This is a genomic window from Dietzia aurantiaca (assembly GCF_021033825.1).
Taxonomy (GTDB): Bacteria; Actinomycetota; Actinomycetes; order Mycobacteriales; family Mycobacteriaceae; genus Dietzia; species Dietzia aurantiaca.
Window position 1 is genome coordinate 1 of sequence record NZ_JAIFXZ010000015.1, and the last position, 57671, is coordinate 57671.

At 68.2% G+C, this 57671-nt stretch carries 52 protein-coding genes and 1 tRNA gene (1 of these 53 running past the window's edge); 16 read left to right on the plus strand and 37 right to left on the minus strand.

What is annotated here, in order from left to right; all coding sequences use genetic code 11:
• Window positions 1-218 precede the first annotated feature (218 nt).
• From K3888_RS14310 to K3888_RS14325, 4 genes are all read right to left on the minus strand, one after another.
• Complete coding sequence (locus tag K3888_RS14310; RefSeq protein WP_230930956.1) at window positions 219-362, minus strand: hypothetical protein; 144 nt, start codon at window positions 360-362, stop codon at window positions 219-221.
• 109 nt (window positions 363-471) lie between these two features.
• The gene (locus K3888_RS14315; RefSeq protein WP_230930957.1) at window positions 472-1647 is read right to left on the minus strand and encodes an aminotransferase class I/II-fold pyridoxal phosphate-dependent enzyme; all 1176 of its coding nucleotides are present in this window, start codon (window positions 1645-1647) and stop codon (window positions 472-474) included.
• 35 nt (window positions 1648-1682) lie between these two features.
• The gene (locus tag K3888_RS14320) at window positions 1683-3308 is read right to left on the minus strand and encodes an SLC13 family permease (protein WP_230930958.1); all 1626 of its coding nucleotides are present in this window, start codon (window positions 3306-3308) and stop codon (window positions 1683-1685) included.
• 180 nt (window positions 3309-3488) lie between these two features.
• Complete coding sequence (locus K3888_RS14325; protein WP_230930959.1) at window positions 3489-5120, minus strand: AMP-binding protein; 1632 nt, start codon at window positions 5118-5120, stop codon at window positions 3489-3491.
• A gap of 188 nt (window positions 5121-5308) precedes the next feature.
• On the opposite strand from K3888_RS14325, the gene K3888_RS14330 reads away from it, so the two are divergent.
• Window positions 5309-6466, plus strand: coding sequence for an acyl-CoA dehydrogenase family protein (locus K3888_RS14330; RefSeq protein WP_230931049.1), 1158 nt, complete (start codon window positions 5309-5311; stop codon window positions 6464-6466).
• Window positions 6467-6554: 88 nt separating this feature from the next.
• Window positions 6555-7103, plus strand: a complete 549-nt coding sequence (idi, locus tag K3888_RS14335; protein ID WP_230930960.1) for an isopentenyl-diphosphate Delta-isomerase — start codon at window positions 6555-6557, stop codon at window positions 7101-7103.
• A 49-nt stretch (window positions 7104-7152) separates the two neighbouring features.
• On the opposite strand, the gene K3888_RS14340 is transcribed toward idi, so the two are convergent.
• The 3 genes from K3888_RS14340 to K3888_RS14350 form a co-directional block, all read right to left on the minus strand.
• Window positions 7153-9072 (minus strand): calcineurin-like phosphoesterase C-terminal domain-containing protein, encoded by a 1920-nt coding sequence (locus tag K3888_RS14340; protein ID WP_230930961.1) that lies wholly within the window; start codon window positions 9070-9072, stop codon window positions 7153-7155.
• Between the two features lie 292 nt (window positions 9073-9364).
• Entirely contained in the window at window positions 9365-10621 is a 1257-nt protein-coding gene (gene purD, locus K3888_RS14345; RefSeq protein WP_230930962.1) for a phosphoribosylamine--glycine ligase, read from the minus strand.
• A 79-nt stretch (window positions 10622-10700) separates the two neighbouring features.
• A complete protein-coding gene (locus tag K3888_RS14350) occupies window positions 10701-11435 on the minus strand; it encodes a TetR/AcrR family transcriptional regulator (RefSeq protein WP_230930963.1) in 735 nt (244 codons plus the stop codon).
• Between the two features lie 127 nt (window positions 11436-11562).
• Between K3888_RS14350 and K3888_RS14355 the strand changes: the two genes are divergently transcribed.
• Window positions 11563-11991 (plus strand): HIT family protein, encoded by a 429-nt coding sequence (locus tag K3888_RS14355; RefSeq protein WP_230930964.1) that lies wholly within the window; start codon window positions 11563-11565, stop codon window positions 11989-11991.
• A gap of 11 nt (window positions 11992-12002) precedes the next feature.
• Here K3888_RS14355 and K3888_RS14360 read toward each other — a convergent pair whose 3' ends face one another.
• The gene (locus K3888_RS14360; protein WP_230930965.1) at window positions 12003-12395 is read right to left on the minus strand and encodes a nuclear transport factor 2 family protein; all 393 of its coding nucleotides are present in this window, start codon (window positions 12393-12395) and stop codon (window positions 12003-12005) included.
• A gap of 18 nt (window positions 12396-12413) precedes the next feature.
• Window positions 12414-12827, minus strand: coding sequence for a nuclear transport factor 2 family protein (locus K3888_RS14365; protein WP_230930966.1), 414 nt, complete (start codon window positions 12825-12827; stop codon window positions 12414-12416).
• Window positions 12828-12896: 69 nt separating this feature from the next.
• Between K3888_RS14365 and K3888_RS14370 the strand changes: the two genes are divergently transcribed.
• Entirely contained in the window at window positions 12897-13166 is a 270-nt protein-coding gene (locus K3888_RS14370; protein WP_230930967.1) for a hypothetical protein, read from the plus strand.
• A 1-nt stretch (window position 13167) separates the two neighbouring features.
• On the opposite strand, the gene K3888_RS14375 is transcribed toward K3888_RS14370, so the two are convergent.
• Complete coding sequence (locus K3888_RS14375; protein WP_230930968.1) at window positions 13168-13551, minus strand: META domain-containing protein; 384 nt, start codon at window positions 13549-13551, stop codon at window positions 13168-13170.
• Window positions 13552-13594: 43 nt separating this feature from the next.
• A tRNA-Thr gene (locus tag K3888_RS14380) sits at window positions 13595-13667 on the minus strand.
• Window positions 13668-13802: 135 nt separating this feature from the next.
• Between K3888_RS14380 and K3888_RS14385 the strand changes: the two genes are divergently transcribed.
• The 3 genes from K3888_RS14385 (at window position 13803) to K3888_RS14395 (ending at window position 16948) form a co-directional block, all read left to right on the plus strand.
• Entirely contained in the window at window positions 13803-15185 is a 1383-nt protein-coding gene (locus K3888_RS14385) for a threonine/serine exporter family protein (protein ID WP_230930969.1), read from the plus strand.
• Between the two features lie 75 nt (window positions 15186-15260).
• On the plus strand, window positions 15261-15443 hold the full coding sequence (locus K3888_RS14390) for a hypothetical protein (RefSeq protein ID WP_230930970.1): 183 nt from the start codon (window positions 15261-15263) through the stop codon (window positions 15441-15443).
• Between the two features lie 74 nt (window positions 15444-15517).
• Complete coding sequence (locus K3888_RS14395; protein ID WP_230931050.1) at window positions 15518-16948, plus strand: alpha,alpha-trehalose-phosphate synthase (UDP-forming); 1431 nt, start codon at window positions 15518-15520, stop codon at window positions 16946-16948.
• Between the two features lie 31 nt (window positions 16949-16979).
• Here the strand turns inward: K3888_RS14395 and K3888_RS14400 are convergent, their stop codons facing one another.
• From K3888_RS14400 to K3888_RS14455, 12 genes are all read right to left on the minus strand, one after another.
• On the minus strand, window positions 16980-17924 hold the full coding sequence (locus tag K3888_RS14400) for a hypothetical protein (protein ID WP_230930971.1): 945 nt from the start codon (window positions 17922-17924) through the stop codon (window positions 16980-16982).
• The gene (locus tag K3888_RS14405) at window positions 17921-18463 is read right to left on the minus strand and encodes an Rv1363c family protein (RefSeq protein WP_230930972.1); all 543 of its coding nucleotides are present in this window, start codon (window positions 18461-18463) and stop codon (window positions 17921-17923) included. The genes K3888_RS14400 and K3888_RS14405 overlap by 4 nt, the downstream gene beginning before the upstream one ends.
• A complete protein-coding gene (locus K3888_RS14410; RefSeq protein ID WP_230930973.1) occupies window positions 18463-19881 on the minus strand; it encodes an MCE family protein in 1419 nt (472 codons plus the stop codon). The genes K3888_RS14405 and K3888_RS14410 overlap by 1 nt, the downstream gene beginning before the upstream one ends.
• The gene (locus tag K3888_RS14415) at window positions 19878-21122 is read right to left on the minus strand and encodes an MCE family protein (RefSeq protein ID WP_230930974.1); all 1245 of its coding nucleotides are present in this window, start codon (window positions 21120-21122) and stop codon (window positions 19878-19880) included. The genes K3888_RS14410 and K3888_RS14415 overlap by 4 nt, the downstream gene beginning before the upstream one ends.
• Window positions 21122-22387, minus strand: coding sequence for an MCE family protein (locus K3888_RS14420; protein WP_230930975.1), 1266 nt, complete (start codon window positions 22385-22387; stop codon window positions 21122-21124). The genes K3888_RS14415 and K3888_RS14420 overlap by 1 nt, the downstream gene beginning before the upstream one ends.
• Window positions 22384-23535, minus strand: a complete 1152-nt coding sequence (locus K3888_RS14425) for an MCE family protein (RefSeq protein WP_230930976.1) — start codon at window positions 23533-23535, stop codon at window positions 22384-22386. The genes K3888_RS14420 and K3888_RS14425 overlap by 4 nt, the downstream gene beginning before the upstream one ends.
• The gene (locus tag K3888_RS14430; protein WP_230930977.1) at window positions 23528-24583 is read right to left on the minus strand and encodes an MCE family protein; all 1056 of its coding nucleotides are present in this window, start codon (window positions 24581-24583) and stop codon (window positions 23528-23530) included. Before K3888_RS14430 ends, K3888_RS14425 begins: the two co-directional genes overlap by 8 nt.
• Complete coding sequence (locus K3888_RS14435; protein ID WP_230930978.1) at window positions 24580-25818, minus strand: MCE family protein; 1239 nt, start codon at window positions 25816-25818, stop codon at window positions 24580-24582. The genes K3888_RS14430 and K3888_RS14435 overlap by 4 nt, the downstream gene beginning before the upstream one ends.
• Before the next feature lie 10 nt (window positions 25819-25828).
• Window positions 25829-26680 carry an MlaE family ABC transporter permease gene (locus tag K3888_RS14440; RefSeq protein WP_230930979.1) on the minus strand — a complete coding sequence of 284 codons (852 nt, stop codon included), beginning with the start codon at window positions 26678-26680 and terminating at the stop codon, window positions 25829-25831.
• Between the two features lies 1 nt (window position 26681).
• The gene (locus tag K3888_RS14445; protein WP_230930980.1) at window positions 26682-27446 is read right to left on the minus strand and encodes an MlaE family ABC transporter permease; all 765 of its coding nucleotides are present in this window, start codon (window positions 27444-27446) and stop codon (window positions 26682-26684) included.
• 242 nt (window positions 27447-27688) lie between these two features.
• On the minus strand, window positions 27689-28603 hold the full coding sequence (locus K3888_RS14450) for a 3-oxoacyl-ACP reductase (protein WP_230930981.1): 915 nt from the start codon (window positions 28601-28603) through the stop codon (window positions 27689-27691).
• A gap of 20 nt (window positions 28604-28623) precedes the next feature.
• Window positions 28624-28818, minus strand: a complete 195-nt coding sequence (locus K3888_RS14455; RefSeq protein ID WP_182631440.1) for a ferredoxin — start codon at window positions 28816-28818, stop codon at window positions 28624-28626.
• Window positions 28819-29041: 223 nt separating this feature from the next.
• On the opposite strand from K3888_RS14455, the gene K3888_RS14460 reads away from it, so the two are divergent.
• The 4 genes from K3888_RS14460 to trhA all read left to right on the plus strand — a co-directional run bounded on the left by K3888_RS14460 (window position 29042) and on the right by trhA (window position 33997).
• Window positions 29042-30301, plus strand: a complete 1260-nt coding sequence (locus tag K3888_RS14460) for an acyl-CoA dehydrogenase family protein (protein WP_230930982.1) — start codon at window positions 29042-29044, stop codon at window positions 30299-30301.
• A 1-nt stretch (window position 30302) separates the two neighbouring features.
• Window positions 30303-31364, plus strand: coding sequence for an acyl-CoA dehydrogenase family protein (locus tag K3888_RS14465; RefSeq protein WP_230930983.1), 1062 nt, complete (start codon window positions 30303-30305; stop codon window positions 31362-31364).
• Entirely contained in the window at window positions 31361-33079 is a 1719-nt protein-coding gene (locus tag K3888_RS14470) for an AMP-binding protein (RefSeq protein WP_230930984.1), read from the plus strand. The genes K3888_RS14465 and K3888_RS14470 overlap by 4 nt, the downstream gene beginning before the upstream one ends.
• Before the next feature lie 165 nt (window positions 33080-33244).
• Complete coding sequence (trhA, locus tag K3888_RS14475; RefSeq protein WP_230930985.1) at window positions 33245-33997, plus strand: PAQR family membrane homeostasis protein TrhA; 753 nt, start codon at window positions 33245-33247, stop codon at window positions 33995-33997.
• Between the two features lie 191 nt (window positions 33998-34188).
• On the opposite strand, the gene K3888_RS14480 is transcribed toward trhA, so the two are convergent.
• Window positions 34189-35295, minus strand: a complete 1107-nt coding sequence (locus K3888_RS14480; RefSeq protein ID WP_230931051.1) for an NAD(P)H-dependent flavin oxidoreductase — start codon at window positions 35293-35295, stop codon at window positions 34189-34191.
• Between the two features lie 2 nt (window positions 35296-35297).
• The gene (locus tag K3888_RS14485; protein WP_230930986.1) at window positions 35298-36935 is read right to left on the minus strand and encodes an acyl-CoA synthetase; all 1638 of its coding nucleotides are present in this window, start codon (window positions 36933-36935) and stop codon (window positions 35298-35300) included.
• An 81-nt stretch (window positions 36936-37016) separates the two neighbouring features.
• Here K3888_RS14485 and K3888_RS14490 point away from each other — a divergent pair, with 81 nt between their 5' ends.
• Window positions 37017-37823, plus strand: coding sequence for a crotonase/enoyl-CoA hydratase family protein (locus tag K3888_RS14490; protein ID WP_269075228.1), 807 nt, complete (start codon window positions 37017-37019; stop codon window positions 37821-37823).
• A gap of 46 nt (window positions 37824-37869) precedes the next feature.
• On the opposite strand, the gene K3888_RS14495 is transcribed toward K3888_RS14490, so the two are convergent.
• The 10 genes from K3888_RS14495 to K3888_RS14540 all read right to left on the minus strand — a co-directional run bounded on the left by K3888_RS14495 (window position 37870) and on the right by K3888_RS14540 (window position 50602).
• On the minus strand, window positions 37870-39330 hold the full coding sequence (locus K3888_RS14495; protein WP_230930987.1) for an aldehyde dehydrogenase family protein: 1461 nt from the start codon (window positions 39328-39330) through the stop codon (window positions 37870-37872).
• A gap of 104 nt (window positions 39331-39434) precedes the next feature.
• Complete coding sequence (locus K3888_RS14500; protein WP_230930988.1) at window positions 39435-43295, minus strand: Ig-like domain repeat protein; 3861 nt, start codon at window positions 43293-43295, stop codon at window positions 39435-39437.
• Between the two features lie 576 nt (window positions 43296-43871).
• Complete coding sequence (locus K3888_RS17915) at window positions 43872-45197, minus strand: Ig-like domain-containing protein (protein WP_230930989.1); 1326 nt, start codon at window positions 45195-45197, stop codon at window positions 43872-43874.
• Between the two features lie 473 nt (window positions 45198-45670).
• Entirely contained in the window at window positions 45671-46765 is a 1095-nt protein-coding gene (locus tag K3888_RS14510; RefSeq protein WP_230930990.1) for a hypothetical protein, read from the minus strand.
• Window positions 46758-47354, minus strand: coding sequence for a S24/S26 family peptidase (locus tag K3888_RS14515; RefSeq protein WP_230931053.1), 597 nt, complete (start codon window positions 47352-47354; stop codon window positions 46758-46760). The genes K3888_RS14510 and K3888_RS14515 overlap by 8 nt, the downstream gene beginning before the upstream one ends.
• A 5-nt stretch (window positions 47355-47359) precedes the next feature.
• Window positions 47360-48001 carry a M73 family metallopeptidase gene (locus tag K3888_RS14520; protein WP_230930991.1) on the minus strand — a complete coding sequence of 214 codons (642 nt, stop codon included), beginning with the start codon at window positions 47999-48001 and terminating at the stop codon, window positions 47360-47362.
• Window positions 47985-48671 (minus strand): signal peptidase I, encoded by a 687-nt coding sequence (locus K3888_RS14525; protein WP_230930992.1) that lies wholly within the window; start codon window positions 48669-48671, stop codon window positions 47985-47987. Before K3888_RS14525 ends, K3888_RS14520 begins: the two co-directional genes overlap by 17 nt.
• Window positions 48668-49216 (minus strand): hypothetical protein, encoded by a 549-nt coding sequence (locus K3888_RS14530; RefSeq protein ID WP_230930993.1) that lies wholly within the window; start codon window positions 49214-49216, stop codon window positions 48668-48670. The genes K3888_RS14525 and K3888_RS14530 overlap by 4 nt, the downstream gene beginning before the upstream one ends.
• Before the next feature lie 9 nt (window positions 49217-49225).
• On the minus strand, window positions 49226-49810 hold the full coding sequence (locus tag K3888_RS14535; RefSeq protein WP_230930994.1) for an alternate-type signal peptide domain-containing protein: 585 nt from the start codon (window positions 49808-49810) through the stop codon (window positions 49226-49228).
• Window positions 49811-49927: 117 nt separating this feature from the next.
• Entirely contained in the window at window positions 49928-50602 is a 675-nt protein-coding gene (locus tag K3888_RS14540; RefSeq protein WP_230930995.1) for a hypothetical protein, read from the minus strand.
• A 52-nt stretch (window positions 50603-50654) separates the two neighbouring features.
• On the opposite strand from K3888_RS14540, the gene K3888_RS14545 reads away from it, so the two are divergent.
• Both K3888_RS14545 and K3888_RS14550 read left to right on the plus strand, forming a co-directional pair.
• Complete coding sequence (locus K3888_RS14545; protein WP_230930996.1) at window positions 50655-50867, plus strand: hypothetical protein; 213 nt, start codon at window positions 50655-50657, stop codon at window positions 50865-50867.
• A gap of 258 nt (window positions 50868-51125) precedes the next feature.
• On the plus strand, window positions 51126-51869 hold the full coding sequence (locus tag K3888_RS14550; protein ID WP_230930997.1) for a hypothetical protein: 744 nt from the start codon (window positions 51126-51128) through the stop codon (window positions 51867-51869).
• Between the two features lie 84 nt (window positions 51870-51953).
• Here the strand turns inward: K3888_RS14550 and K3888_RS14555 are convergent, their stop codons facing one another.
• Window positions 51954-53594: an acyl-CoA synthetase gene (locus tag K3888_RS14555; RefSeq protein WP_230930998.1), complete on the minus strand. Its 1641-nt coding sequence runs from the start codon at window positions 53592-53594 to the stop codon at window positions 51954-51956.
• A gap of 387 nt (window positions 53595-53981) precedes the next feature.
• Here K3888_RS14555 and K3888_RS14560 point away from each other — a divergent pair, with 387 nt between their 5' ends.
• Window positions 53982-55556, plus strand: coding sequence for an amidohydrolase family protein (locus K3888_RS14560; RefSeq protein WP_230930999.1), 1575 nt, complete (start codon window positions 53982-53984; stop codon window positions 55554-55556).
• A 121-nt stretch (window positions 55557-55677) separates the two neighbouring features.
• On the opposite strand, the gene K3888_RS14565 is transcribed toward K3888_RS14560, so the two are convergent.
• Window positions 55678-56712 carry an LLM class F420-dependent oxidoreductase gene (locus tag K3888_RS14565; RefSeq protein ID WP_230931000.1) on the minus strand — a complete coding sequence of 345 codons (1035 nt, stop codon included), beginning with the start codon at window positions 56710-56712 and terminating at the stop codon, window positions 55678-55680.
• Window positions 56713-56802: 90 nt separating this feature from the next.
• Here K3888_RS14565 and K3888_RS14570 point away from each other — a divergent pair, with 90 nt between their 5' ends.
• Window positions 56803-57671, plus strand: partial view of an OB-fold nucleic acid binding domain-containing protein gene (locus tag K3888_RS14570; protein WP_230931001.1) — the 5' portion only. 145 nt of this gene lie beyond the right edge of the window; only the first 869 of its 1014 coding nucleotides appear in the window; the start codon lies at window positions 56803-56805; its stop codon lies beyond the right edge, outside the window.

The window sequence follows — 57671 nt, forward strand, 5'->3', positions numbered from 1 at the left end:
CTGGGGCGGTTCACCCCGGACCATCATCGACCTACCAGCACACCGCCACAGCCGCTGGTGGAACCGAAACCACCACCGCTACCACCCACCCGGCAACAGCGCCCTGGAAAACCAACTCAAAACCATCATCGACAACCTCACCGACCCACCACCCTTCTAACCGACGGAGGGCTGGCGGCAACCAGGCAGACCGAGGTCCGGCGGGGCCAGCAGATCGATCAGGAGACCATGGACCCACCGGTGGACCCGTTGAAGATCTGCGAGGCGTTGAGGTAGACCTCCTCGACCGGCAGCGGTGCCTGCAGCAGTAGCCACGGACGAAGGATGTAGACGCCGATGGTGATGATCTCTGCGGAACCCATGGGGTGAAGGTAGCCCGCCGCGGCAACCTGTGGGGTGAGTTACGCCTCCGGCGCTGGCCCACGACTACTCGGCCACGAGCACTCACCCAGCAGCGCTAAGCCCTCAGCGCTAGTCCACCAACACAGCCTCGAGCCGGATCATGGCCTCGGCGATCTCGCCGGTACTGCCCGCGAAGCTCAACCGGACGGTGTGCCGGCCATCGACGGTGTCGAAGTCGACGCCGGGTGTGAGCGCGACCCCGGTCCGGTCGAGGACGTCGGCGCACCAGGCGACCGAGTCGTCCGTCCAGCGCGACACGTCGAAGTAGGCGTAGAACGCACCGTCCGGTGGGGCCACCTCCTCGACTCCCAGCTCCCCCAGCCGCCGCAGCACGAGTTCACGGTTGCGGGCGTAGCGCTCGACATGCCCGTCGAGTTCGGCGGCCGAGGCCTCGGTGAACGCCGCGACGGCCGCGAACTGCGCGTCGGCGGGCGGGCAGATGGTGAGGTTGCCGATCAGCCGGTCAACGGGATCGCGCAGGTACTCGGGCAGCAGCATCCAGCCGACCCGCCACCCGGTCATCGAGAAGTACTTGGACACCGACCCCATCACCACAGCGTCGCAGCTGGTCTGCCACGCGCTCGCGCACTCCCGGCCGTAGGTGATCCCGTGATAGATCTCGTCGCTGACGAGCAGGGTCCCGTTCGCCGAGCACCAGCGGGAGAGGTCGGCGAGCTCGTCCGAGTCGATGATCGTGCCGGTGGGGTTGGCGGGGCTGGCCACGATCAGTCCCGCCGGTGCGTGGCCGAGCTCGGCCGCGACGGCCTCGAGCTGCGCGACCGTCGGTTGGTAGCGGGTCTCGGGACCGCACGCGATCTCGCGCACGTGGCACCCCAACGCCTGGAGGGTATTGCGGTAGGCGGGATAGCCGGGACGCGCCATCACCACGGTGTCGCCGGGGTCGAACGCGGCGAGGAAGAGCACGGTGAAGCCGCCGGAAGACCCGGTGGTGACGACGACGTCGTCGACCGTCACGTCCACGCCGTCCCGTCGCCGGTGATACGTCGCGATCGCCTCGCGGAGGGGACGGATCCCGAGCGCCTCCGTGTATCCGAGAATCTCCGTGTCGAGGGCGTGATGCGCGGCCGCCAGCACCGGGCCGGGTGCCGGTGTCGAGGGCTGCCCGGCACAGAGGGAGATCACATCGCCGTGGGTCTCCTGCCGGCGGGCCGCAGCGGCCAGGACGCTCATGACGTGGAACGGCTCGACGGCCGAGCGGCGGGAGGGCTCGCGGAAGACGGACATGACACAGACGTTAGCGTCCGCGTTCGAGGGGGTGGCTACACAGTCAACCCGAACACCCACACCAGCAGTGTCATGGTGACCAGGGTGATGGCCACCAGCCCGAACAGGTTGAGCCAGATCCCGCCCCGGATCATCTGCCCGATCGTCACGTACCCCGATCCGTAGGCGATCGCGTTGGGTGGGGTGGCCACGGGAAGCATGAACGCACAGCTCGCGGCGAGGGCGACAGGCACGGCCAGCAGCATCGGGTCCACACCCAGACCGATGGCGACGCCACCGGCCACCGGAAGGAACGTCGCGGCAGTAGCGGTGTTACTGGTGAGCTCGGTGAGAATCAGGACCCCGCCGGCCGCGACGAGGACAAGGAGGACGATCGGCAGCGTCCCCAACGCCGCGGCCTGCTCGCCGATCCACACGGTGAGGCCGGAGGCGGAGAACTGCGCGGACAGCGCGAGACCGCCGCCGAACAACAACAGCACGCCCCACGGCAACTCCAGGGCCGCGTTCCAGGTGAGCAGCCGAACCCCACGCGCCGTTCCGGCGGGCAGCAGGAACAGCAGCAGGCCGGCGATCAGCGCGATCCCCGCGTCCGTGACGGGCGGGGTATCCCACACCAGCGGGACCGCCACCCAGGCGACGGCCGCCGCGACGAACACCACGAGGACTCGCTTCTCCCCGGACGAGGTCGTGCCGAGCTTGCGGAGCTCGTCGTCGAACAGTTCGTGGCCGCCCGGAATCTCCTCCAGCTCGGGCTTGAACAGCACCTTCGTGAGCAGGAACCAGGTGAACACCAGCATCACCACCGCGAGCGGCAGTCCGACCAGCATCCACCGGCCGAAGCCCAGGACGATGCCGAACTCAGCCTCAAGATACCCGGCCAGCAGGGTGTTGGGCGGGGTGCCGATGATGGTCGCGAGAGACCCGACCGATGCCGCGTAGGCGATGCCCAGCATGAGCGAGGTGCCGAAGTTGGACCGGATGACGGTCTTGGCGGCCTCGTCCATGGACGCCCCGGAGCCGTCATCCGCCGTGGCCTCCCGCCCGAGTTCGGAGGCCAGCATGAGCACGGAGACACCGATCGGCAACATCATCACCGCGGTCGCCGTGTTGGAGACCCACATGCTGAGGAAGCCGGTGGCAATCATGAACCCGGCCACCACCCTCGTGGACCGGGTCCCCATCGCGCGCACGGTGAGCAACGCGATCCGTCTGTGCAGGTTCCACCGCTGCATCGCGATGGCGATGAGGAACCCGCCCATGAACAGGAAGATGATGTTGTTGCCGTACTGGGCACCAACGTCGTCCACCGAGATGCCGTCCCCTAGCACGGGGAACGCAATGAGGGGCACCAGCGCGGTCGCCGGAATGGGGATGCACTCGGACATCCACCAGATCCCCAGCAGGACGGCTATGGCGGCGGTGAGCCGCGCGTTGTGCTCGAGGTCGCCCGGCATGACGAAGTAGACCAACAGAGCTGCCGCCACGCCCGCGACCACCCCGACGACCGAGCGGATGAACTCGCTGCGGGGCACCGCCTCGTCGAGCTCGCCCGGCGACCGCTGGTCGACCTCGGCACCCCGGTCGGGGTCCGGCTCCAGTCCCTGTAGGTGCGCGGCCAACACGATCTTGCGATCGTCGTTCCCGTCGTCGTGCTCGGCCATGTCATCTCCCTCGTCGCGCCTCACCGTCCTAGTCGGTGCAGGGCGGCTCTACGGTAGCGGTCGGCGGGCCGGGTCCACATCCGGACCACACATACCGGCCGACCGCCGGGGGATGCTGGCCACCACCGACGTTCCGTCGCCGTCACTGCGAAAAATGCTGCCCGGCGGGTAGCGCGCTGCTCAGTTCTGGCCCGAACGCTCCTTGCGGAGCAGGAAGCGCTGGATCTTGCCCGAGGGGGTCTTGGGCAGCTCGCGCGCGAAGTGGATCCTGCGGGGGAACGCATGCGCCGCGAACTCGGTCTTGACCCACTTCTGGAGCTCTGCGGCCTTGTCGTCGTCGCCCTCCACTCCGTCCCGTAGCACCACGTACGCCTCCAGGACCTCGCCTGCGAGGTCGTCGGGCACGCCGATGATCGCCGACTCGAGGACGTCCGGATGCTTGGCCAGGACCGACTCCACATCGAAGGGGCCGATGCGGTAACCGGACATGATGATCACGTCGTCGTCGCGGCTGGAGAAGTAGAAGTGCCCGTCGTCGTCGAGCTTGGCAGCGTCACCGGTGTAGTACCAGCGCCCGTCCTTGCTGAACCGCTCGGCGGTCTTCTCGGGCGCCTCGTGGTAACCCGTGAACCACATGAGCGGGCTCGCGGGCACGTCGATCGCCACCCGGCCGAGCTCGCCCGCCGGGGCCGGCACGTCGGCGTCGGCGGCGAGGACTGCGCAGGTCCACCCCGGCAACGGCACACCCATCGAGCCGGGGCGGACGTCCTCGCGCAGCGAGTCGTGCCACGGGTTGATGATGAACATGCCGTGCTCGGTCTGGCCGTACTGGTCGCGGACCTCCACGCCGAACTGCTCGATCGACCAGTCGATCACCTCGGGGGTGAGCGGCTCGCCCGCGGCCGAGGCGCGGCGCAGCTTCACGTCCGCGGGCGCGATGTCGGCCTTGGCGCGCATCGTCCGGTAGACGGTGGGCGCGGCGGCGAAGTTGGTGACGTGGAAGAACTGCAGCACCGCGAACGCCAACTCCGGCGAGTAGCGCGCGTGCAGCAGGAGGCTGCGCCGGCCGACCGCCATCGGGCCGAGGATGCCGTAGTACAGGCCGTACGCCCAGCCCGGGTCGGCGCCGTTCCAGAACACGTCGTCGGCACGCACGTCCAGGCCGGTCTCGATGTACTGGTGGAACGCGGCCAGCGCGCGGACCGGCACCACGACGCCCTTCGGGGTGCCGGTCGTTCCGGAGGTGAAGAGCATGACCATGCCGGCGTCCGGACCGGTGACCGCGGCGGGGCGGCCGGGCTCCTGGGCGGCGATGATGGTCGCCAGGTCCAGATCGCCCTCGCGGGCATCGGGGCAGTCCACGAGCCCGGCCACGACCACCGGGACGTCCGCCTTCTCGATCTTCCCGCGCTGGTCGGCGTCGGAGATGATCACCTTGGCGTCGCCGCCGTTTATCCGCATCTCGATCGCGGGCCACGCGAACGCGGTGAACAGCGGCATGTGGACGGCGCCCAGGCGCCAGATTCCCACGAGCGTGAACACCAGGTCCGCGGACTTGGACATCAGCGTGGCCACCCGGTCGCCCTCGGACACCCCGAGGTCGGCCAGCGCGGCGGCGACCTTCTCACTCTCGGTGCGCAGTTCGCCGTACGTGATGTCGCGGCCGGTGAGATCGGCGTCGATGACCGTGAAGGCCACTGCCTCGGGATCATGCCGGTCGCAGAGGAACTCCGCGGCACTGGCGCCGGGGACGTCGTAGATCGCCAGCAGTTGCTCCGGCGACAGGGGCGTGGACGCGGTGTTCTGGGTCATACCCACCGATTCTGGTCGAGTGCCCGGATGCCGCGCCACCACCACCCACCGACGGGCACCCCCGGTTTCGGGCTGGCACGCCACGGCGGCGCCGGTGCAGTCTGGCGGTGCACTCTAATGGAACATCTATCTGTTTTCGCATGGCGCTGTTTCTGCACGCACGACTACCGAACGCCCCGGAGGACCCCATGGCCGTGGACCGATTGCTCCCCACCGACGAGGCCTACGAGCTGCTCGAGATGACCCGCGACGTCGCGGACAAGCTGCTCGAGCCGATCGCCGCAGAGCACGAGCGGAACCACACCTACCCGGACGGGCTGTTCGCGCAGCTCGGCGAGGTCGGGCTGCTCGGTCTGCCCTACCCCGAGGAGTTCGGCGGCGGCGACCAGCCGTACGAGGTGTACCTGCAGGTACTCGAGGAGCTCGGCGCGCGCTGGGCCGCCGTCGCCGTGGCCACCAGCGTGCACGGACTGTCCTGCTTCCCGCTGGCCACCGCCGGTTCCGACGATCAGAAGGCGGAGTGGCTGCCCGGGTTGCTCGCCGGCGAGCAGATCGGCGCGTACTCGCTGTCCGAGCCGCAGGCCGGGTCCGACGCGGCGGCGCTGCGCTGCCGGGCTGTCCGCGAGGGTGATGGCCCGGGCGCCGAGTACGTGGTCACCGGCACCAAGTCGTGGATCACCCACGGCGGGATCGCCGACGTCTACAACACCTTCCTGCGCACCGGCGAGGGCTCGCGCGGCATCTCCTGCCTGCTCGTGCCGCGCGACACCGAGAACCTGCACTTCGGCAGGCCCGAGGACAAGATGGGCCTCAACGGCGTGCCCACCACCACCGCGTCCTACGAGGGAGCCCGGGTCGACGCCGGCCGACTGATCGGCGCCGAGGGCGACGGCCTGCGGATCGCGTTCTCGGCGCTGGACTCGGGCCGCCTCGGGATCGCCGCGGTCGCGACCGGCATCGCCCAGCGGGCCCTCGACGACGCCGTGGCCTACGCCAACGAGCGTGAGGCGTTCGGCAAGACCATCATCGGCCACCAGGGCCTGGGCTTCCTGCTCGCCGACATGGCCGCCGCCGTCGGCTCCGCCCGCGCCACCTACCTGGATGCCGCGCGCCGCAAGGACGCCGGCCGCCCGTACTCGCGCGAGGCGTCGATCGCCAAGCTCACCGCCACCGACGCGGCCATGAAGGTCACCACCGACGCCGTCCAGGTGCTCGGCGGTGTCGGCTACACCCGCGAGTTCCCGGCGGAGCGCTACATGCGCGAGGCCAAGATCACCCAGATCTTCGAGGGCACCAACCAGATCCAGCGTCTGGTGATCGCGCGTGGAATGACGGAGCGGGCATGACGGGCCGGGCATGACGAACTGAGCCCGGCACCCCGGGGCGGGACGCGCGGTCGGCTGCGTGTCCCGCCCTGCGCCTATGGTGGGCCGCATGGCCCCGCACTCTGACTCCCCCGCCCCCGCCGAGTACGTCGTTCTGCTCGACGAGGACGGCACCCCCGTCGGCTCCGCCGACAAGGCGGGCATCCACACCGATGCCACTCCCCTGCACCTGGCCTTCTCGTGCCACCTGGTCGACGACGACGGGCGGGTCCTGCTGACCCGACGAGCACTGGGGAAGTTGACCTGGCCGGGGATCTGGACCAACTCGTTCTGCGGCCACCCCGGGCCCGGCGAGGATCCGACCGAGGCGATCGTGCGCCGGGCGGAGCAGGAGCTGGGCACGCGGGTCGACTCGATCGAGCCCGCGATCCCCGAATTCCGCTACCGCGCCGTCGACGACTCCGGTGTGGTCGAGAACGAGATCTGCCCGGTGTTCACCGCCCGCATCCGCGCCGAGCTGAACCCGCACCCCGACGAGGTGTGCGCCCACCACTGGGCTCGCCCCGAGGATGTGCGCGCCGCCGTCGACGCCACGCCCTTCGCGTTCAGCCCGTGGATGGTGGCGCAGGTTCCGCGGATGGCGCTCTACTCCCGCTGAGCGCCACCCGCGTGACCTCCGGCCGTTCAGCCGGGCTGTTCAGCGCCGGCTATTCGGCGGCGGCCGCCTCGACGGTGAACGTGAGCGTGTCCGTGTAGATCACGCCGTACCGGTCGGTCCCGGTGATCTCGACGGTGTGCTCGCCCGCCTCGAGATCGGACGGCAGGTCGAACCGCCACACGTGCGGGCTCGCCTGCGCCATCGCCCCGCTGCTCGACAGGTTGTGCGTGGCCGAGACCGGATCGGTGAACTCCCACCCCTTGTTGAGCGCCTCACCGGTCGCCGGCTGCGTGTGCGTGCCCTCGGTCGCCTCGCCGCCGTCCAGCGAGAAGCTCACGTCGGCATCGGTGGATCCGGCGAAGAAGCTGGTCGAGATCCAGGACTCACCCGAGCGGACGTCCTCCAGCGACACGGAGTCCGTCGCGATCGGGCCGGGCCCCTCGCCCACCTTGTCGTCGTCCTGCCACTGCTGAGCCTCCTCGGCCCACGCGCGCCAGGTGGGGCTGTTGACCCCGGTGAGGAACTGCTTGTCCTGCGGCTCGCCCCGGACGGTGTAGTACTCGGACCGCTCGGTGCCGTCGAACTCGAAGGTCAATACACCCGGCTCCGCGGCGTCCGAGGTGTAGGAGTACGGCACGCCGTCGTCGTTGAGCTCACCCGAGTACCAGGAACCCGACACCGCGCCTGCCACAACCTGGTCGTGGGTCAGCTCGGGGATCCCCGCGTCCGCCCACTCGGCGCGCTGATCGCCCGCGATGTGATTCTCGAGCGTGTGGGTGTGACCACCGACGGTCACGGCGTTCGGGTAGTCGGCCAGGATCTCGTAGAGCTCGCTGGCGTTGTCGGTGACGACCCCCGTGTAGCTGACGATGGGGGCGTGCGCGGCCACCACGATCGGTGTGTTCTCGTCCACGGTGGCCAGATCATTGCGGAGCCATTCGAGCTGCTCATCGGTGATCGCCTCGGCGTACCCGCCGTTGCCGCCATCGGCCGACGCGCCGTTGTAGATGACGTTGAACAGGCCCACGAAGTGCGTCTGGCCCACGTCGTAGGAGTAGTACGGGGCACCGAAGTCGCGCCGGTAGGTGTCGACGGAGTTCTCCGGGCCCGCGGCATCGAAGTCCATGTCGTGATTGCCCGGGATTGCGCGCACCGGGCCGCCCGCCGCAGCGTAGGAGTCCTTCAGCGCAGGGTTCAGCGCGAGGTCGTCGCCCACGTTGTCGCCCAGGAGCAGCAGGCCACAGCCCGCGTAGTCGTCGCGGGCCATGAGGTCGGCGATCGCACCGGCACGCGCGTACTCCATCTCCTCCATATCGTAGGCCTGGGTATCCGAGGCGATCGCGCAGGACTGCTCGGCAGCCGCGGTGGCCCCGGAGGCCGCCATCGGGAAGTTCACGGCCTTCGGAAGATCTCCGGTCGGCTCGAGGCCGCCGAACTTCAGCTCCGGCGAGCCCTCCGGGTAGTGGTTGTAGCTGAACTGGGCGAAGTTCTGCTCGTCGACCGGCACCTGCCAGCCAGCGGGCTGGGTGACGAACGCGGTGAAGTCGCCGCGGACCGGCAGTTCGTAGCGGCCCTCGGCGTCGGTCTGGACCACGTCGAGGCCGTTGGAGACGCTGACCCCCGGAATGCCGGCTTCCCCACCGTCAATCCGCGAGTTCTTGTTGGCGTCGTCGAACACCTGACCTGTGAGGACCTCCGGGTCCTCGGCCTCGCCGTCGACCACCTGGACGCCTCCGCCGTAAAGGCCGTCGTTGCCGGGCCCGCCGGGGAGCAGGTCGCCGAGCGAGCCGGTGAGCGATCCGCTCGATCCGTCGGCCCCGCTCACCGATCCGAGGGGCAGGCTCCCGCCGTCCTGGGCCACGGCGGGGGCGACGGTCAGCCCGACCGCGGCGACGGCCGACACCCCGGCCACCGCGATTCGAGCCCCGGCGAGGCGCACGGCGCCTGCACGGTTCGCTTTCAGATACATCGGTTCTCCTTCAGGAAAAGTGAAGTGCTTCTTGCGAAGTCGAACCGTAGGGAGCGGGCAGAACATCGAAGTGTCGTCGCGGGGGCACGGACCTGAACACGAACCGTCCACCCGTGATCACCGTGGCCACACGCTGTCGATGACCGATCAGCGATCGCTGCCGGGCTCCACATAGTGGACCAGTGTGACCACACTGTGGGCGCCCGGCGGCGCGCGGAAGTAAGGATTCAGTGACCTGCCTCCCGGCGGGCGCGTCGGCGTGGGCCGGGAGGCAGCCAGGAGTCACCAGGGATCAGCCGGGGATGCTGATGCGCCCCTCTTCGGCGGCCTGACCGATGTCACGGCGGAAGTGGCCTCCGGCCAGCCCGATCCCGTCGAGGATGCGGTACGCCTCGGCGCGGGCGGCGGCCAGGTCGGCGCCGGTACCGACCACCGACAGCACGCGCCCGCCGGCGGAGACCAGGTGGCCGTCGGCGTCGCGGGCGGTGCCGGCGTGCAGCACACCCGGCTGCTCGGCGCCCTCGATGAGGTCGCCGCGACGCGGCACGCCCGGGTAGTTCTCGGCGGCCAGCACCACGGTCACCGCGGCGCCGTCGCGCCACACCAGCGGCGGCTGCTCGGCGAGCGTGCCGGTGGCCACGGCGTGCAGGGTCTGCCCGAGAGGCGATTCGAGCAGCGCGAGGACGGCCTGGGTCTCGGGGTCGCCGAAGCGGCAGTTGAACTCCACGACCTCGGGCCCGTTGGAGGTGATCGCGAGCCCGGCGTAGAGCAGCCCGGAGAATCCGCATCCACGTGCCACCATCTCGCGGGCGACGGGCTCGCACACCTCGGTGACGATCCGTTCGACCATGCCGTCCGGCAGCCACGGCAGCGGGGTGTAGGCGCCCATCCCGCCGGTGTTGGGGCCGCGGTCGCCCTCGCCGACGCGCTTGTGGTCCTGGGCGGGCAGCAGTGGGACGACCGTCTCGCCGTCGACGAGGCAGAACAGGGAGACCTCGGGGCCGTCGAGGAAGGACTCGAGCAGGACCGGGTGGCCGTCGTCGAGGCAGGCCAGCGCGTGGGCGTGGGCGACGGCGCGGTCCCCGGTCACCACGACGCCCTTGCCGGCGGCCAGGCCGTCGTCCTTGACCACCCAGGTGGGGCCGAAGCGGTCGAGGGCCTCGTCGAGGTCCGCGGGCGAGTCGACGACCTCGGCGCGCGCGGTGCGCACGCCGGCGGCGGCCATGACGTCCTTGGCGAACGCCTTGGATCCCTCGATGCGCGCCGCGTCGGCGGACGGTCCGAAGACCGGGATGGAGGCGGCGCGCAGGGCGTCCGCGACGCCGGCGACGAGGGGGACCTCGGGTCCGACGACGACGAGTTCGGCGCCGACCCGGCGGGCCAGCGCGGTGACCGCCGCGGGGTCCGTCACCGAGACGTCATGACTGGTCGCCTGCGCCATGCCGGGGTTTCCCGGCGCGACATGGAGCTCCGTCACCACCGGGTCGGCCGCGAGGGCGACGAGAAGGGCGTGCTCACGGGCACCGGATCCGATCACGAGAATGCGCACAGCGCCTACAGTAGCGCCGCGACCTCGACGCCCTGCCCGGGCCCGGCCGGTTCGCCCCGCGATCCGGGACCGGGCAGGTTCAGATCCGCGCGTCGGTGATGATCCCGGCAGGCAGGTCGACTGCTGCCCGGGCCTGGATGGCCCGCTCGGTGAGCAGGTCCGTCAGGCACAGGTCGAGGGTGCGCGCGATCGCCTGATCAGCGCTCTCGGTGTCCATGGGGTGGACCCCGAACATCGCCTGCGCACTCAGCCCGTCGATCGCCGCCCACATGGCCCGCTGGCCGTCGAGCCGCAGCCCGGGAAGGAAGGCCCCCTCGTCGATACCGCGGTCGACGATGTCCTGCATGACCTCGCGCACCGACATGCCCGACTCGGCGACGACGGACGAGACCCCGAGGGTCTCGAGCATCATCCGCGCCCAGGCGGGCTCGTCGACGGCGAAACCGACGACCGCGATCGCGGCGTTGCGCAGGTCGATGTAGGCGGCCAGCACGGGATCGGTCGTCGCCGTCGTCGGCTCGATCGCGGCGATACGGTCACGCATCGCGGCGAAGCCTCGCCCCGAGACCTCTTCGACCAACTGCTGACGGTTGGCGAAATGCCGGTAGGCGGCCGTTGCCGAGACACCGATCCGGGGGGCGATCTCGCGCAGTACGATCGCCTTCTCACCGGATTCTCGGGCCCGGGTCGTGGCCTCGAGGATGATGGCGTTGCGCAGGTCCCCGTGGTGGTAGGACTTCTTCTTGCCGCCGCCCTCGTTCACTGGAGCCGCCTTCGCGGCGTCCGCCGCTGTGGGAACTTGAGCCTCGATCATTGCGACGCTCCTTCTCTTCGCTGTGACATGCGACCTCCGCCCGTGAGCGGGGCCATACAAAACCATTAGACCACTTGTTGCCACGACGACGCCGAAACCGCGGGCGAGGGTCCGTAGGCTGGCATTCATGTCGACGGTATTCAGCAAGATCATCGCCGGTGAGCTACCGGGCCGGTTCATCTGGCAGGACCCGGAGGTGGTCGCCTTCCTGACCATCGCGCCGGTCGCGCCCGGGCACACCCTCGTCGTTCCGCGGGCCGAGGTGGACCGCTGGACCGACCTCGAGCCCGCGTTGCTGACGCGTCTGAACGAGGTCGCACAGGCCGTGGGTAAGGCCGTGCTGAGCGGGTTCGGTGCGTCCCGCGCGGGCTACCTCATCGCCGGTTTCGAGGTCCCGCACACGCACATCCACGTCTTCCCCGCGAACGACATGTCCGGTTTCGACCTGTCGCTGGCCGACCCCGACGCCCCGGCCGAGAAGTCGGACGCCGCCGCCGAGACCCTCCGCCGGGCACTGCGCGAGCTGGGCTACGGCGGGTTCGTCCCCGAGGCCTGAGCCCCGAGCGCTCAGTGCCCGAGCGCGTCGGTGACGATCCTCATGTCCTGGTAGTCGACCCACCGGCACACCAGCCCGTCGCGGAACTCGAAGAACGCGCCCACCTCGAGCGCGAGGACCCGGCCCCCGATGGTGAGATGGGTGGTCCGGTTGAGCGCCGCGGTGTCCCCGGCGGCCAGGACGTGGTGGATCGTCACACTGACGTCGGTCGAGACCTCGCCGTTGAACTCGATGACGTGCCGCAGCCCCTCGTGCCCGTGCACGGTCTGGATCCCCTCGATCCGCAGCTCCAGGTCGGGCGTGCAGCACGCGGCGGCCGCCTCGTAGTTCCCCGAGAACGCGGCGTCGACGAGCGCGCGCGCCACCTCGGCGGGCCCGCGCCCGGACATCTCCCGGTCACTCATCCCTCGCTCCTTCGTCCACTACCCGGCGACCGCGTCGAGGGACTCCATGCTCTTGTAGTCCGACCACCGCGTGACCAGCCCGTCCTCGACCTCCACGAACGAGCACCCGCGGATCTCGATCCCGCCACCGGGCAGCAGGTACCGCTCGATCCGACGCAGGGCCACCACGCCGCCGGACTCCAGGACCTCCCCCTCAACGGCGACCTCGAGGATCCCGGACAGCCTGTCGAAATCCGAGACGATGTCGCGGATCCCCTGGTGACCGGAATAGTGACGTACCTGCCCCGTGGTGTAGACAATGGACGACGACGACAACGCGATCGCTGTGTCCGCGTCACCCGAGACGACGGCCCTCATCCAGGCTGTGGCGATATCAGTGGCCGACTGGTCCATCTCGGGCCCCGCTCCCTGGATATGGTCGATGCTCGTCACACTTCAGCAGTACCCGATTCGAGCATTGATGAGAGCATCCTACCCGCCGACCTCCGAGGTACCTCTACTATGACCTCCCGACCTCAGGACATCTACCCGCAGATGGGCGAAATCGCCAGAGCAATAGCGGTTCTCGCCGACGATCTCGCGCTCATTCGCGCCACGAGCGAAACCTGGGACCCAGCTGAACTGCGGGTCGATTCCGGCTCCTCATGGTCGACCGACGAATCACTGGCGGCCGCGCTCGGCGACCTCGCCGGGGCCGAGGAGGCACTGCGCGCGGCGCGGGGCCGCATCGAAGGCGCGTGGGCCGCGATGGGCAGGCTCGCCTCGGACTGACCTACTGCCGGGCGAGCAGCCCGATCTCCCGGCCGTCGATATCGAAGATCGTCATCTCGCCGCCGTCCACCGTGCCGGTGTGCAGGCGCCTGAGCCAGTCGTCGACATCGAGGCACGCCATCATCGTGGTGGCCACCCCCACGAACTCGACCGTCTGGCCCTCGGCCACCCAGGTGCCCATGAGGCGGTTGCAGCCGTCGGAGCCGGACAGCCGGCCGTCCTCGCCGAGGTCCAGGTGGGGGCCGTCAGGCGCTCCCCAGAGGCCGACGGGAGAGGGCCCCTTCGGCGGGTCGAACGAGGCGCATCCGGAGAGCGGGACCATGCCCCCGAGTATGACCGCGGCGCCGGCCACGATTGCGCGCTTCATCGGAACTGCGCGCTTCATCGGAACTCCTGTCCCCTGCCGCCGGTACGGCCACCGGCACGAGAGCTGGAGACGAGACTTGAACTCGCAACCGCCCGATTACAAGTCGGGTGCGCTACCAATTGCGCCACTCCAGCATGACCTTCGACCACGCGACGGACACCCGGAACCCCGGGCGGGAAGCCCGGCGGGTACGACCCCGTCGCGTACTCGGCGATCGGGGATCATCCTAACCTGACCACCGCCGCCGCTCCCGACTACCGTGTCACTACGTGGAGACCCGCGACGCCCTTTCCCGGTTCACCCGCCCACTGGCGTGGCTGGGTGTCCGCAAGTCCGCGATGGATCTTGCGGTGGAGCCGCCGCTGTCGCCCATGGCGCCGGTGGATCTCGACGACGACGGCGCCGTCACCGACGTACTCAACCTCGCCCTGGAGATCGGCGGGATCCTGTTGTCCTCCGGTGAGGGCGCGGCCGACACGGTCGCGCAGGCCGAGTCCGTGGCCGCGGCGTTCGGTCTTCCCGGCGCGACGGTCGAGGTGACGTTCACGTCGTTGACGATCGGCGTGAACCGTCGGCGCGGTCGTCCGCCGCTGTCGGTCATCCGGGTGGTCAACTACCGCACGGTCGATATGACCCGGGTGACACGCGTCGCCCGGCTGATCGACCTCATCGTGCGCCGCCAGCTCACCGTGGACCAGGCCACGGCGGAGGTCGAGAAGATCATCGAATCCCCGCACCCGCACTCGTTCCGGGTGGCCGTGTTGGGCTGGGCGATGCTGGGGTGCGCGGTCGTCATCCAGCTCGGCGGCACCCCGCTGGCAGGCCTGTTGTCAATGGTGTCGACGTTCGCCCTGATGTACGCCAACCGCTTCCTCGACGGGATGCGACTGCCGACCTTCTTCCAGCAGGTTGTGGGCGGTTTCATCGCCACCGCCTGGGCACTGGCCGCCTTCGTGCTCGTCGCGGGCGCGTTCATCGAGATCAGACCGTCCCAACTCGTCGCCGCCGGCATCATCGTCCTCCTCGCCGGACTGACACTCGTCGGCTCGATCGAGGACGCCATCACAGGCTTCCCCGTCACCTCGGCCGGTCGCGGGGTCGAGACGCTGATCCTCACCGGCGGCGTCCTGGGTGGCATCACCATCGCGCTCGCACTCTTCGGCCGCCTCGGCTTCTCCCCTCCCCCGATCGACCCCGCGATCCAGGGCGACGCCGCAGTCCACGTGGCGATACTCGCGGCGGGAGTCGGCGCGGCCGGATTCGCGGTGGCCAGCTACGCCACCGTGCGGGCGACCCTTCTCGCCGCGAGCGTCGGCGCCCTGGGGATGTCGATCTACCAGGCGGTCCTGGGCGCCGGGTTCGACATCGTGGTGGGATCCGCCCTCGCCGCGTGCGCGATGGGCCTGGTCGGCGGCATCCTCGCCCGTATCGCGACGGTCCCGCCGCTGGTGGTAACCATCGCCGGCATCACCCCGTTCCTGCCCGGCCTGTCCGTCTACCGCGGCCTGTCGGCCCTGACGAGCGACCAGACCGGTGTTGGTCTCGGCCTCATGTTCACGGCGCTGGCGATCGCACTGGCACTGGCCGCCGGCATCGTGTTCGGCGAGTGGATGGCCCGCAATCTCCGCCGGTCGGCAGCCGCCGACCAGTGACGTAGGATCGCAAAGAGGACTTCCGCGCCCCACGCCGGGCGTCGGCGGTCCGACCCCGACCACAGGAGGACATCGATGGCAGCCGCCGCCGACAGCAAAGAGACCGAGATCGACGACCTGGAGCCGGTCGCAGACGAGACCGCGGACCAGGCCCGCCTCGTCGTGGCCTCCTATGCCAAAGACGCCGAGGAGTGCCGCATGCTCCTCGACATGCTCGGCATCGGCCCCGAGACGCCCGAGCCTGCTGTCGCCGAGTAAGCGGCAGCAGCTCAGCGAGCGCAGTACCCGACGGTGACCGGACAGGGAGCAGACGAGTGACACGCGATTCCGGCATGACCCCAGGTGATGCGGGAGCCGACTTCGTCGTCGTCGCCAACAGGCTCCCCGTGGACCTCGTCCGCGACGCCGACGGCACCGAGCACTGGAAGGCCAGCCCCGGCGGTCTCGTGACCGCACTGGAGTCCATCCTCAGGGCCAACCACGGCGCCTGGGTGGGGTGGCCCGGCGTACCCGACGCCGCGCCGGAGCCGTTCGACTCCGGCGGCATCCGGCTCCACTCGGTCCAGCTGTCGGCCGAGGACATCTCGCAGTACTACGAGGGCTTCTCCAACGCGACCCTGTGGCCGCTGTTCCACGACGTGGTGGTTCCGCCCGAGTACCACCGCGAATGGTGGAACGCCTACCGCGACGTCAACACCCGCTTCGCCGAGGCCACCGCCGACGCGGCGGCCCCCGGCGCCACCGTGTGGGTCCAGGACTACCAACTCCTGCTCGTCCCGCGCCTGCTGCGCGAGCTCCGGCCCGATCTGACCATCGGGTTCTTCCTCCACATCCCGTTCCCGCCCGTCGAGCTGTTCATGCAGCTGCCGTGGCGGGCGGAACTGGTCGAGGGCATGCTCGGCGCCGACCTGGTGGGCTTCCACCTGCCCGGTGGGGCGGACAACTTCCGCATCCTCGCCAACAAGCTGCGCGGACACCCGTCGGTGCGCCTGACGTCAAGTAAGACCAAGGCCGCCGAGATCCGGGTCGACGACCGCATGGTGCGGGTCGGCGCGTTCCCCATCTCCATCGACTCGGCGGCGGTTGACCGCAGTGCCCGCGCCCGCGAGACACTGGTCCGCGCCGACCGGCTCCGCCACGAGCTGGGCTCCCCCCGGGTGCTCCTGCTGGGCGTGGACCGGCTCGACTACACCAAGGGCATCGACGTGCGGCTGCGCGCGCTCGAGGAGCTGATCGAGGAGGAGCGCCTCGACCCGTCCGAGGTGACGCTGCTGCAGCTGGCCACCCCGAGCCGTGAGCGCGTCGAGCAGTACCAGATCATGCGGTCCCGGATCGAAGAGTCGGTCGGCCGCATCAACGGCATGTACGGCGAAATCGGGCAGCCGGTCGTCACCTACATCCACCGGCCCGTGCCCAAGTCGGAGCTCACCGCGTTCTACGCGGCCGCCGACGTCATGCTGGTCACGCCCGTGCGCGACGGCATGAACCTCGTGGCCAAGGAGTACGTGGCTGCGTGCACCGACGGCGAGGGCGCGCTCGTCCTCAGCGAGTTCGCCGGCGCCGCCAATGAGCTCCGCCAGGCGTATCTGTGCAATCCGCACGATCTGGACGGCGTCAAGGACGCCATCATGTCCGCGATCGACGACCCGCGCGAGGAGCGCCGCCGCCGGATGCGGTCGCTACGGCGTCAGGTGCTGGGCAATGACGTCCACGCGTGGGCGCGCCGCTTCTTCACGACGCTCGACGCCACCTCGAACGCCTGAGTCACAGGACCGGTCTCTCCGGGCGCCCGCGTCACAGGGCGTTGAGCTTGGCCAGCTTCCAGGTGTCGCCCTCGCGCTTCATCTCCAGACTCAGCCGCGACGCCGAACTGGCGGCCTCGGGGGCATCCTTCGTGGAGACCATGCGGTTGAGCATGACCAGCACGGTGACGTTGTCCTGGTCGACCACGTCCTGCGGTGCGGCGGCGGCGACGGTCGCATAGACCGTGGCCTCCTGCTGCTTGGCCGCCGAGGCGACCGTCGGCATGGACTGCTCCACGAACTCGCCGAGCGCCGGCTCGGTGAGGCCGGGTCGCACGGCGGCGAGGTCCGTGTCGACGGTGCGGTGGTCGTAGGTGAACATCTGGGTGGCGATCTCACGCGCCGCGTCGGTCGCCGCGGTCGGCGCGTTCGCGATCTGTTCCTCGGCCGCCGTGGCCTCGCGGGCCTCGACGTACCGCCAGGTGGCCAACCCCGCGACGACGACGAGGACCACCGACACCGCCGCCAGAATTCTGGTCAGCGCCCGCTGGCGGGCCGGGTCCATCGGTTCGCGGGCCGGGGTGTCCCGCACGTTCGCCGTGTGGCCCGCCGGGTCAGCGGAGTCGCCGGGCGTTGCGGCTGCCGCCGGGGTGGATGCGGACGGGGTGGCGGCTGCCGGAGTGGTCGCTGCGCCCGCAGCCGTGGCGGCGACGCCTGCCGCGCCGGGAGACGCCTCCATTCCCTCGAAGAGGCCGCCGGCTCGTGCCGCCTCCATCGCACGCTGGCGCGCGGCATCGGCCTTGCGCTGGGCTCGAGCTGCACGCTCGGCCTCGCGCTGGGCGCGACGGGCCGCGCGGACGTTCGTCTCGGGAGCAGAACGCTCGGATGCACTGCTCTCGGCTGCGCTGCCCTCGGCCGCGCCGGGGTCACGGTTGCTGCTCACGGATGTGATGTCTCCGGCCTCGTTCTCGGTCGCTTTGTCCTCTGCCTCACTCATGGGATGAAGTTCACCCCCGACACCTTCATCACGCCGTCGTCGTGGCGGTTCACCGTGACACGGACGCGGTACTGGCGGTCCTGGTCCTCCTCGGACTTGGGATTGCCGATGGTCTGGTCGATGGCCATGATCACCTCGGCTCTATCGGGATAGGAGTGCTCGACCGCCGCCGCGGACACCGCGCCGTCGGCCACAACGTTGGTGGTGGTGACGACGTCCTCGTACGAGTCGCGGCGCGGAGCGAACTGCTCGGAGAAGTCGCCCTCGATGAGTCCGACGATCTCGTCCACATCCTCCGACAGCGTCTCCTGCCGGATGGTCATGAGCTTGGTCATGACGTCGGTCGCGAAATCACGGTAGGACGCGTCGAGCTCCGCGGAGGAGGCGCGGTCGGCACGGACGGTGGCCGCCTCGTTCCGCTCACTCACCCACAGCCCTGCCGCGACGACCGCCGCGACGAGGCACAGGGCCGCGATCACCGAAACCACGATCAGTCCGGTCCGCCCACCGTCGGTGGGGGTCTGGTCAGACTGTGGCACTAGGTCACTCCGTTCGTCAGGATGTCAGCCAGGTCGGCGTCCGCGGCGAGCCTGCTCTCGGTACCGAGGTTCAGCTGACGATACGTCTTGCCGTCGGCACCGAAGTACTCGCCCGTCTCGGCGTCGTACACCGCGGCGGAGGTGCGGATCTCCGGCTCGCCCGAGGTGGACGACGGCACGACGTCGTAGGCGTTGGGGTTGTTGCCCGGAGGGCCTACCTCGCTGGTGTTGGGCGGATTGGTGCCCTCGGGAACATAGTTGTTGGCGCGGCACTCCTCGGGGGAGGCGCCACGACGGCCCGGGATCTCCATGCACGGCAGGTTACGGGCGCCGCGGGCGGTGGTCTGGGAGTCCATCGGAACCTTGCAATAGATCCCGTTGATCAGCGGCGGCACCGACAGGTCCGCCGGCGACCGGCGCTGGTCGGCGGGGAGAAAGCCCGTCGTGCACGGCGGGGTCTCGTTGATCTGCAGGTTGAAGTCGACCTTGATCTCGCCGGTGTCCTTGGCGCCGTTGATCGCGGTGAGTAGCGACGACACGAGCGCCGGGTAGATCACCAGCAGCTGCTCGATCGAACGGTTGTAGACCACGCCGACCTCGCCCACGCTGACCAGATTGGCCACGAGCACGGGCATGGTGGGCTGCAGCTCGTTGAGCACCTTGGTGGCCCGGCCCAGGGCGTCCGGCCCGCGCTGGATCAACGACGTCACCTGGGGTTCGTTCTCGCGCAGCTGATCGGTGATGTCGGCGATGTTCCGGGTCCACGCGCGGATCGAGTCGGACGAGCGCAACTGCGAGTCGAGCACAGGCTCGGCATCCTCGATGAGCTGACGCGTGACCCCCGAGTTGCGCTGGGCCTCCTCTAGCAGCAGCTGCGCGGAGTCCAGGAACTGCTGCAGGTCGCGGGCCGATCCGTTGAACGCGTCGAACGACTCGGAGATGACGCGCCGCATCTTGGCGTCGTCGATCGACGCCATGAGCACGGTGGCCTGGTCGAGGACCGGGCCGATGCTCTGCGGCATGTCGACGCGGTCCTCGCCGATCACGGTGCCGTCGGCCAAGCGACCCTCCGGCTTCCCTTCGGGCACGAACTCGACGAACTGCTCGCCCACCGCGGACACACTTCGGATCTCGGCACGGACGTTCTCGGGCACGTCGGCACCCGAGTCGAAGTGCAGCTCGGCAACGACCATGCCGGGCTTGAGCGTCACGGAGTCCACGCGGCCGATGGTCTTGCCGAGATAGGAGACGTTGGAGTTCTGGTACAGACCGCCGGTGTCAGGCATCTCCAAGGCGACATCCGTGCGCTGCCAGCCGAGCGCACGAGGCAGCTGGAGATACACCACCGACATGACCAGCAACGCCACGACGGTGACCACAGAGAAGATCGTCAGCTGGATCTTCACGAGCCTGGTCATCGGGGGGCCTCCTCGGTCGGGGTGGCGGGGCCGCCGGTGTCGTCGGCCGGGCCGTCGGCCGGCTGCTCACCGGCTGGCGGGTTCTCGGCGTCCGGGTCGGGCCGGGGCACGTCCAAGGAGAACGGGTCCGGACTGACCGCCGAGCCGGGCGCCAGACCCACGTAACCCTCGAGGCCGGCCATGCGATTGCCGAACTCGGTGCCCAGCAGGAACGTCTCCTCCAGGCGCGGATTGGTGAGGTCGGCGTGGATGTAGAGGTTGGCGTAGTCGCCGCGCAGGAAGTTGTCGATACCGGCCTGCGGGAACGGGAAGGTGATGAGCGAACTCATCACCCGGGTGAGGTCGCGACCCGAGTTGGCCAGCCCCTCGAGCACCGGCGTGAGGTCACGCAGGTTCGCGGCGAGGTTCTGCCCGCCGCCGGCGTCGATGATCTGGTTGGCCTTGTTGCCGAAATCGCCGAGCGAGACCAGCGCGGTGGTCAGTTCCTGCTTCTGGTCGTTGATCAGCCCCACCGCCTCCGGCATCTGCGCGAGCGCGCGGGCGAGGGTGTCGTTCTGCTCGTCGATCTGCCGGGCCAGCCGGTCGAGTCCCTCCATGGCCGCGACGATGTCGGCGCGCTGGTCGTCGAGTCCGCCGACGGTGGTCTCCAGCTGGGTGATGACCTCCTTGGCGTCGAGCTGACGGCCGTCGAGGGCGGTGTTGAGCTCCTGCGAGATCGTCTCGAACTGCGCCAGGCCACCGTCGGTGAGGACCACCGACAGTGCCGAGAGCGTCTGCTCGGTGGTCGGGTAGACACCGGCGCGCTCGATGGGGATGACGTCACCGGCCGCCAGCGTGCCCTCCGCATTGCCGTCCGGCGGCGGGAACAGCTCGAGGTGCTGTGAACCCAACAGGCTGGTCTGCCCGATTTTGGCGTAGGCGTTGGCCGGCAGCCGCACGTCCTCGTTGAGTGAAACCGTGACGATCGCCGTGTAGTCCTCCACACGCATCGCCGCGATGGAGCCGACGTTGACGTCATTGACCCGAACCGGGGAGTTGCGGGTGATGGTCGTGACGTTGGGCATCTCGATGGTGACCTCGTAGGCCCCCTCGCCGTTGCCCTGGGCGCCGGGCAGCGGGAGCGAGTTGAGCCCGTCCCACGCGCAGCCGGCCCCGACCAGCAGGACGGCGCCGCCGAGCGCACCGGCCGCGAGGACCCGCGAACGCGTGGTTCTGCCTGTTGTCCCGATCATGCCGCTCATCACGCACCTCCCGTCACGAGCAGTGTGTCGGTGAGGTTGTCACCCTTGTTGACCACGTTGACCAGGGGGTCGGGGCGGTCCGAGACCGGCTGGACGCCCGGCGCCGTCTGCGTGCCCGGCTTCTGGAGATTCCAGATCTGGTCCGGCTCGGCGGTCGGGGTGATCGGCGGGGCGACCACTCCGTACGGGTAGTTGGAGGTCAACGAGTTGAACAGCGGCCCCATGTACTGGGCGCACAGTTCCGCGTCGGACTCCGCGGTGTTGTTGGCCAGGCCGGCGATCGCGCCGCAGATGAAGTTGGTCGGGTTGGCCATCTGGTTCATCGCCAGCGCACCGTTGAGGGTGCCCTGGTACGGGCGGTAGATGTTGTAGAAATTCGCCATGGCCGTGGGGCCGACGTGCAGGACGCCCTCGAGATCGGCCCGGCGGTCGCGGATCACCTCGGTGGCGCGACCGAGCTTGTCGACGCCCACGGAGAGCCGATCCCCGTTGTTCTCGAGGAATCGGTTGATGTCCATCACGGCGAGGTCGAGGTCGCGCAGGGCGGCGTCGATATCCGCGGTCTGGTCCCCCAGCACCTGCGAGACGCTGGCGAGCTTGCCGCCGAAGGAGACGATCTGCTCCTCGCTCTGGGACAGCGCGGTGACGAACAACTGCAGGTTCTTCAGCGTGGTGAAGAGGTTCTCGCGGCCGTCGGACAGGATCGACATGGTGTGCGAGACCTCATTGAGTGCGTCGCGGATGTCGGCGCCGTTGCCCTCGAACATCGCGTCGGCGGAGTCGACGAAGTCGCCAAGCGGGCCGGTCTTCTCGCCCTCGGCGGGGCTCAGCGCGGTGGACAGCTTCATGAGCTGTTCCTTGACGCCGTCCCACTCGACCGGGACCGCCGTGCGCTCGACGGGGATGGTGCCACCGTCCGGCATCTCCTCGCCGCCGGTGTAGGCCGGGGTGAGTTGGATGAACCGCTCTGCGACCAGAGACTGGGCCACGAGCAGGGCGTTGGCGTCCTCGGGGACAGCCACGTCGTGGTCGACCTTCATGGTGACCTTGGACATCCCGTCCTCCGTCGCGATGTCGGTGATGCGACCGACCTCGACGCCCAATACACGGACGGTGTCGTCCGCGTAGACGCCCTGGGTGGACGGGAAGAACGCGGTGATCGTCTTGGTCCGACCGGAGAAGAACCACACGGCTCCCGCGATCAGGGCCACCACGGCGATCAGGGCGACCACCTTTGCGGCGGTGCCCGGCAGGAATCGGTTCATCGCGGCAACCTCTTCTCGCCCCAGCCGGGGAACTCGTCCATCAGGGTCAGGCCCGGAGTGCCGGGCATCGTGGGTTCTCTGACCAGCCCTGGCTCAGGCTGGACGCGATCGTCGATGAGTGGCATGAGGTCGCGCAGGATCGTCTGCTGGTACTGGCCCAGCGACAGGTTGGACACGTAGGCGTTGAACCAGGGCCCGGAGGCGACCGCCTCACTGAGTGCCGTGGAGAACGGCACGATCCGCCGCAGGCCGAGGTCGATGTCGTCCTTGTTACGGATCAGCAGATCCGACACCTGCTCGAGCTTGTCGAGCGCCGGACCTATCTGCGCCTCGTTGTCCTGCACCAGTCCCGACAGCTGACGGGCGAGCGCGTCGATGTTCACGATGAGCTCGCTCAACGCGCGCTTACGCATGTCGAGCTGGGTGAACAAGATGTTGCCGTCGACCATGAGCTGGTTGATCTGATCGCTGCGCTGACCGAGGACGTCGGTGGTCCCGGCCGCCTTGTCCAGCAGCTCGCGGACGGCCTCGTCCCGCTCGTTGAGTGAACGGGACAGCCGCGTGATGCCGTCGATCGCGCCACGGACCTCCGGCGAGGAGTCTTCCATGGTCTCCGCCAACACATCGAGGGCGTCCTGCACCGAGTCGGTGTCCATGGCCTCGACGGTGTCGCTGAGATCACCGAGGGCCGAGGTCAGCGAATACGGCACGGAGGTCCGGTCGATCGGGATCGTCCGGTCCTCGAGCTCGCCGCGACCGTCGGAGTAGATCCCCAGTGCACGCCGGCCGAGTATCGAGTCCGTCTTGATCTGCGCCGAGGTGTCCGCGCCGAGGTCGACGTCGGTATCGATGTCGAACTTGACCCTGACCTGGTCACCGTCGAGTTGGAGCGTCCGGACCGATCCGACGCGCATGCCGGCCACCTGTACCTCGTCGCCGGCCTTGAGCCCGGCGGCGTCGGCCACGTAGACGGTGCCACCGTGCATGCCGTTGACGTACGGGATGCGGTCGTAGTTCAACGAGACCGCCATGAGGGCGACCACGCCGACCGCACCCCACACCCCGATCATCCGGGGGTCGCGGTCACGGAATCTGAGCTGTCCGCGGGGCGCCTTGGGCGGCGCGCCGTCGTTATTCTTCTTACTCATCGGGGAACGCACACCGTCCCGTCGTCTGCTCGTACTGCGGCAGGTACACCGGCTTGCCGGTGGCCGGGTTCGTGATCGTGACGATCACGCCGCAGAGGTAGAACTGGAAGAAGCTGCCGTAGACGCCGAGCCGGCCCATCTTCTGGAAGTCGGACGGCAGGCGGTTCATCACGTTCTCGACGAACTCCTCGTCGTCATTGATCAGAGTCGCCACGCGGTCGATCTGCGCGATGTCCTCCTTCAGAGACGGGCGCACGTCCGACAGCAGGGTGGTCATGTTGGCACTCGAGTCATTGAGTCGGCTCACGGATTCGGCGAGTGGCTCGGAGTTGGCGGCCAGGCCCGAGACCAACTGTTGGAGGTCGGTGACGATCGAGTCGACGTTCTCCTGGTTGTCGGCGACCGTGGTGAGCACGGAGTTGAGGTTGGTGATGACGTCGCCGATGAGCTGGTCCCTGTCCGCGAGGGTCTGGGTGAGTGACGACGTCGAGGCGAGCAGGTCCTGGATGGTTCCGGATTCACCCTGGAACACCTTGACGATCGACTCGGACAGCTGGTTGACCTGCCCGGGATCGAGCGCCTTGAACAGGGGCCGGAACCCGCCGAGGAGCGCGTCGAGATCGAGCGCGGGCGCGGTCTGCGAGAGTGGCAGTGTGCCGCCCGGCTCGAGCGGAGCCTGGTCACCCTCCCCGCGCTTGAGCTCGAGGTACCGGTCACCGGTGAGGTTCTCGTACCGCACCACGGCCTCGGTGCTCTGGTGGACGATCTGGTTACCCGCGACGGTGAAGCGGACGCGGGCGGTGTTCTCGTCGGCCAGCTCGACCTTCCCGACCTGGCCGACCTCGACGCCGGCGATACGGACCTTGTCGCCGGACTCGAGGCCCGAGACGTCGGTGAAGGCCGCGTTATAGCGCTCGTAGTCGCCGGAGCGGTACTCGCTGAACACCACGACGAGTCCGGCGAGCACCAGGACCATCACGGTGGTGAAGATCCCGAGCTTGACCGCGGTGGCCCGGCCCGCGCGCGCTGCCGCGCGCCCGGCGCTCACGGGTTCCCCCCGTCCATACCGAGCATGACCTGCAGCAGCGTGGGCGGTGCGGGCTGTCCGGGCTCGGAGGGCTTGAGCGGGCCGAAGAGCGGTCCGGGGCGTGAGGTGAACACGTCGGGCATTCCCTCCACGGGGTTGGAGCCGGTGTCGGTGACGACGAACGGCGCGTGGACGCTCGGGTCAGGGAAGGGCAGGCCGTAGCAGTTCGGGCCGGTGCTCGCATTCACCTTCGGCAGGTCCTTGGGGTACTCGTAGGCCCGCGCGCCCTGCTGGAAGCCGGCCTTGAACACCAGCCCGGGCTGATCCCGGCCGCCGAACGCCGGAGTGGCGCCCTCGACGCCCTGGTTGAGGCCGACGATCAGGCAGGTGAGCATCGGCGAGTACTCGCCGAGCAGGCTGGTCGAGGCCCGCAGGTCGGACAGCGCCTTGACCAGCTGGTCGCCGTTCTCGCTCAGCAGCCGCTTTCCGGTCTCGCCGGTGCCGATCGCGGAGGCGAGCAACTGCTCGAAGCGGGCCTGGTTGTTGACGATGTTGGCGCCGACATCGGTGCCGGAGTCGAGAATCCGCATGACGTCCGGGGTGACGTCCGCGTAGAGGTTCGCCACACGCGAGCCCTTGGCGAGGTCTCGCTGGAGCGTCTCGATCTGCGGATTGATCTCCTCCAGGTAGGCGTTGAGGTCCGTGATGGTCTGGCCGATCTGTTCGCCTCGCCCGTCGACGGCTCCGGAGATCGCGCCGAGTGTGGCGTTGAGCTTCTCCGGCTCGATCGCCAGGAGCAGATCCGACAGATCCTGGAACAGGGTGTTCATCTCGGTGGTGACGTTGCCGGCCTGGACAACCGCGCCGGGTTCCAGTGTGGTGGCGTCCGGTGTGGCGGGCGCGCCAAAGTCCACGGACTTGGCACCGAAGACGGTGTTCGACCCGATGGAGACCGGGGAGTTCGCGGGGATCGCCTCGAGCGCGGAAGGATCCACCTCGAGATCCAGGGTCGCGCCGTCGAACTCCTGCGTGATCCGGGTGACGTTACCGATCTCCACACCACGGGACCGCACCTTGGCGTCGGCCTCCATGACCAGACCCGCGCGATCACTACGCACCGTGATCGGGACGCGGCTGTCGAACGCTCGCACGAACAGGAGCAGGGACAGCGCGACCACCACGACGATGAACAACGCCAGGCCCGCGCCCGCGATGCGCTTGGGCACCGTGTCGCTCTGGCTCACCGTCCTCGCCATATCGTCTCTCCTATCCCGACAGGTTGAAGTTGCCGTCTCCGCCGTAGATCGCGAGCGAGACGAGAAGGGTTACCGTCACCACGGCGATGAGCGACGTGCGCACCGCGTTGCCCACCGCCGCGCCGACGCCGGCGGGGCCGCCTGCCGCGTTGTACCCGTGGTACGTGTGGATGAGCATGATCGTGATAGCCATGGCGATGGCCTGGACGAACGACCAGAGGATGTCCGTCGGAATGAGGAACGTCGAGAAGTAGTGGTCGTAGACGCCGCCGGACTGACCGTAGATCTCGACCGTCGCAAACCGGCTCGCCAGGAACGAGGCGATGACGGCGAGCGAGTACAGCGGGATCACCGCGATCATCCCGGCCACGATGCGCGTGGACACCAGGTAGGTCACCGAATCGATGGCCATGACCTCGAGCGCGTCGATCTCCTCGGAGACACGCATGGCGCCCAGCTGGGCGGTGGCGCCGGCGCCGATGGTGGCCGCCAGGCCGATGCCGGCGATCACCGGCGCAGCGATACGGACGTTGATGAACGCGGCGAAGAAGCCGGTGAGCGCCTCGACACCGACATCCGTCAGCGAGGAGAAGCCCTGCACGGCGATGACGCCGCCGGTGGCCAGGGTGAGGAAGGCGACGATGACGACCGTGCCGCCGATCATTGCGAGCGCACCGGTTCCCATGGCGATCTCGGCGATGAGCCGCAGCGTCTCCTTGGGGTACTGGGTCAGCGCGCGGGGCATGGCCGCCAGCGCGCGCCAGAAGAACAGGGCGTGATCGCCGAAGTTGTCGAATCCGCCGATCGCCCGATGGCGAGCACGCGACAGGCGTGGGAACCGCGTGGTCTCTATCACCGCCATGTCACGCCCCCAGAACCTTGACGCCGACGGCGGTGATGACGGTGTTGACCACGAACAGCGCCATGAAGGCGAAGACGACGGTCTCGTTCACCGCATTGCCGACCTCTTTCGGCCCGCCGCGGACGTAGAGCCCCTTGTAGCAGGCGACGAGACCGGCCAGCATGCCGAAGACGCCGGCCTTGACCTGGGCAAGGACGAGTTCGCCCAGCCCGGTCAGGAGCGTGATGCCGTTGACGAACGCGCCGGGGTTGACGCCCTGGAGGAGGACGGAGAACAGGAAGCCGCCGAGGATGCCGATCGTGCACACTAGGCCGTTGAGCAGGAGCGCGACGAACGTCGAGGCGGCCACGCGGGGAACGACGAGACGCTTGACCGGATCGATGCCCAGCACCTCCATCGCGTCGATCTCCTCGCGGATGGTGCGGGCACCGAGGTCGGCACAGATCGCGGTGGCCCCGGCCCCCGCGACGATGAGCACGGTGACCATGGGTCCGACCTGGGTGACCGCACCGAGCGCGGCGCCGGCGCCCGAGAGGTCGGCCGCGCCGATCTCCCGCAGCAGGATGTTGAGCGTGAAGCTCACCAGGACGGTGAACGGGATCGCCACGAGGATCGTGGCCATCATCGACACACGGGCGATGAACCACGACTGGTCGATGAACTCGCGCCCCTGGCGGACGATCGACGGGAACGCGACGAAGGTGTCGAGCGTCATGGCGAAAAAGTCGCCGACCCCCCTGAGTGGCTTGTCGAGAACACTCGCCATGACGCCCCCCTCCTACCTTTCATCCCCCGGATCACAGGTCCCGATCGAGTCACGCGACGGTGAACACCTGGTGTGATCGCGGTAACAAACTAGCTAGAACACGTTCTATCCCGCAAGGGCTTCCTCGGCACCCCCCGAGCGGACCCCTTGCATTATGTGGACGGAATCTAACATGCGCCCCACCCATCACAGCGGCCCCTGGCGTGAACTCGTACAAACACGTCAGGGGCCACCTGTCGGGGTCAGAGCTTCATGATCTCCGCGGCCGAGAAGGACTTGTCCTCCGCGCGCCCTGACCAGTGCCCCGACACAGCATCAGCGAACGCGCGACGATCCCAGACGCCCCCTGAAGCGTCGAACCGCTTCTCCACGACCGGGGCCTCGACGAGCGCCACCATTCCGCCATATACCACGAACAGCTGCCCCGACACCCCCGCCGCCGCCGGCGACGCGAGATAGGAGACGAGGTCGGCGACGCGGTCCGGAGACAGCGGGTCCGGCCCCTGCGACTCGTCCCACGCCTCGAAGACCGCCTCGGTCATCCCGGTGCGCCCACGGGGGGCGATGGCGTTGGCCGTGCACCCGATACGGCCGAGCACGCGCGCCGCCGAGAGCGTGAGCGCGGTGATGCCGGCCTTGGCGGCGCCGTAGTTGGCCTGACCGGGAGGTCCGAAGAGCCCGGCCTCGGACGAGGTGTTGATGAGGCGGCCGTAGATCGGCGCACTGCCCTCGGTGCGCTTCTTGTCCTCCGCGCGCCAGTGGGCGGCGGCGTTACGGGTGAGCAGGAAGTGCCCACGCAGGTGGACCTTCACCACCGCGTCGAAATCCTCGTCGGACATGTTGAAGAGCATCTTGTCGCGGGTGATACCCGCATTGTTGACGACGACGTGCAGGCCGCCCAGCTTGATGGCCTCGGCCATCATCGCGTCGGCGGTCTCCCGCTCGGAGACGTCGCCCACGACGAGAGCCGCCTTGGCTCCCGCTGCCTCGATATCCGCGATCACCGCATCCGTGGCCTCGGAGGCCCGGATGTCGTTGATCACGACAGCGGCCGCGCCCGACCGGGCCAGCTCAACGGCTTCCGAGGCCCCCAGGCCCGAGCCGGAGCCGGTGACCACGGCCACCCGGCCGTCGAGGGACAGATCCTGATCGAGCATTCCGCGTTTCTCCTCCACACTCACTCGACGGCCTTGAGTGCCGCCATGGGACATTTCTCCACAGCCTTGAGGGCCCGCTTCTGGAGCTCCTCGGGCACCTCGTCCACGATGACGCGAACGATCTCGTCGTCGTCGTTCAACTCGAAGACCTTGGGTGCGAGGCCCACGCACACGGCCTGCCCCTCGCAGCGGTCGGGATCCACTTCAATCCGCATACCTGTTCTCCTTGGTCGGTCCAGCGGGCACGGCGCCCCCGGGGCTGGGTCGATTCTATGTGAGCCGGGACACTAGAACGTGTTCCTACTCGAGCATGAGTGTAAGTCACCGGCCACGGTCGGGCCGCACTCGCGCCGAGCCCCGCCATCCGGCGCCCCACGGTGTTAGCGTGATTCGGATAACTGGAACACGTTCCAACCGCAACGACAGGCATAGGGACCCATGGACATCACCTACACCCCCGATCAGCAGCGGCTGCGCGGCGAGTTGCGAGAGTATTTCTCGGCGCTGATGACGCCCGAGCGACGTGAGGCGTTCACCTCGACCACCGGCGAGTACGGCCACGGCAACGCCTACCGCGAGATCGTCGCGGAGATGGGCCGCGACGGCTGGCTGACCCTGGGCTGGCCCGAGGAGTTCGGCGGCCGCGCCCGCCCGATGATCGACCAGCTCATCTTCACCGACGAGGCGGCGATCGCCGGCGTGCCGGTGCCCTTTCTCACCATCAACTCGGTCGCGCCGACGATCATGGCGTTCGGCTCGGACGAGCAGAAGAACTACTTCCTCCCGCGCATCAGCCGCGGCGAGCTACACTTCGGCATCGGTTACTCCGAGCCCGACTCCGGCACCGATCTCGCGTCGCTTCGTACGCGCGCGGTCCGCGAGGCCGGGACCGGCGAGCACGAGGGCCGGGACGTCTACCGGATCAACGGCCAGAAGATGTGGACGTCGCTCGTCGCGTACGCCGACTGGATCTGGCTGGCCGCCCGCACCGATCCGGACGCGGGGCGCCACAAGGGCATCTCGATGATCGTCGTGCCCACCACCGCCGAGGGCTTCTCGTGGACCCCGGTGCACACCATGGCCGGCCCCGACACGAGCGCGACCTACTACCAGGACGTGGTGGTCCCGGCGAGCAACCTCGTCGGCCCCGAGCACGGCGGCTGGCCGCTGATGACCAACCAGCTCAACCACGAGCGCGTCGCCCTCACCTCCGCCGGGCCGCTGCAGGCCTCGCTGCGACAGGTGCTCGCCTGGGCGCAGGCCACCCGATCCGCCGAGGTCGGCCTGCTCGGCGACGGCATGGTGATCGAGCACGAATGGGTCCGCACCCACCTCGCGCGCGTCCACGCGATGGCCGAGTACTTGGCACTGCGCAACTGGGAGATCGTCTCCGCGGACACCGCAGCGCCGACCCGCATCGCCGCCTCGGCCACCAAGGTGTACGGAACCGAGACCGCGTGCGAGGCATACCGCCTGCTCATGGAGGTGCTCGGCTCGTCGGGTCACCAGCGGTCCCACTCCCCCACCGCGGCGCTGCACGGCCGCATCGAGCGCCTGCACCGCTCGGCCCTCATCCTCACGTTCGGCGGCGGCACCAACGAGGTGCAGCGCGACATCATCGCCGCAGCCGGCCTCGGACTGCCGCCGGCGCCGCGCGTCGCGCCGGCCCCCGCCAGCACCGCCCGGAAGGACAGCTGACATGGATTTCTCCGTCGACGACACCACCGCAGAGCTGGCCGGACTCGTCCGCGAGATAGGCGAGCAGCTGGTCACCGACGAGTCCCTGCGCGAACTCGACGCCCGCTTCGGCCCCGGTACCGAGTCCGGCGGGACCGACCGGGAGACCGCCCGCTTCCATGCCCGGTGCTGGGACGAGCTGGTGCGCGCGGGTGTGCCCGCCGCGCTGGCGCCCGAGCCCCTCGGCGGTGCCGGGCTGGGCGTGGTGGCGGACGTGCTGGTGCTCCGCGAGCTGGGCCGCGTGCTCGCGCCCGTGCCGCTGAGCCCGGCGATTCGGGCATCCCACCTGCTCGCCGCGACCGGCCTGACCGATCTTGCGGCCGCCGTGGCCGAGGGGCGCGAGATCGCCGCCGTGGCCGACGGCAGCTCGCCCGAGGTGGACTGGGCACCGGTCGCCGATCTGGTCCTCCGGGCAAACGGCGACGGCCTGCACGTTGCCGACCGCGACTCGGTGAGCGTCGAGCGCACAGTGCCCGTGGACTTCTCCTGCGCCGGCGTGGTCACCGGAGATCTTGGAGAACCGGCTCCGCTGCCGGAGGGCGCAGCCGCCTTCGACGCCCTCACCCGCCGCGTCCACCTGGCCGCCTATCAGTGGGGGGTGATCGAGGCCGCGCTCGAGCGCACAGCCGCCTATGCCACCACTCGTCACCAGTTCGGTCGGCCCATCGGCTCATTCCAGGCCGTCGCGGCCCGGCTGGCCGACGGGATGATCGACGTGGACGCGGTCCGCCTGTCCACCCTGCGCGCGGCCTACGAGCTCGACGCCTGTAGTGGCCACCCGGGGTCCGCCGCCCGGGACGCTGTCGCCTCCGCCCATTTCTGGGCCTGCGACGCCGGCCACCGCCTCGCCCACAGCGCCGTACACATCCATGGCGGCGTGGGCCTGGACCGCTCCGAGCCCGCGCACCGCTACTTCCTCGCCGCCAAGGCCGGCGAGTTCCGTCTCGGTGGCGCCACCCGGCAGCTGCTCGACCTGGGCGACGTGCTGGCCACCGACGGAGACCCGTGGGAGTACTCGGCATGAGCGCCGCTGTGCGGACGATCGCCGATGTCGCCGCCGAGCCGTTCCGCTCGGTCGCCGACGCGGTGCACGCCCTGTCCGAGATCGACGACCGCGGCATCTGGGCCGACGGCCAGCTCACGCCCTGGTCGCAGGCGACCCGGGAGAGCGCCGTGCGGATCGCAGCACTGCGGGAACTGATGGGGTCGCGGGCGGACGTGTCGTCGTCGTCGGACTCGTCACCCGGCGCCCCCGCCGCGCCGGACGCGCCGCATCCCCACGTCGGGCTCCTCATGTCCGGCACCCCGGAGTACCTTCACCTGCTCGGCGCGGCGGCGTGCTCGGAGCTCGTCGTGGCCGGCCTCAACCCCACGCGGCGCGGCGAGGCACTCCTGCGCGACGCGACGCTGGCGAACTGCGCCGTCATCCTCACCGACGCGGACAACGAGGCCCTCCTCGACGGCCTCGACGCCGGCGTCCCGGTGATCTCGGTGGACTCGCCGGAGTGGTCGTCGCTGCTGACCCGACACGCCGACGCCACTCTGCCCGCCCCGGACACCGTCCCCACCGGCGCCGACGACCTGGTGGCGCTCGTGTTCACCTCCGGCACCAGCGGCGACCCCAAGGCCGTGCGCATCACCCAGTCCAAAATATCGGTGCCGGGGCGGATGCTCGCCGAGCGGTTCGAGATGGGACCGGCCGACTGCGTGTACAGCGCGATGCCGCTCTTCCACTCCAACGCCGTGATGGTGGCCTGGCCGATCGCACTGTTCGCGCAGTGCTCGATCGCCCAGCGCCGCCGCTTCACCGCGTCGGGCTGGCTGGACGACGTCCGCCGCTACGGTTGCACGTTCGCCAACTACGTGGGCGCGCCTCTGTCCTACATCCTCGCCACCGCCGAACGGCCCGACGACGCCGACAATCCCATGCGCGTCGTCTACGGCAACGAGGCCCCCGCCGACGTGCGGCACGAGTTCACCCGCCGCTTCGGCGCGCGTGTGGTCGACGGGTTCGGCTCCAGCGAGGGCGGTCTGTCCATCTCGCGCACGCCCGACACCCCGGACGCCGCGCTCGGTCCGCTGCCCGCGGGCGTGCGGATCGTCGATGTGGAGACCGGCGCCGAATGCCCACGCGCCCGGTTCGACGCCGACGGCGCGCTGGTCAACCCCGACGAGGCCGTGGGCGAGATGATCGCCGACGGGCCCGGCCTGTTCGCCGGGTACTGGGGCGACCCGTCCGCCGACGCGGAGAGGATGCGCGGGGGACGTTTCCACTCCGGCGACCTGGCGTATGTCGACGACGACGGGTACGTCTACTTCGCCGGGCGCTCCGGCGGGTGGATGCGTGTCGACGGCGAAAATCTTGCCGCAGCACCGATCGAGCGCGTGCTGCGGCGTCATCCCGATGTGGCCGAAGTGGGCGTCTACGCCGTGCCGGCGGCCGAGGTGCGCGGCCCCGGCGCCATCGGTGATGCCGTGGCCGCGGCGGTGGTGCTGCGCGGCGACACCGATGCCACGGTGGCCTGCTGGTTCGCCGAGGGGCTCGGTGACTTCCTGGCCGGGCAGCACGATCTCGGTCCCAAGCAGTGGCCGACGCTGCTTCGGATCACCTCGGCACTGCCGCGGACCGCGAGCTTCAAGTTCCGGGCCCGCGACCTCACCGCACTCGGCGCCGAGCCCGCCGGGGACCGGGTGTGGGTGCGCGGGCAGGGGGCAGAGGGGTTCTCGCCGTCGGCGTGATCCGCTCAGGGGGCTCAGGGGCAGCCCCCGTCTTCTCGCCGCCCGGTTCTGAGTACCATCAGCGTGCGACACGCCGATCGGATTCTCGCTGATGGTGCCTAACTTGCTCGCGGAGTGCGCATCACGCTGAACGAGCAGCGCAGGCCACGCGGGTAGGTTCGGAGCGTGCCCTCTACCGCGAACACCGGCCGCCGGTCTGACGATCATCCCGACTTCCCCGACGACCCCGACTCCCCCGGCGCGGGTCACGAGGTGGCCGAGGACGACGACTTCGGTATCGCCGCCATCCCGCCCAAGCCATTACTCCGGGGCTGGATCCACGCCGGCACGCTGCCGGTGGCGATCGCACTGGGCGTTGTACTCACCACGCTGGCAGATGGCACCGCGCTGAAGTGGGCGTGTGTGGTGTTCCTGGCGACCTCGTCGCTGCTGTTCGGAATCTCGGCGCTCTATCATCGGGGCAACTGGTCCCCACGGGCCGCGGCACTGATGCGACGGCTGGACCACTCGAATATCTTCCTGCTCATCGCCGGTACGTACACGCCGATGACGGTGGCCGCACTCGAGCCGCCGGCCAGCACGATCCTGTTGGTCGTCGTGTGGACGGGCGCGCTGCTGGGGATCGCGTTCCGGCTGTTCTGGCTCTCGGCCCCGCGTTGGCTGTACGTGGTGCTGTACATCGTCCTGGGCTGGACCGCGGTGTGGTTCGCCGGTGACCTCATCAACGTGGATCCCGTCGCTGTGGGCCTGGTGCTGGCCGGCGGCCTCGCCTACACGGGCGGCGCGGTGGTGTACGGGCTCAAGCGACCCGACCCGGTGCCGGGCGTGTACGGCTTCCACGAGGTGTTCCACACGTGCACGGTCGTGGCGTTCGCCTGCCACTGGGCCGCGATGCTGCTGTTCGTCCTCGGCAGCTGAGTTCGCGCCGCCCCGCAGGCCGACCCCCGCAGGCCGACCCCCGCACGCCGACCCGCGCCCGGTTGCAAGACATCGCTCCGCAGTCGCAAGACAAATCACGCGAGATTCGGCTTCGAAATCGAACCTCCTGTCTTGCAGCTCGGGGGCGACGTCTTGCAACTGAGGGGGCTGCCTCGAAATGGCCAGCCAGCTCAGCCCAGCGAGGCCCGCAGCCGCTCGACGGCCGCCTCGTACTCGGCGACAATCTGCGCCATCGTGTCGGCGACCGGCACGATGCCGTCTAGCGAACCGATGATCTGCCCGGCCGGCATGGCCACGACCTCGGGGTCCTGGGCCTCGGAGATGCGCTGGTGCGCCTCGGCCACGAGCAGGTTCTGCAGCGGCATCGGCAGCGCATCGGGCGCGTCGTCAGCGGCCCAGGCGTCGGTCCACTTGCTCTTGAGCAGCCGGGCCGGCTTGCCGGAGTAGATGCGGCTGCGGACGGTGTCGCGGCTGGTCGCGGCGAGCAGCGCCTTCTGCATGGCGCGCGAGCCACCGTCCTCGGCGTACTCGGCGGCGGTGAGCCAGCGCGAGCCCATCCAGGCCCCCTGCGCGCCCATGCCGACCACGGCCGCGACCTGCGTGCCGTCGCCGAGCCCGCCGGCGGCGAGCACGGGCGCCCGGCCGTCGAGCGCGCGGATGATCTCGGGCACGAGCACCATCGTCGCCACCTCACCGGTGTGCCCGCCGGCCTCGCCACCCTGGGCGATCACGATATCGACCCCGTTCTCCACGTGCGCCAACGCGTGCTTGGTGCTACCGGCGAGCGCCGCGACCTTGAGTCCTGCGGCGTGCGACTGCTCGATCACCTCGACCGGCGGCGATCCGAGCGCGTTGGCGATGAGCACCGGCCGGTGCTTCAGCGCCACGTCGACGTGCGACTGCGCCACCGAGTGGAGCCAGCCCAGCACGCCGGCGTTCTTCCCGGCGTCGTCGCCGAGCGGCGGCACGCCGAGGTCGTCGAGGACGCGGTTGACGAAGGCCTTGTGCTCCTCGGGGATCATGGCGCCCAGGTCCATCGAGCTGCCCTCGGTGGGCACCTTGTTGGGCATCACCACGTCGACGCCGTACGGCTTGCCGTCGGTGTTGGCGTCCATCCAGGTGAGGACCTCGTCGAGCTCGGCCGGGTCGTTGTAGCGGACGGCGCCGAGCACACCCATGCCACCGGCGCGCGTCACGGCGGCGGCCACGTACTTGGACGGGGTGAACGCGAAGATCGGGTATGCGATCCCGAACTCCTCGGCGAGGGCGGTCTTGATGCTCACTTGGTTATCTCCTGGCTGTCTGCGGCGGGGCGGGACGCGGCGATCTCCGCGGCCCAGCGGTAGTCGGGCTTGCCCGCGGGGTTCCGCTTGACGGCGGGTTCGACCCACAGTGCGCGCGGGCACTTGTATCGGGCGATCTCCTTGCGGGCGTACTCGTTGAGCTCCTCGATCGGCGGGCAGGTGCCGTCGCGGGTCTGGAGGACGGCGGCGACCTGCTGGCCCATGCGCTCGTGCGGGACACCGATCACCAGCGCGTCGTACACGTCCGGGTGGGTCTTGAGCGCTGCTTCGACCTCTTCGGGGTGCACCTTCTCGCCGCCGGTGTTGATGGACACCGAGCCGCGGCCGAGCATGGTGACGGTGCCGTCTTCCTCGACGCGGGCGTCGTCGCCGGGGATCGCGTAGCGCTTGCCGTTATAGGTACGGAAGGTCTCGGCGGTCTTGGCCTCGTCCTTGTAATAGCCCAGCGGGATGTGCCCGGTACGCGCCACCTTGCCGATGACCCCGGATCCGGGCTGGACCTCGTTGCCGTCGTCGTCGAGCACGGTGGTCTCGCCGTCGATCATCACGCGGGGACCACCGGTGTGGTTCTTGCCCTTCTCGGCGGTGGAGAGGCCGGAGAATCCGGTCTCGGAGGAGCCGATCGCGTCGGAGAGCATGAGGTTGGGGAATGCGTCGACGAACTGGTCCTTGACGGAGGGCGAGAGCAGGGCCGCGGAGGAGCCGATGTAGAGCAGGCTCGAGGCGTCGTACTTCTCGGGGTCCCAGGCCTCGATCATGGGGCGGGCCATGGCGTCGCCGGTGATGAACATGAGGTTGATCTTGCGGTCGGTGATGGTCTGCCACACGGCCTCGGCGTCGAACTCGGGGACGAGCACGCTGGTGTGGCCGGCGAACAAGGCCATGAGGATGGCCCACTGGGCGCCGCCGTGGATGAGCGGCGGGAGGGCGGCGCGGACCAGGACGCCGCCGTCGACGGCATTGTTGGCGAGCTCCCACTCGTCGGCGACCTTCTCGCCGGTGAGGAAGTTGATGCCGCCGCCGAGGACCATGAACACGTCCTCCTGCCGCCACACGACGCCCTTGGGGAAGCCGGTGGTTCCGCCGGTGTAGAGCATGTAGATGTCGTCGTTCGAGCGTTCGCCGAAGTCGCGCTCGGCGGGCTGGGCGGCCAGCGCGTCCTCGTAGTGGGAGACGGTGACGCCGGTGGGGACCTGCGGGTCGGGGCCGTCGGTGCCGTCCTCGACCACCACCACGTGGGTGACGCCCGGGGTCTGCGGGAGGGCTTCGGCGAGGACGTCGGTGTAGCGACGTTCGACGACGACGACAACGCTGTCCGAGTTGTTCAGCAGATACTCGAGTTCGGGCGCGACGTAGCGGAAGTTGACGTTGACCATGACCGCGCGGATCTTGAAGATCGCGACCATCGTCTCGACGGCTTCGATGGTATTGCGGCTGTAGACCGCGACCTTCCCCTCGGGGCCCACGCCGACAGATCGGAGGTGGTGCGCGAGGCGGTTGGCGCGCTCCTCCAGTTCGCGGAATGTCAGGACCCGATCACCCTGGACCAGGACCTCGCGGTCCGGCACGCGATCGACGCTGTGCTCGACAAGATCTCCGATGGTGTAAGCCATGCCACCAAAGTAGAACGTGTTACCGTCCCGTGGTGAGTGTTACTTGAATCTCACTTCGACCAGTTTTCCCAGGAGGCTCCGTTGACCAGCGCCGTCACGCCCGAGGACCAGCACCTGCTCACCGAGCGGCGCGGTCATGTCCTGATCGTCACGATGAACCGGCCCGAGGCGCGCAACGCCCTGTCGGGGCCGATGATGCGCGGCATGGAGGCCGCCTGGGACCTGGTGGACTCCGACCCGGAGATCCGCGCGTGCATCCTCACCGGCGCGGGTGGCTACTTCTGCGCCGGGGCCGACCTCAAGGCCATGAACAAGGACGCCCCGGGAGATAAGTTCGCCGGTGGTGGCTGGGATCTGACGAAGCTCCCGGCGCTGCTCAAGGGGCGCCGGTTGAGCAAGCCGCTCATCGCCGCGGTCGAGGGCCCGGCCATCGCGGGCGGCACCGAGATTCTGCAGGGAACCGACATCCGCGTGGCTGGACGTTCGGCCAAGTTCGGTGTCTCGGAGGCGCGCTGGGGTCTGTACCCGCTGGGCGGTTCGGCTGTGCGGCTGGTCCGCCAGATCCCGTACACGGTGGCGATGGAGGTTCTCATGACCGGCCGCCATCTCACCGCCGAGGAGTCCGAGCGCTTCGGGCTGATCGGCCACGTGGTGGACGACGGCTCGGCGCTGGACAAGGCGCTCGAGATCGCCGAGGCGATCGCCGCCAACGGCCCGCTCGCTGTGCAGGGAATGATCGAGACCATCCGGCGCACCGAGGGCATGCACGAGGAGGAGGCCTTCAAGATCGACGCCGAGGTGGGCGGCCGCGTGTTCGCCTCCGCCGACGCCAAGGAGGGCCCGCGCGCCTTCGCCGAGAAGCGCAAGGCCGAGTTCCGGGGAGAGTAACCCCGGCGCTTCGCCCGCCACACTCGGCCCCTCCGCGGGCGCGGGGCTAGAACCCCAGCCGCGTCCGCAGTTTCATCGCGCCGAAGTACATCGACGCCTGCTTCTTCTTGTCCGGCCCGAACGGCGGCACCATGAAGTCGGCGGCGGAGTAGTCGAACGAGTGCAGAGCCACGGCACGCTCGTGCGTGAAGGTCCGGAAGCCGTAGTGGCCGTGGTAGGAGCCCATGCCGGAGTTCCCGACGCCGCCGAACGGGATGGCGGAGGAGACCATGCCGATGCCGAAGTCGTTGCCGTAGATGTTGCCGGAGCGGGTGCGGTCGGCCACAGTCTCGAACCGCTCGTTCTTGTCTCCGTACCAGTACAGGACGAGCGGGCTGGGCCGGTCGTTGATGTACCGGATCGCCTCGTCGATGCTCGAGTAGCGGAACACGGTGAGGACGGGACCAAACACCTCGTCGGAGTCGATGTCCATCTCGGGCGTCACCCCGGTGAGCAGGGTGGGCGCGATCTTCCGGGTGAGCGCGTCCGGCAACCGCTCCCCCGTCGGCGTCGCGTCGCGCTTGGTCGCACCCTTGGTCACGGCGTCGTCCACCAGGCCGACGATCCGCTCGTAGTTCGAGGTGTTGACCGTGGCCGTGTAATCAGGATTGCCGACGATCGCCGGCAGGGTACGGCGCCACTGGTCCAACACGGTGTCGCAGAACGCGTCGTAATGATCGTCGTGCACGAACACGTAGTCCGGGCACATGCAGACCTGGCCACCGTTGACCAGGCGGGCGGAGGCGATGTTGCGGGCTGCCCGCCTGACATCGGCGGAGGTGTCCACGACCACCGGGTTCTTGCCGCCCAGCTCGAGCGTCACCGGGGTGAGGTTCTCGGCGGCGTCCTTGGCGACGGACTTACCCACGCCCGGTGAGCCGGTGAAGAACAGGTGGTCGTAGGCCAGCTTGGAGAAGTCGGCGCCGCGGCCGTGTTCGGGTCCGGCGATGGCCAGCTCATCCACGGAGAAGTAGTCGGGCGCCCGCCTGCACAGCACCTCGGTGGTGCGGGCAGTGACGGAGGAGGGCCGGATCATCACGCGGTTGCCGGAGGCCAGCGCGGACCCGGCCGGGACGATCGTGAGGTAGAGCGGGAAGTTCCAGGGCCCGATGATCCCCACCACGCCCTTGGGGTCGTGCCGGACCTCCTGCTGGAAGCCCAGCTTGTCGAGGGCGCGGGAGATTTGGGTGGGCTTCATCCACTTCTTGACGTTCTTTCGCTGGTGGTCCAGGTCCGGCATCGAGGACGCGATGTCGGTGAGCGTCGACAGCGTCTCGGGCCGGGAGCCGTAGTCCTCGCGCATCGCCTCGGTGAGCTCGGCGGCGTTGTCCAGGATGAGCCGCTTGAGCCGAAGGATCCGGTCACGACGGACCTTGGCGCTGGGCTGCGGGTCGGCGAGAAACGCCTGCTTCTGCCGCTCGAGGATCTGGGCGAGGGTGAGGTCGCGGGCGGTGGGTGTGGTGACCATGCCCCCAGGGTAGAACCTGTTCTCGCGCGGTGGGGGTAGGAGTCGACGACGACGAGGGCCCGCCTCCTCTGGATGAGAAGGCGGGCCCTCGGCGATACGCGGTATCAGCCGCCGAGCGAGCTCAGTGACCCGAGCGATCCGGACGTTCCGCCGGTCCCGCCGACGAGGCTGCCGAGGGAGCCGGAGTCGAGCGAGCCGGAGCCGTTGTCGTCGCCACCACCTCCGCCCGCGGGCCGGACGGTGACGGTCTTCTCCACCGTCTGGTCACCCACGGTGACCTTGAGGACGGTCTGCCCCTCCGCCGCGGGGGTCCACTCGCAGGTGGCGTTCCCGTCCTCGTCGAGCGTGACGCGGCAGATCTCGCGATCGCCGGAGATGATCACGACCTCCTCGCCCGCGTCACCGGTGACCTCGATCTCGACCTCCTGCCCGGCGACCGGCTGAGCCGGGGTCACAGTGATGGTCGGCTCGGTCGGATCAACCACGACCGGGTCGACCTGCAGTGTTCCACCGTTGCCCGCGTCCGAGGTGTTGTCGGCCGCATCGGTGGCGGTCACCGTTACCTGCTGGCCGTCCATGCCCTCGGTCGCCACGAAGCTGCACTCGAACGTCCCGTCCGTCGCGATGGCCTCGCACATCTCCACGCCGTCGACCATCACCGACACCGTCGAGTCGGCCTCGGCCGAGCCGGTGACCGTGACCGTTTGCCTCGCGGTGGCCGGCTGCGGCGAGACCGTAATCCCGGTGGGCGCCGCGGGGGCCTCGGTGTCCGGGGCCTCGACCACCGTGATGGTGGTGGCGGAGGCCGAGTCGGAGGCGCCGGTGGTGTTGTCGCCCGCGTAGTGCGCGGTCACTTGGACGGTGCCGGTCGCGGTCGGCGTCCACGGGCACTCCACGGTGCCGTCGGCCGCGACCTGGCCAGCGCACAGGACCTCGGTGCCGTTACGGAATTCCACGTCGGCGCCCACGTTTCCGCCGGTGACGGTAGCTGACAGGGTGGCCGGCTGGCCGGCGGTCGCCTGCGGTCCTGCGTCGACAGTGCTGATCGTAGTGGGCACCTTGCCCACCTCAATGCTCACCGGCTCGGACGTCGATCCGGCGACGGTAGCGTTGCCCGCGTACTGCGCGACGGCGCTCAGCGTGCCCGGGGTGCCGGGCGCCGTCCATGTGGCCGTGGCCTGGCCTGCGGAGACGGTCGGCGAGGCCACCACGGCGCCGCCCACCGTGATGTCGACGGTCTGGCCGTCGGCGATCCCGGTGGTATTCAGCTCAAACGTGACGGTGCCGTTGACCTCGACCGGGCTGGTCGCGGTCAGGGCAATGGTGGAGGTGGATTGCGCAACAGTGACGCTGGTCGCGTTGGGCGACTGCGAGACGCCGGTCGTCGCATCGCCCGGATAGTGTGCCCGCACGGTGACGGTCCCGGCGGTGGCCGGGGTCCAGTCGCACTCCACGGTGCCGTCGGCGTCGAGCTGACCGGTGCACAGCACGTCAGAGCCGTTACGGAACTGCACGTCGGCGCCTTCAGAACCCCCCGACACTGTGGCCGCCAGGGTGACCGGCTGGTCGATGGTCGCGCCTGTAGACGCGGTGACGTTGGAGGTCTGGGTGGCGGTCTCGTCCACCGAGATCGTCAACGGTTGCGACTGGGCCGGCTCGGCCCAGTCAGAGCCGGCGTAGGTCGCGACGATCTCGAAGGTGCCGGTGCTGGCTGAGGACCACTGGTAGTTTGCCGCGCCGTCGGTGACGGTGGCGGTGCCATGGCTTGTCCCGTCGACCGTGATGTCCAGCTGCTCACCGTCGGCGATCCCGGCGGTGGTGATGATCAGGCCGGCGGCCTGCCCGGGCTGGACTGAGCCGGGTCCGGTCAGCTCGATGCTGGTGGCAGCGGCGGTGACCGTCACCGACATTCTGGACTGCTGTGACATGACGCCGTTGAGCGTGGCGAAGGCCTGGATCTGGTGCTGGCCCGACGGCAGGATGCCGAGCTCGCAACTGAACGCCCCGCTGGAGTCTGCAGTCGCAAAGCACTCGTGCTGTCCATCAAAGGTATAGACGGAGACCTCGGAACCTGCGGGTGCCGTTCCGGAGACCGTGACGGTGTCTGCGGCGGTGGGGTTCGCGGGACTCACCGCGAGGTCGCTCGGCGCGGCCACGATCCCCTGGGCGACGGTGACGGTGGTGGCGCCCGTGGATTGTGACGCCGAGGTGGTGGAGTCGCCGGCGTAGTGCGCGATGACGTTGACGGCGCCGACCTGACCCGGGGTCCACTGGCAGGTCGCGGTGCCGTCGGCTGCGAGCTGGGCGGTGCACAGCTCGGTGTTGCCGTCGCGGAACACCACGTCGACGCCCTCGGTTCCGCTGGTGACGGCGGCGCTGAGGGTGACGGGCTCACCGGTAACCGGGTTCGTCGAAGCGGTGACGGCCGAGGTACTGGTGGCGGTCTCGGCTACCTCGACGGTGACCAGCTCGGACTCCGAGCCGGTCACGGTGTCTGTGCCAGCGTAGAAAGCCTTGATCTGATGCTCGCCGCTTGCAGTGGGGGCCCAGGCGTAGCTGGCCCGGCCGTTGTTCACCAGGCCGGTGCCGATCTCCGTGCCGCCCACCTGGAAGCTGATGCTCTGACCGTCGGCGATCCCAGTGGTGTCGGCGGTCAGGGTGGTGGCCTGGCCGACGCTCACCGTCGAGGGTGCCGTGAGGGTGACGGTCGACTGGGCGGCTCGGACGCTGACCGTGGTGGCGTTGGGCGACGACGACGACGTGGTGGTGCTGCTGCCCGGGTAGTGGGCGGTCACCTGGTAGTCGCCGGTGGCGTTGGGTGTCCAGTAGGCGGTGGCGACACCTCCGCTGGAGAGACTGACGGTATCCAGGACCGTCTCGCCGTCTCGAAATTCGATGATCTGGCCTGCGGTTCCGCCGGTGACGGTCGCGCTGAGCTGCACCTGCTCCCCCACTGTGGCGGTAGCTGGCGCGGCCACGTCGGACACCGAGGTCTGGACGAGGCCCACGGTGCCGGCCACAGCCGTCGAGGTGGAGGCCGCGTAGCCGGGCGAGCCGACATAGCGGGCCCTGAGGCTGTAGGGCTCGTTGGCTTGGCCCGCGGTCGGGGTCCATTCGATGCTGGCTACGCCGCCGTCGAGGGTGGCCGTGCCTAGGGTGTGACCGCCGTCGGTGAATTCGACTCTGTCGCCGTCGTTGCCCTCGGTGACGGTGGCGGTCAGGGTGGAGGCCTGGCCGGGCACCGGCGCCGGGTCCACGGCGAGGGTGGTGGAGGTCTGCTGGACGGGGTCGATCACATTGACGCCGACCTGTGGCGACAGCGAACTGGCAACGGTGGCCGTGCCCGCGTAGGCCGCGCGGATGGTGTAATTGCCTGCGGTATCGGGGTTCCAGTCGGTGTAGATCGCGGTGCCGTCGGTGACGTTCGCGGTGCCGAGCGCCCGGCCGTCCACTCGGAACTCGACGGGTTCGCCATTCGGGATTCCGGTGGTGCTGGCGGTCAGCGGCACCGGGGACCCTGCCATGGCGGGTTCGGCTGCGGCGATGGAGATCGTTGACTGGATTTTGCCCACTTCGACGGCCACTGAAGCCGGGCCGGCGGGGTGTGCGATCGCGGAGCCCGCGTAGGCGACCTCCACGTTCTTGGTGCCCGTGGAGTCGAAGGAGCGGGTGAAGGTGGCAGTGTTGCCGTTCACCGTTGCGGCGGCGTCGCCGGTGCCGTCGCCGCTGATAGCCACGGTTTCGCCGTCGCCGATTCCGGAGGTAGTGACGGTGAAAGTCACATCCTCATCAATGACCGCAGCAGTGGGCGAGGCTGCCAGCGCGACCGAGGTGGCGTCCTTCTTGACCTGAATGTAAGGGCCCCCGAGGAAAGCACTGGGAGGAAAACTCTGATATCCGCCGAGGGTGCCGGCGACGTGCGCGGTCGATTCAAGATTCGTCTCCCGGGCACAGTTACTCGTCACGAGGTAGTCGACACTAAAGGTCAGGCGGCCACCCGGCGCGATCGACCTGTCTCCCTCCCAACGGACGTAGCCCATCCCCGCAAATTCAGTGTCGTGAGCGACGACCTGGGGGGTGAATGCTTGTCCGCCGATCTTCGCCGAGCCAGCGACATATGTCAGACACTCTGGGTGCAAGTCTTTGTACGCATACAGATTGGCATGAGTGCCGCTGCGACGGAATTCGGCGTCAACAGTCACAATGTCACCTACCTCTAGCAACGCCGGAGTGATTGTCCGGGTCAGCCGCCAATTTTTGAGCTGCCCGTAATCTTCCCAATCCGACGCGGCATTGGCGACCGCGTTGCCACTGACCACAAGCGCAGCAGCCATCACCAGCGACCCGAAAAACACTACTGGCTTTCGCAACCTGTTCTTCATGTGTGCCCCTTCCCCCGGGCGTCATCGAATGTGTGGCCGGGTGGGCCACATAAAGCAGAACGGCGGGGCGAATTCCGCCCCGCCGTTCTAATGTTTCTGGGCGGCCACCCGATACTCTGCATGCCGTGTCACGGCATGAGGATCGGGTGGGCTTCGTCGTCAGCTACCAAAATTGCTCAGCGAGCCGAGCGAACCACTTGCGTTGCCGGCATCACTCGAACCGGTAAGCGAGCCGAGGCTGCCCGAGTTCGGGCCGTCCGGATCCGGGTCTGGCCCCGGCTCCGGCTCCGGCTCCGGCTCCACGATCGCGGGTGCGATGAACGTCTGCGTGGTGGCCTGCGAGGACAGGTAGACACCATGCCCGGAGAACACCGCGCGGACGGTACGGTCGCCTTCGGTGCTGGGGGTCCAGTTCACCGTGGCCTGACCGTTTCCATCGACAGGAGCCGTCCCGATCAGGGTCGACCCGTCGTAGAAGGAGACGGACCCGCCGGCCACCCCGGCGTCTACGGTCGCCGACAGCGTGATCTGCTCGCCGACCTGGCCGTGAGGGATCTGCGCGAGCGTGGTGTTTGTGGCAACGTCATTCGGATCGGCGGCTGCCACGTTGACGCTTGTCGCTCCATTGGAGGGGTTAACCCCGGTTCGTCCGGAGAAGTCGGCGTCGATGGTGCGCTCGCCTGCTGTCTGCGGGATCCAGTCGATGCTCGCGGCACCGTCGGCGCCCACGGGCGCGGAGCCGATCTCGGCACCTTGATCACTGAAGACGATTGTGCCGCCGGCTTCTGCCGGTGAAACCGTCGCGGTCAACTGCGTGACCTGGCCAACCTTCGCGCCGGCCGTGGCGTCGACCGACACGGTGGAATTCACATTGGCCTGCGAGACGGACATTGTCCTCACCGCGGACGCGGATCCGCCGTGCGTGCCGGTCTGAACGAAGCTCGCGCGGACTTCCTTGGTTCCGGGACTGCTCGGGGTGTAAGTGAGCGTGGCATGGTTGTTGTTCACCGTTCCCACACCAGCGGGCGCACCGTCGATGGAGAACGCGACCTGGTCACCGTTGGGCACGTTGGTGGTGACGACGCTGAAGGTCACCTGCTGGCCGACTTGAGGGTGGGCGGGCTGTGTCAGGAACACAGAGGTGCCCAGGCGTTTGACGTTGACCGTGGGCCCGAGGGACATGGAGCCGCGGTAACTTCCGGCCACGGAGGCGAACTCCGCGCCGCCTGTAGGGACGTTTCCGGCATTACAGAGGACGGTGTAGTCCGTCTCCATCCAAAACCACGGCCCAACACCGGGGCCTGTCCATCCCACACGGTTTCCGGAGAACGAGAACTGGCCGTGTGGCTCGGAGATGTGGGCGCCGCCGCTGGCCTGTCCATTGGTTGTTCCGACGACGCGTTCGAAGCACGGTGGCACATCGCTTCGCACTCCGTAGAGCAGGTCAGCCGCGCTGGTGCGCTGCACATTGGTCCGCACGGTCACAACATCGCCATACGTCGGTGATGCCTCACTTACCGTGCGGTCGATACGGAAGCTTGAAACAAATGCTCCTGAGAACGTTTGGCTCGCACTGGCCTCGGCAGCGGATGCCACGCCTGCCCCACCGACGACGAGCGCAGCCCCCGCCATTGCCGTTGCGCTTGCCGCGGCGACTGCCCGGCGGATTGATCTTTGCCTCATCTGTTCCCCTCGTTCTCTAATGCACTCCGCGCGACTTGACGACTGTCCGCCATGACCTTCGCTCGGTGTGACGCGTGCAACAATAAACGATCCATCACTAAAAGAAAAGCCTTACCGAACAGCTGCCCTTTGCGCGCGACCGAGCTCGGAACCGCGGACTGACATGGGCATTCGTTAGCTTCGTCGCCTATCGGACAGCTGTACGACGCTCTAAGGTCTAAAGCAGGTCGTGCCGCGCCCGGCGACTGCCGAGGTGACATGACAGGCGTGGTGCCTCAGGTCAGCTCACAAGTCTCCAGGTTCACCGGCACAGTACGACCGGAAACGGTGACGGCAAGTCCGCCATCGGAACTTTCAATCCAACTCGCACCATCAACTTCGGCAGTGCACACTTCGCTACCTTTTCGGGTCACGATCAGCTGGGTCCGGCCATCGACAGCTTCGAGCCACACTTGGGAAGCGCCCACGGCGATCGGACTATCTCCGACCTGCGCTCGAACCGGCGCCTTTGCACCGGCCGAGGTTGAAGTGGGGGCTGTCGACGAGAGCGTCACAGCCGGAGAATTTGACTTGGCGGGCGCTGAGCTCGCGGGCCCAGTCGTTTTCTCAGTAGCCAACTTCGTGCCGTTGCCGGTCGGTGACGTAGTGGATTCGCTCGAAACCGGACTGGACCGAAGCGTGCTGATCGGCGTCGAGCTCGGTGACGACGTCGCTGCCTCCGACCCGTTAGGCACGGCATCCAGCGCCGCCTCCTCCAAAGAGGTCAGCTCGTCAGACCTAACTGCGAATGGGATGCCATCGGGATTCCAGTCATATTGGTTCTCCCAGGGCTGATTTAGAAGAGTTGGATGGCCTGTTTGCTCACACTCGGTTCGTCCAGTCGCGTAATCCTTGAATGAAATCCGTTGAGTTGGAGTGGCATAACCGGACGATACTGCAATTCCGTTGACTGTACGCACTCGCGCGTACAATACCTCGCGCCCGGAATCCCTAATACCGTTAACGCGCGTGGTCGTGCTCGGAACTGGATAACTTTGCCGTACCACTCCGTCAGGATCCCCGCTGCGCCAAGCAACTAATTCGAGGATATAGCCGGTGACATTAGGTACCGAATTCCAAACTATATCCGCGCGCCGGCCGGCTACCGAATCATACCAAGGCGCATTAGTTTCGCACCGAACACTCGACGTTAGCGGAGTTGGGAAATAGTTCTGCGTCGCGATCCCGACCTTGGCTTGGCGTACATCATTTGGCGCGGCAAGTGTGTCGGCGGCCTGAAACATGCTGACGGCCACTACCACCGCGCCGCAGATCGCGATCGCGCCACGAAAAGCGATCGCCTTGGCGCGGAGCTGCTGAAACTTACTCATGACAGGCCTCCTCTATCTCGCGCGGAACCGCGCCAATTGTTGCGAAATCGTCGCCGGAATCAGCTTGAACTGGCGTCGCTTCCCGAGTCCGACCGAACGCGATTACGCCCAGTCCCCCGGCCAGCATCCCGCCGAGGAAGATCGCGACCGGACTGGACAGCCACGCCACCGCATAGCCGAGACCGTTGATGTGGAAAAAGACGCGATCGGCCTCACCAATTGAGTACGGCATGGGGTCGTCGGCAGCATTGGCGTCACCGCGCATCGTTATGCTCACCTCGCCGTCTTCAAATGGATCCAGTGCCGTCACGCGGTGGGTGACACGCACCCCACTCGGGTTGGTCATGCTCACCACGTCACCCACCTCCAACTGCTGCGCGGGCACCGTCCGCGCCAACGCCAACGCCCCCGTTGTAATCGAGGGCGACATAGACCCGGACTGGAACACCAACGGCTTGATCCCCAGGAACATCGACAATGCGGCAGCGACAATGCAGATCGACCCCACAATCGCACCGATGTTCAGCGCCCACTCGCGCGCCCGGGACCGCGATGACTCCTGACTCTGACCGCTCTCGGCCTGCATCATGTCGATCACCCCGCTCCCTGCGCGATGCTCGCGTTGAAACCGAACGTGACCCCGACCTGAGCCATCCGGCTCTCGATGGGAGCATCAGCGTGAACGAGCGACTGGATGCAGTAGACGTCCGTGGTCTCCCCCGGCAGCTGCGCACCGGTGAGCAGTGTTGTGACAGTGGTGGCCGGTGCGGCCTGCGCCAATACCAGCGTGCCCGTGCAGGTCTGCCCGTCGGTGCCGCCACCCTCGTAGAGGCTTACCGTCATGGCCTGTCGTAGGCTGGTCGCGTTGCCGCGAGCCTGGCTACCCGTACCGAACTGGGTCGTCAACTCGGACGTGACCAGATCCACCGAATAAACCAAGTCGACCGTGCCGTTGTTCTCGAGATTGACCATCGCGGCAAAACTCTGGCCCCGGCCGAGGTTCGGTCTCAACCCGAACGAGACTTCCGAATCCTCACCGTTGATGGTCAGGTCGAGAGTGTCCTCGGCGGTGCTGAACAGGCCAGTCTGCGCCGTCACCGTCTGCGACCACTGAGCGAGTGTTCCCACCGCGCCGAGACCGAAGACCATCCCCAGTGCGAGCGTTGCCCGCACCCTGGTCCAGCCCGACTCGCGCCAACGGAATGTGCGTGACAGTGCCCTATGCGGAGTCGTCATGTCCGGCTCCTTCTTGCTGTTCATCATTACCAACCACCGCGCCATGACTCACCTGTGCATCCTCATCGGATCGTGCGCGATCAACGATCAGCGCGGACTGCTTCTCCCGTGACCGGTCCCGGACTCCGCTGCCGAACACCCATGCGGCGTACACGATCAGGCTGCCGGCCACGATGGTGATCGCTACCGCCCGAGTCTTACCCGTGAGCAAGACGTTGACGCGCCCCAGCTGAGGCACCGAGTACCACAGCTTCCCGCGAATCTGCTCCGGTACCAGCGCCCAGTCATCCGCCACATTGTTGGCATCACCCCGGGTGTAGATCCGTCGCTGGCCAGACATGTCGTAGTAGATGTCCGTGATCCGGTGGGTCACCACTGACGGATCACCGGAGTAGGGCTGGAAGGTGATCACGTCCCCGGCGGCTAGGTTCTCGGGAGCCGTAGGTCTGACGACGACGAGTGCGCCCGGCGCGATACGCGGCTCCATCGATCCCGTGAGCACCGTGTACGCCTGTGCGCCTGTTGCTCGCGGAACCACAACTAGAGCCAGAAGGATGAATCCGCACGCTATGAACAACAGCCAGCCGCCGGTCGTGCGCACCCACCACATCAGCGACGTTGACTCGTCTCGATCGGCGCGCGCGGTGGAGTCCTCGGTCGTGACGGTCATTGCTGATCCGCCCGGAATGTGAAGACGTAGCTTCCGCTGAGCCCCGGGGTCAAAACCGTGCCCGCGGTTGTGGTCAGGCACAACACGTCCGTGGCCCCGTCTCCACTGACGTCAAGGTCAATATCAGCGGTGCTTGCATCGGTAATTTCGCCGCTGTATAACTCCGTTCCAGAAGTGCCGAAGGGCCCCGACGTGGGACAGTCACCCTCCTGAGACACCTGGGCAACACGCAGGTCGAGCTCCGGCGGGGTAGATCCAGCCGCCGCGGTCACCCCAGCGAGCCGGTAGCTGACGGGAATCGTGCTGTCATTCACCACTGTCAACGGGATCTGCGCCTGGCCTCCCGCGGCCATCTCCTCCTTGGTCAGTCCCGACACATCGAGCGCCAACTGACCACTACCGGTGATCCGCAGATGACCGGTGCTGACCGTCGCGCCATCTGTGCTTTGAGAGCTACTCCAGGCAGCGTCGGTGAACTGCAACGAGGTGAACCCGAGCAGTACCACCGACGCCCCTACGAGCGCCCATGTGACATGGGACTTCACAAAGAATCCTTACGGGGTGACCTGGGCCGGGGCGGTCTGCTGGAGTGTGACCGTGATGTCGCCGATTGCGATCTCCTCGTCCATTGACGCGATGGCTTCCTCATCGAAGGCGAGGGTGCCGCCGACTGTGACTTCTGTGCCATCGTCAGACTGATCCAGGTCTGCGAGCTCGCTGGTGGCGTCAGGTGTCCATGTCAGCCCCACCGGAAGAGCGCCAGTGGTTGCGTCCGTGGCGACCAACTCTGCCGTGAGGTTGGTTCCCTTGATCTCAAGCTTGTACGTACCCTCGAAGCGGATCGAATCGCCCGGAGCGATGGTGTCGGTCGCGGGCGTGAAGTCGCCACTCACCCCGGGGGTGCTCCAGGTCCAGCCAGACTCACCGGCGACCTCGGTGATGCGGAGGTGTCCGGTCTGCACATCTCCACCGCCGAGCGACGCATCATCGCTCCACGCCGCGTATGTTCCGGCACCGCCGGCGAGCAGCAGGGCGGCCGCGCCGAGGGCGATTGCGCCCTTGGTGTTCTTCTTCATGTTTCCCCTCAAGGTGATCGGTACCGTGCGATAAATCCGCCCGGACCAGCGGTGCGATGTCACTGGCCACGGGCCATCTCATCGCTCGTATATGACGGACTCAGGTCCGCCATCGGTCAACAGCGGATGCTGACGACCGAGTTCAGGAGCCCCGGTGCGTCCAGGGCTGGTTGTGGGCCTCTATCCGAAGCCCAAGGAGGGGCTGCCGAGCGATCCGAAACCTCCGCTCGAACCCGACGAGCCACTCGAGCCCGAGGCCCCCGACGACCCGTTCCCGCCAGGGGAGCCGATCGAGCCGGAGCCGAGAGAACCGCCAATCCCGGACGAGCCCGACGAACCGGCGGAGCCGGAACCGCCCCCGGAAGCCGGACGCTCCTGCAGGGTGATCCCCCAGTCCGGCGTGATCCGAGCCGATTGCTCCACCTCGCTGGAGGGCACGCCCACGTTGAGAGTCAGGAGCACCGACTCACCAGCGGGCAACGAGAACTCACTCATCAGAACGCCCGGCCCGGGAGCCTGCGCACCGGGCAGAACCCGCGGCTTTCCCTGGACACCGTTGACGTCGACTCGGAACCACGCACTGCCGCGATCGATCGACCACTTGCCGAGGTACACCTCGCCGTTGACCGCCGTGTCGCCTCTCACCCGGAGATGGAATGACGTCGAGTTCGGTGGGCCGCCCGGGACCGGGATCGTAGTGGTGTCCCAGGGAATGGACCCGACGCCGCCCCATGCGGTTCCGTCAGCGGAGTACTGCTGACGCTCCCTGTCGACTGGAACCGCTTCGCTGGGGGCGGCGGTGGCCATGCAGCCCGCCGCGAGGAACGACACCACCGCGGCTGAGGCGGCAACCAAGGGTCCTCGACGACTCCGTGAGCAGAGTGTGCGCGGTGACAACAGGGCGGGCATGACGAGTAACCTAACTCACACTTATTCGCCCGTCCAGGCCTACATCATTTTTTCTTCACGCGAGCAGATCTGCAGCGCCAAAGGCGCGATTCCCCAATATTCGCAGCTTGAACACAGCGAGGCGGCCATTGACAGCTTTACCATTCAGGGAAAACCTGTGGATTTACCGAGTTTCCGCCTCGACCATGGTGAGTACCAACTTATGTGGTGATTCACCGACATCGGACACCGTCACGAGCCCCACCTACGGACCCCGCCCGCGAACCGTCATGGGGTAAGGTCACATTTATCCCCGCCAGCTGTGACGTACAGCACAGCGGGAGATCTGGGGCTGTACCAACGGAAATCATGGCCTGGAGAAGCGAGGACCAGCCCCGCGTCCAGCGCCCACGCACCCGCGACCGGCTCCGCCCACACCGTCGCAACCACCATTGCGCCGCCATTTTCGCCACGTCGAGAGGATCGATGAATGTCCGAGAACCGCAGGAAGACGGTCGCCCTGGGCGCCGCCGCAATAATGGCCCTGTCCGGCCTGACCGTCGGGACCGCCACCGCGAGCGCACAAGCCGCCGACACGTCCAAGTGCGCGACCAGTCAGAAGGTGGAGCGCAGCTGGGCCGGCTCACTCGGCACCAGTTACTACATCGAAAAGGAAGTCGTGGGCGATGGCACTGCGGCCCCCGGCGGCGAAGTGACCTTCCGGACCACCGTCAGTGGCGCCGGCGCGCTTGTGCGCGAGATCGTGGACTACCACCCTGCAGGCTTTGAGCTAGTCCGCGCCCGGGAGAGCGTCTGGAAGATCCTCGGCGGACAGTCCTGGGCCAACGTCACCGACGACGTACGGCATAATGCCAACAACAACTCGGTCACCCGTGCGAGTTCGGGTTGGACCACCGCCGGTGGCGCGTATTCCACCCTCGAGACCACCTACAAGGTGCCCAAGAACGCGACCCCTGGCGACGTTCTCAACACCGGCGCAGGCACGGACATCGTGCTCGTCAACGGCGGCTGGACGGTCAACCCCATCAACACCTGCGTCACCATCCGCGAGCCCAACGCCGCAGAGGCCGTCACCGGCAGCCTCGACGGCATGGGCCTCGGCTCCGTGACCTCCGGATCCACCACCGCGGGCGGCATCTCGAGCGACCCGGCCACCTTCAGCTCCGACATCATCAACGGGATCGACATCGGTCAGCTCATCGGCCTCAGCTGACCAGCTAGAGGACAGCCGGCACAGAACGCCTCGAGCCCCTGACCCCCTCCTCGTGGAGAGCGTCAGGGGCTCGAAACGTACGCTCTACTTCGCGTCCGCCCAGTACGGATCCTTCAGCGTCCGCTTGACCAGCTTGCCGTTGGCCTGCCGAGGCAGTTCGTCCACCACGTCGATGGTGCGCGGCATCTTGAACTTGGCCAGCCGCCCGGCCAGGTCGTCGAGGATCTGCGCCTTGAGCTCATCGGACTCGTCAAAGCCCTCGGCCAGCTCGATCACGGCCTTGACCTCCTCGCCCCAGTCCTTGTGCGGGATCCCGAACACGGCCGCGTCGCGCACCGCCTCATGACGCGTCATCTCCGACTCGATCTCGGCCGGGTAGATGTTCACGCCGCCGGAGATGATCATGTCGTTCTTGCGGTCGCACAGGAACAGGTAGCCGTCGGCGTCGACGTAGCCGATGTCCCCCATGGTGAACAGCTCGCCGACATACGTCCTGGCGGTCTTCTCGGCATCCTGGTGGTACTCGAACTTGGAACCGTGCATCTGCAGGTAGACGTTCCCGATCTCGTCGGTGCCCAGCTCGTTGCCGTCGTCGTCGAGGATCTTCAAGGTCGTGGTCTTCCACGGCTTCCCCACACTGCCGGGCTTGCGCAGCCACTCCTCGCCGGTGATGGTGCAGCCGCCGCCCTCGGTGCCGGCGTAGTACTCGGTGAGCACCGGGCCCCACCAGTCGAGCATCGCCTGCTTGACGTGCTTGGGGCACGGGGCGGCGCCGTGGACAATCGTGCGCAGGCTCGACACGTCGTACTTCGCGCGCACGTCCTCCGGCAGCTCGAGCAGTCGCGAGAACTGGGTGGGCACCATGTGCGACTGCGTGACACCGTGCGCGTCGATGAGTCGCAGCATCTCCTCGGGCGTCCACTTGTCCATGAGCACCACGGCCTGGCCCAGGTTGAGCGAGATTGTGACGAAATTCAGCACGGCAGTGTGGTACAGCGGCGAGCCGCAGATGTGGACGTTGTCCGGCGCGTGGATGTCGAAGCCGGCAAAGAAATAGTAGTTGGGGACCGTCACCTGGTCGGGGCTCGCACCGGTCAGCGGCCGGCGCACGCCCTTGGGACGGCCGGTTGTGCCCGAGGTGTAGAGCATCGGGGCGCCGAGGGTGCGATCTGTCGGGAGCGACGACGAGGCCTCCCCCGCCCCACCGTCACCCGCGGCCGGGGCGGTCAGCTCGGCGAGCGGACGGAATCCGGGGACGTCGCCGATCGCGTAGCAGCGGGCCATGTCGAGTCCCGCCTCGGCCGCGGCGACTCCTGCGACGTCGGAGAACCGCTGGTCCGCGATGAACACCGTCGAACCGGAGTTGTCGATGATGTACGCGACCTCGGGGCCGGTGAGATGCCAGTTTGCCGGCGCCACGTAGAGGCCGATCTCCAACGCGGCGTAGTAGACCTCGAGGAACTCGATCGAGTTGGGCGCCAGCAGCACGATGCAGTCACCGGTCTTCAGCCCCAGGTCCTGCAGGCCGCGGGCGAAGCCGTGGGCGGCGCCTGCGAGCTGGCCGAAGGTCACCTGGCGGCCGGGCTCGTCAGCGGAGCCGCCCTCGATGACCGCGACCCGGTCGGGCTCGGCCTCGGCGATACGGTAGACGCTGGTCACGTGCTCGCCGGTCCGCGGGTCCAGGATTCCGGCGTCGGCGGGGACGGTAGGCGTGGGTGCACTCATGCGCCCCACGATAGAACGTGTTCTATCTCTGCGGCGACCTTTCTCTAGGAGGCCATCCCTCACGCCAACGCCAGCGGGGCAAGGCATTGACGGCCGAGAGCATCTTATTTAACTTATATTTCGAGGTCGCGCGAGGTGCGACCACGCGTGGTGCTCCAGCGGTCTGCTTCCCCACCGACGTCGGCCTGCCTTTCGGTCGACAACCAGACGGCAAAATCCCGCCAAGCGCAACACGGGCTTTCACGTTCCACATCCAACTCAATTCAACGAGACATCGCGAGATCGGACAAAGCCGTTCATGCTCGAGTCTCGGGAAGCAGGTGTGTCTTGCGCACCCCCATCGCTATTCCCCGCTCTGCGACCCTGAAGAAACGATCGCACCATGCCATGACGATTCTCGTGATGCTGGGGCTGGTCGCGGCGCTGGCGCAACCCGGCGAAGCTGCCAGCAGAGCGGCGGCGCCGGAACCAGCGGCAACGATCGACGGGATGGTGGACGGTCATGCCCACATCGCGGCGTCGGTAGCATTCGGCGGCGCACTCCGTTGCGGCCGCCCCTTCGCCTCGGGCGGCCCCTCCGTCGCACTTGCCGACTGCCCCCAGGCATCCGGCACCGGGCACATGGCCATCCTCGAATCGATCCTCGGCGGAACTCAGTTCCCGGCCGGCGATCAGGGGTATCCCACGTTCGAGAACTGGCCGACCCCCGACTCTCAACTGCACGAGCAGGCCTACTACACCGGTATAGAACGCGCGTGGCGGGCGGGCCTGCGGGTACTCAACAACCATCTGGTGGCCAATCGCACCCTGTGTGAGCTTCTGCTCGGCTCGCCCTATTCGTGCGACGAGATGGACCAGTTGCGCCGCCAAGTGGACTTCCTCGATCAGATGGAGGCGCACATTGACTCGGAGACCGGCGGCCCAGGGCAGGGTTGGTTCCGCATCGCAAGGTCGCCGGATGACGTGCGTCGAATCACGGCCGAGGGAAAACTTGCAGTAACCCTGGGCGTCGAGGCCTCAGAGCCATTCGGCTGCAGGGTGATCAATGATTTGCCGATGTGCTCGGAGACGGACATCGATCACGGTCTCGACGAATTCGCTTCCTGGGGCGTATCCACTGTGTTCCTGGTGCACAAGTTTGACAACGCGCTCGGGGGCACGCGCATGGACCCCGGGCTGGCCGGGGCCGCGGTCAACATTGGAAACAAGATCGGCACCCAGCAGTTCTGGAAGACCGAACCCTGTTCTCCCGAGGAATCCGACAATGACCAGCCGCTCGCCCACAGCGGCATCGCCGACGCGGTCTCGACCGGATCTGCAGGAGCTCCGGACGGCGCTGTTATACCGGTCTACCCGGCTGGCCCACTGTGCAACGTCCGCGGTCTCACCCCGCTGGGCGAATACGCCGTTCACGCCACGATGGATCGGGGAATGGTAATCAATATCGACCACATGAGTCACAAGGCGGCAGTCCGCACCCTGGACATCGCCGAGGAAGCCGGATACGCCGGGCTGGTGACGGACCACTCCTGGTCAAATGAGGCCATCATCCGCAGGATCCACGAAGCAGGGGGATTCGTCTCCGGATACGCGGGCCTGGGCTTCCTTCCCGAGTGGAGAGAAGTCACAGCTGGTGCCACGCGCCCGTGGCAAGGGTTCGGTTACGGCTCGGACGTCAATGGCCTGGCCCCGCTGCCCGATCCGCGCCCTGACGCCGAATGGGACCCGCTGCGATACCCGTTCACCGCCCCGAACGGTGCGGAGATGGACCGGTGGGTCTTCGGAGAACGCATCTACGACATCAACCGCGACGGGGTAGCACAGTACGGCCTCTACGCGGACTGGATCGCCGATCTGTTGCACACCGCAGGTCCAGATCGAGAAGAACTACGCCGCCAACTCATGGGAGGCGCCGAAGCATGGACCGCCACGTGGGAATCCGGGCGCGAAACACCACGGTGAGGGATTTCGGCGGTGTGAGGTGCGGGACATTGTCCCGCACCTCACACCGCCGCGGCCACCGGCAACGGATAGGCGGCCACAGCCCTGGGGAGGCACCTGGGGCACAGCCGAGACGGGAGCCTCAGTCAATCAGCCGCGCGATCCGCTCGATCTCCTCGACCGTCCGCGCGGTCACCACGAGCATCGTAATGCCGGCGGCCTCCCACTCCGCGATCTGCTCGCGCACCTGCGCCTCGTCGCCGATGATCGCCGTGGCCTCCACCATCTCGTCCGGCACGGCGGCCGCGGCGTCATCCTTGCGGCCGGCGCGGAACAGCTCGGTGATGCGGTCCACGTCCTCGGCGAAGCCCATCCGCCGGAACGCCTCGGCGTGGAAGTTCTTCTCCTCGGCCCCCATGCCGCCGGCGTACAGCGCGGTGAACGGCTTGTAGGCGTCGATCACGCCGCGGCGGTCATCGGTGATGTGTAGCTGACACAGGAACGCCACCTCGAAGTCCTCGCGGGTGCGCCTCGCGCCGGGGCGGGCGAAGCCCTCGTCGAGCCAGGAGTTGAACTCGGACGCCGTACGCGGCGAGGCGAGGAAGCCCAGCCAGCCATCGGCGATCTCGGCGGCCAGGGCCACGTTCTTGGGCCCCTCGGCGCCCAGCCAGATGGGCACGTCCTCGCGCAGCGGGTGCAGGATCGACTTGAGCGGCTTACCGAAGCCGGAGGCGTCCGCGCCCTGGTACGGCAGCGCGTAAGCGGGCCCCTCGGAGGTGACCGGGGCCTCGCGCCGCAGCACTTTGCGGATGATGTCGATGTACTCGCGGGTCCGGGCGAGCGGCTTGGCGAACGCCTGCCCGTACCAGCCCTCCACCACCTGCGGCCCCGAGACGCCCAGCCCCAGGCAGAAGCGCCCGCCGGACAGGTGGTCGATCGTCATGGTGCTCATCGCGGTCGCGGTGGGCGTCCGGGCGGAGAGCTGCACGACGGCGGTCGACAACCGGATGTTCTCGGTGAGCGAGCCGTACCAGGCCAGCGGGGTGAACGCGTCGGAACCCCAGGCCTCGGCGGTGAAGACGGTGTCGAACCCCGCCTTGTCCGCCGCCACCACGAGGTCGGCGTGATTGGTGGGCGGCTGCGCGCCCCAGTATCCGAGCTGCAAGGCGAATTTCATGGACACAGTGTGACCCACGCCGCCGGATTCGCGTGACGCCCACCACGGAAAGCCTCCCGAATTTCGGTGGAACGTGTTCTACTTGCGCTTGTGACGTCCAGAGAAATCGTTGTTGATATCACCCCGCCGGATCAGCCCGTGCTGTCCGCCTCGCTCACGCCGTCCTTCGACTACACCAGGTCGACCGGGCCCGTGCTGGGAGCGTTCTTCACCGGCCTCCGCGACCGCCGGATCGTGGGCAACCGCGACTCCCGGGGCACCGTGCACGTCCCGCCGGTCGAGTTCGACCCGCATACGCGCGCGCCGCTCACCGAGACCGTGGAGGTCGGCTCGGGTGACGGGGTCGGCGGTGTCGTCGTCGCCTGGACCTGGGTTCCCACCCCCACCGACGTCAACCCGCTCGACATCCCGTTCGCGTGGGCGCTCGTGCGGTTCGACGGCGCGGACACCGCCATGCTCCTGGCCCTGGCCGCCGACGGCCCGGAGTCCGTCAGCACCGGGATGCGCGTGCGCGTGCGGTGGTCGGCCGAGCGACGTGGCGACGTCCACGACATCGCGTGCGTGGTCCCCGAGGGGTACGACGACGACACCGCCGCCACCGACGCCCCGTCCACTGCCGCGGAACCCGTCACAGGGGTCGTCACCCCTATCGACCTCTCGGTGACCCACACGGCCGCGCCCGCGGAGAGCGAGTTCCTGCGCGCGATCGTGCAGGGCCGGATGCTGGGGCGCCGCCGCTCCAACGGCCCCGAGGTCTACGTCCCGCCGCGCGACTACTGCCCGTCCGACGGCGTGGCCATGGGCGAGTACGTGGAGGTCGCCGACGTCGGCACCGTCACCACGTTCGGCATCGTCAACGTGCCGTTCGCAGGCCAGGAGATCAAGCCGCCATACGTCACGGCATACATCCTGCTCGACGGCTCCGACGTGCCCGTCCAGCACCTCGTCCTGGGCTGCGA

Bases quoted from the DNA above. Each gene is read 5' to 3' on its own strand.
- K3888_RS14370 (WP_230930967.1), top strand. From the start codon at position 12,897: ATGACCTCCCGACCTCAGGACATCTACCCGCAGATGGGCGAAATCGCC.
- K3888_RS14340 (WP_230930961.1), bottom strand. From the start codon at position 9,072: ATGTATCTGAAAGCGAACCGTGCAGGCGCCGTGCGCCTCGCCGGGGCT.
- K3888_RS14520 (WP_230930991.1), bottom strand. From the start codon at position 48,001: ATGACGACTCCGCATAGGGCACTGTCACGCACATTCCGTTGGCGCGAG.
- K3888_RS14445 (WP_230930980.1), bottom strand. From the start codon at position 27,446: ATGGCGAGTGTTCTCGACAAGCCACTCAGGGGGGTCGGCGACTTTTTC.
- K3888_RS14415 (WP_230930974.1), bottom strand. From the start codon at position 21,122: ATGAGCGGCATGATCGGGACAACAGGCAGAACCACGCGTTCGCGGGTC.
- K3888_RS14390 (WP_230930970.1), top strand. From the start codon at position 15,261: ATGGCAGCCGCCGCCGACAGCAAAGAGACCGAGATCGACGACCTGGAG.
- K3888_RS14310 (WP_230930956.1), bottom strand. From the start codon at position 362: ATGGGTTCCGCAGAGATCATCACCATCGGCGTCTACATCCTTCGTCCG.
- K3888_RS14420 (WP_230930975.1), bottom strand. From the start codon at position 22,387: ATGAACCGATTCCTGCCGGGCACCGCCGCAAAGGTGGTCGCCCTGATC.
- K3888_RS14320 (WP_230930958.1), bottom strand. From the start codon at position 3,308: ATGGCCGAGCACGACGACGGGAACGACGATCGCAAGATCGTGTTGGCC.
- K3888_RS14495 (WP_230930987.1), bottom strand. From the start codon at position 39,330: ATGGTCACCACACCCACCGCCCGCGACCTCACCCTCGCCCAGATCCTC.
- K3888_RS14460 (WP_230930982.1), top strand. From the start codon at position 29,042: ATGGACATCACCTACACCCCCGATCAGCAGCGGCTGCGCGGCGAGTTG.
- K3888_RS14550 (WP_230930997.1), top strand. From the start codon at position 51,126: ATGTCCGAGAACCGCAGGAAGACGGTCGCCCTGGGCGCCGCCGCAATA.
- K3888_RS14375 (WP_230930968.1), bottom strand. From the start codon at position 13,551: ATGAAGCGCGCAGTTCCGATGAAGCGCGCAATCGTGGCCGGCGCCGCG.
- K3888_RS14315 (WP_230930957.1), bottom strand. From the start codon at position 1,647: ATGTCCGTCTTCCGCGAGCCCTCCCGCCGCTCGGCCGTCGAGCCGTTC.
- K3888_RS14470 (WP_230930984.1), top strand. From the start codon at position 31,361: ATGAGCGCCGCTGTGCGGACGATCGCCGATGTCGCCGCCGAGCCGTTC.
- K3888_RS14560 (WP_230930999.1), top strand. From the start codon at position 53,982: ATGACGATTCTCGTGATGCTGGGGCTGGTCGCGGCGCTGGCGCAACCC.
- K3888_RS14465 (WP_230930983.1), top strand. From the start codon at position 30,303: ATGGATTTCTCCGTCGACGACACCACCGCAGAGCTGGCCGGACTCGTC.
- K3888_RS14410 (WP_230930973.1), bottom strand. From the start codon at position 19,881: ATGACCAGGCTCGTGAAGATCCAGCTGACGATCTTCTCTGTGGTCACC.
- K3888_RS14485 (WP_230930986.1), bottom strand. From the start codon at position 36,935: ATGGCTTACACCATCGGAGATCTTGTCGAGCACAGCGTCGATCGCGTG.
- K3888_RS14565 (WP_230931000.1), bottom strand. From the start codon at position 56,712: ATGAAATTCGCCTTGCAGCTCGGATACTGGGGCGCGCAGCCGCCCACC.
- K3888_RS14440 (WP_230930979.1), bottom strand. From the start codon at position 26,680: ATGGCGGTGATAGAGACCACGCGGTTCCCACGCCTGTCGCGTGCTCGC.
- K3888_RS14330 (WP_230931049.1), top strand. From the start codon at position 5,309: ATGGCCGTGGACCGATTGCTCCCCACCGACGAGGCCTACGAGCTGCTC.
- K3888_RS14450 (WP_230930981.1), bottom strand. From the start codon at position 28,603: ATGCTCGATCAGGATCTGTCCCTCGACGGCCGGGTGGCCGTGGTCACC.
- K3888_RS14525 (WP_230930992.1), bottom strand. From the start codon at position 48,671: ATGACCGTCACGACCGAGGACTCCACCGCGCGCGCCGATCGAGACGAG.
- K3888_RS14350 (WP_230930963.1), bottom strand. From the start codon at position 11,435: ATGATCGAGGCTCAAGTTCCCACAGCGGCGGACGCCGCGAAGGCGGCT.
- K3888_RS14360 (WP_230930965.1), bottom strand. From the start codon at position 12,395: ATGAGTGACCGGGAGATGTCCGGGCGCGGGCCCGCCGAGGTGGCGCGC.
- K3888_RS14425 (WP_230930976.1), bottom strand. From the start codon at position 23,535: ATGAGTAAGAAGAATAACGACGGCGCGCCGCCCAAGGCGCCCCGCGGA.
- K3888_RS14455 (WP_182631440.1), bottom strand. From the start codon at position 28,818: ATGCGGATTGAAGTGGATCCCGACCGCTGCGAGGGGCAGGCCGTGTGC.
- idi (WP_230930960.1), top strand. From the start codon at position 6,555: ATGGCCCCGCACTCTGACTCCCCCGCCCCCGCCGAGTACGTCGTTCTG.
- K3888_RS14515 (WP_230931053.1), bottom strand. From the start codon at position 47,354: ATGATGCAGGCCGAGAGCGGTCAGAGTCAGGAGTCATCGCGGTCCCGG.
- K3888_RS14545 (WP_230930996.1), top strand. From the start codon at position 50,655: ATGACGAGTAACCTAACTCACACTTATTCGCCCGTCCAGGCCTACATC.
- K3888_RS14510 (WP_230930990.1), bottom strand. From the start codon at position 46,765: ATGAGTAAGTTTCAGCAGCTCCGCGCCAAGGCGATCGCTTTTCGTGGC.
- K3888_RS14325 (WP_230930959.1), bottom strand. From the start codon at position 5,120: ATGACCCAGAACACCGCGTCCACGCCCCTGTCGCCGGAGCAACTGCTG.
- K3888_RS14435 (WP_230930978.1), bottom strand. From the start codon at position 25,818: ATGGCGAGGACGGTGAGCCAGAGCGACACGGTGCCCAAGCGCATCGCG.
- K3888_RS14400 (WP_230930971.1), bottom strand. From the start codon at position 17,924: ATGAGTGAGGCAGAGGACAAAGCGACCGAGAACGAGGCCGGAGACATC.
- K3888_RS14555 (WP_230930998.1), bottom strand. From the start codon at position 53,594: ATGAGTGCACCCACGCCTACCGTCCCCGCCGACGCCGGAATCCTGGAC.
- K3888_RS14355 (WP_230930964.1), top strand. From the start codon at position 11,563: ATGTCGACGGTATTCAGCAAGATCATCGCCGGTGAGCTACCGGGCCGG.
- K3888_RS14395 (WP_230931050.1), top strand. From the start codon at position 15,518: ATGACCCCAGGTGATGCGGGAGCCGACTTCGTCGTCGTCGCCAACAGG.